56 protein-coding genes and 2 pseudogenes are annotated in these 54,627 nt (G+C 61.3%); 30 read left to right on the top strand and 28 right to left on the bottom strand.

All coding sequences use genetic code 11. The annotated features are described in order from the left end of the window. Positions 1-202 (bottom strand): annotated as a pseudogene (locus HX793_RS31030) (hypothetical protein); the annotation flags it as partial. 13 nt (positions 203-215) lie between these two features. Between HX793_RS31030 and HX793_RS23960 the strand changes: the two are divergent. The 11 genes from HX793_RS23960 (at position 216) to HX793_RS24010 (ending at position 15,216) form a co-directional block, all read left to right on the top strand. Next, positions 216-497: a peptidylprolyl isomerase gene (locus HX793_RS23960; RefSeq protein ID WP_010210937.1), complete on the top strand. Its 282-nt coding sequence runs from the start codon at positions 216-218 to the stop codon at positions 495-497. 130 nt (positions 498-627) lie between these two features. Further along, a complete protein-coding gene (locus HX793_RS23965; protein ID WP_177094397.1) occupies positions 628-2,487 on the top strand; it encodes an extracellular solute-binding protein in 1,860 nt (619 codons plus the stop codon). Next, the gene (locus HX793_RS23970) at positions 2,487-3,548 is read left to right on the top strand and encodes a microcin C ABC transporter permease YejB (protein ID WP_016976573.1); all 1,062 of its coding nucleotides are present in this window, start codon (positions 2,487-2,489) and stop codon (positions 3,546-3,548) included. The genes HX793_RS23965 and HX793_RS23970 overlap by 1 nt, the downstream gene beginning before the upstream one ends. Then, positions 3,548-4,570 carry an ABC transporter permease gene (locus HX793_RS23975; RefSeq protein WP_177053733.1) on the top strand — a complete coding sequence of 341 codons (1,023 nt, stop codon included), beginning with the start codon at positions 3,548-3,550 and terminating at the stop codon, positions 4,568-4,570. Before HX793_RS23970 ends, HX793_RS23975 begins: the two co-directional genes overlap by 1 nt. A 10-nt stretch (positions 4,571-4,580) precedes the next feature. Beyond that, a complete protein-coding gene (locus HX793_RS23980) occupies positions 4,581-6,152 on the top strand; it encodes an ABC transporter ATP-binding protein (protein WP_177094395.1) in 1,572 nt (523 codons plus the stop codon). Positions 6,153-6,293: 141 nt separating this feature from the next. Beyond that, the gene (locus HX793_RS23985) at positions 6,294-7,703 is read left to right on the top strand and encodes a sigma-54 interaction domain-containing protein (protein ID WP_177094393.1); all 1,410 of its coding nucleotides are present in this window, start codon (positions 6,294-6,296) and stop codon (positions 7,701-7,703) included. Between the two features lie 283 nt (positions 7,704-7,986). Then, positions 7,987-9,378 carry a GntP family permease gene (locus tag HX793_RS23990; protein WP_177053736.1) on the top strand — a complete coding sequence of 464 codons (1,392 nt, stop codon included), beginning with the start codon at positions 7,987-7,989 and terminating at the stop codon, positions 9,376-9,378. 7 nt (positions 9,379-9,385) lie between these two features. After that, positions 9,386-10,159 (top strand): 3-hydroxybutyrate dehydrogenase, encoded by a 774-nt coding sequence (locus HX793_RS23995; RefSeq protein ID WP_177061918.1) that lies wholly within the window; start codon positions 9,386-9,388, stop codon positions 10,157-10,159. Between the two features lie 148 nt (positions 10,160-10,307). Beyond that, positions 10,308-12,266 carry an acetoacetate--CoA ligase gene (locus tag HX793_RS24000; protein ID WP_177094391.1) on the top strand — a complete coding sequence of 653 codons (1,959 nt, stop codon included), beginning with the start codon at positions 10,308-10,310 and terminating at the stop codon, positions 12,264-12,266. Positions 12,267-12,401: 135 nt separating this feature from the next. Continuing rightward, positions 12,402-14,897 (top strand): PAS domain-containing hybrid sensor histidine kinase/response regulator, encoded by a 2,496-nt coding sequence (locus HX793_RS24005; protein WP_177094389.1) that lies wholly within the window; start codon positions 12,402-12,404, stop codon positions 14,895-14,897. A gap of 43 nt (positions 14,898-14,940) precedes the next feature. Further along, on the top strand, positions 14,941-15,216 hold the full coding sequence (locus HX793_RS24010) for a peptidylprolyl isomerase (RefSeq protein ID WP_003174397.1): 276 nt from the start codon (positions 14,941-14,943) through the stop codon (positions 15,214-15,216). 52 nt (positions 15,217-15,268) lie between these two features. On the opposite strand, the gene HX793_RS24015 is transcribed toward HX793_RS24010, so the two are convergent. The 8 genes from HX793_RS24015 to HX793_RS24050 form a co-directional block, all read right to left on the bottom strand. After that, positions 15,269-16,177: a sugar kinase gene (locus HX793_RS24015; protein WP_177094387.1), complete on the bottom strand. Its 909-nt coding sequence runs from the start codon at positions 16,175-16,177 to the stop codon at positions 15,269-15,271. A gap of 111 nt (positions 16,178-16,288) precedes the next feature. Beyond that, entirely contained in the window at positions 16,289-17,497 is a 1,209-nt protein-coding gene (locus tag HX793_RS24020) for an amino acid deaminase (protein ID WP_177094385.1), read from the bottom strand. 9 nt (positions 17,498-17,506) lie between these two features. Then, positions 17,507-18,271 carry an IclR family transcriptional regulator gene (locus tag HX793_RS24025; RefSeq protein ID WP_177053742.1) on the bottom strand — a complete coding sequence of 255 codons (765 nt, stop codon included), beginning with the start codon at positions 18,269-18,271 and terminating at the stop codon, positions 17,507-17,509. Between the two features lie 151 nt (positions 18,272-18,422). Next, positions 18,423-18,812, bottom strand: a complete 390-nt coding sequence (locus HX793_RS24030) for a RidA family protein (RefSeq protein WP_010210958.1) — start codon at positions 18,810-18,812, stop codon at positions 18,423-18,425. Between the two features lie 15 nt (positions 18,813-18,827). Further along, positions 18,828-19,610, bottom strand: coding sequence for an amino acid ABC transporter ATP-binding protein (locus HX793_RS24035; protein ID WP_016976585.1), 783 nt, complete (start codon positions 19,608-19,610; stop codon positions 18,828-18,830). Then, positions 19,607-20,269, bottom strand: coding sequence for an amino acid ABC transporter permease (locus tag HX793_RS24040; RefSeq protein WP_016976586.1), 663 nt, complete (start codon positions 20,267-20,269; stop codon positions 19,607-19,609). Before HX793_RS24040 ends, HX793_RS24035 begins: the two co-directional genes overlap by 4 nt. 11 nt (positions 20,270-20,280) lie before the next feature. Beyond that, on the bottom strand, positions 20,281-20,943 hold the full coding sequence (locus tag HX793_RS24045; protein WP_010210962.1) for an amino acid ABC transporter permease: 663 nt from the start codon (positions 20,941-20,943) through the stop codon (positions 20,281-20,283). A gap of 51 nt (positions 20,944-20,994) precedes the next feature. Next, positions 20,995-21,843, bottom strand: coding sequence for a transporter substrate-binding protein (locus tag HX793_RS24050; protein ID WP_177053743.1), 849 nt, complete (start codon positions 21,841-21,843; stop codon positions 20,995-20,997). A 333-nt stretch (positions 21,844-22,176) separates the two neighbouring features. Between HX793_RS24050 and HX793_RS24055 the strand changes: the two genes are divergently transcribed. The 3 genes from HX793_RS24055 to HX793_RS24065 all read left to right on the top strand — a co-directional run bounded on the left by HX793_RS24055 (position 22,177) and on the right by HX793_RS24065 (position 23,960). Then, a complete protein-coding gene (locus HX793_RS24055; RefSeq protein ID WP_016976588.1) occupies positions 22,177-22,425 on the top strand; it encodes a hypothetical protein in 249 nt (82 codons plus the stop codon). A gap of 67 nt (positions 22,426-22,492) precedes the next feature. Continuing rightward, entirely contained in the window at positions 22,493-22,807 is a 315-nt protein-coding gene (locus HX793_RS24060) for a thioredoxin domain-containing protein (RefSeq protein ID WP_177053744.1), read from the top strand. Positions 22,808-22,880: 73 nt separating this feature from the next. Continuing rightward, positions 22,881-23,960 (top strand): GGDEF domain-containing protein, encoded by a 1,080-nt coding sequence (locus tag HX793_RS24065; RefSeq protein WP_016976590.1) that lies wholly within the window; start codon positions 22,881-22,883, stop codon positions 23,958-23,960. Here HX793_RS24065 and HX793_RS24070 read toward each other — a convergent pair. The 3 genes from HX793_RS24070 to rpiB form a co-directional block, all read right to left on the bottom strand. Then, complete coding sequence (locus HX793_RS24070; protein WP_016976591.1) at positions 23,941-25,497, bottom strand: TerC family protein; 1,557 nt, start codon at positions 25,495-25,497, stop codon at positions 23,941-23,943. The genes HX793_RS24065 and HX793_RS24070 overlap by 20 nt on opposite strands. 299 nt (positions 25,498-25,796) lie before the next feature. After that, positions 25,797-26,777: a sugar-binding transcriptional regulator gene (locus HX793_RS24075; RefSeq protein WP_177002787.1), complete on the bottom strand. Its 981-nt coding sequence runs from the start codon at positions 26,775-26,777 to the stop codon at positions 25,797-25,799. Between the two features lie 63 nt (positions 26,778-26,840). Further along, entirely contained in the window at positions 26,841-27,302 is a 462-nt protein-coding gene (gene rpiB, locus HX793_RS24080; RefSeq protein WP_010210973.1) for a ribose 5-phosphate isomerase B, read from the bottom strand. A gap of 283 nt (positions 27,303-27,585) precedes the next feature. Between rpiB and HX793_RS24085 the strand changes: the two genes are divergently transcribed. From HX793_RS24085 to dhaL, 7 genes are all read left to right on the top strand, one after another. Then, entirely contained in the window at positions 27,586-29,073 is a 1,488-nt protein-coding gene (locus tag HX793_RS24085; protein WP_177053746.1) for a sugar ABC transporter ATP-binding protein, read from the top strand. Then, entirely contained in the window at positions 29,070-30,047 is a 978-nt protein-coding gene (locus HX793_RS24090; protein ID WP_016977121.1) for an ABC transporter permease, read from the top strand. The genes HX793_RS24085 and HX793_RS24090 overlap by 4 nt, the downstream gene beginning before the upstream one ends. 34 nt (positions 30,048-30,081) lie before the next feature. Beyond that, entirely contained in the window at positions 30,082-31,089 is a 1,008-nt protein-coding gene (locus HX793_RS24095) for a substrate-binding domain-containing protein (RefSeq protein ID WP_016977120.1), read from the top strand. Between the two features lie 131 nt (positions 31,090-31,220). Beyond that, positions 31,221-31,976, top strand: coding sequence for an SDR family oxidoreductase (locus HX793_RS24100; protein WP_177061909.1), 756 nt, complete (start codon positions 31,221-31,223; stop codon positions 31,974-31,976). A 27-nt stretch (positions 31,977-32,003) separates the two neighbouring features. Then, on the top strand, positions 32,004-33,119 hold the full coding sequence (locus HX793_RS24105; RefSeq protein ID WP_016977118.1) for an erythritol/L-threitol dehydrogenase: 1,116 nt from the start codon (positions 32,004-32,006) through the stop codon (positions 33,117-33,119). Positions 33,120-33,159: 40 nt separating this feature from the next. Beyond that, positions 33,160-34,161, top strand: coding sequence for a dihydroxyacetone kinase subunit DhaK (locus HX793_RS24110; protein ID WP_177061907.1), 1,002 nt, complete (start codon positions 33,160-33,162; stop codon positions 34,159-34,161). A 3-nt stretch (positions 34,162-34,164) separates the two neighbouring features. Next, on the top strand, positions 34,165-34,812 hold the full coding sequence (gene dhaL, locus HX793_RS24115; protein ID WP_177053748.1) for a dihydroxyacetone kinase subunit DhaL: 648 nt from the start codon (positions 34,165-34,167) through the stop codon (positions 34,810-34,812). Here dhaL and HX793_RS24120 read toward each other — a convergent pair. Next, positions 34,769-35,665, bottom strand: a complete 897-nt coding sequence (locus tag HX793_RS24120) for a LysR family transcriptional regulator (protein ID WP_177094383.1) — start codon at positions 35,663-35,665, stop codon at positions 34,769-34,771. The genes dhaL and HX793_RS24120 overlap by 44 nt on opposite strands. A 150-nt stretch (positions 35,666-35,815) precedes the next feature. Here HX793_RS24120 and HX793_RS24125 point away from each other — a divergent pair, with 150 nt between their 5' ends. Beyond that, positions 35,816-37,351 carry an MFS transporter gene (locus HX793_RS24125; RefSeq protein ID WP_177061905.1) on the top strand — a complete coding sequence of 512 codons (1,536 nt, stop codon included), beginning with the start codon at positions 35,816-35,818 and terminating at the stop codon, positions 37,349-37,351. A gap of 6 nt (positions 37,352-37,357) precedes the next feature. Here the strand turns inward: HX793_RS24125 and sohB are convergent, their stop codons facing one another. Next, complete coding sequence (gene sohB, locus HX793_RS24130) at positions 37,358-38,383, bottom strand: protease SohB (RefSeq protein ID WP_177053751.1); 1,026 nt, start codon at positions 38,381-38,383, stop codon at positions 37,358-37,360. A gap of 193 nt (positions 38,384-38,576) precedes the next feature. On the opposite strand from sohB, the gene HX793_RS24135 reads away from it, so the two are divergent. Together HX793_RS24135 and HX793_RS24140 are read left to right on the top strand one after the other, a co-directional pair. Beyond that, entirely contained in the window at positions 38,577-39,287 is a 711-nt protein-coding gene (locus tag HX793_RS24135; RefSeq protein ID WP_177053752.1) for a histidine phosphatase family protein, read from the top strand. Positions 39,288-39,343: 56 nt separating this feature from the next. Continuing rightward, complete coding sequence (locus HX793_RS24140) at positions 39,344-39,658, top strand: SCP2 sterol-binding domain-containing protein (protein ID WP_048730219.1); 315 nt, start codon at positions 39,344-39,346, stop codon at positions 39,656-39,658. A gap of 57 nt (positions 39,659-39,715) precedes the next feature. On the opposite strand, the gene HX793_RS24145 is transcribed toward HX793_RS24140, so the two are convergent. Genes HX793_RS24145 through HX793_RS24160 form a run of 4 tightly spaced genes read right to left on the bottom strand, consistent with a single transcriptional unit; the run spans position 39,716 to position 41,534 of the window. Continuing rightward, a complete protein-coding gene (locus HX793_RS24145) occupies positions 39,716-40,204 on the bottom strand; it encodes a periplasmic heavy metal sensor (protein ID WP_016977111.1) in 489 nt (162 codons plus the stop codon). Then, positions 40,201-40,632, bottom strand: a complete 432-nt coding sequence (locus HX793_RS24150) for a hypothetical protein (protein ID WP_177053753.1) — start codon at positions 40,630-40,632, stop codon at positions 40,201-40,203. The genes HX793_RS24145 and HX793_RS24150 overlap by 4 nt, the downstream gene beginning before the upstream one ends. Beyond that, entirely contained in the window at positions 40,629-41,207 is a 579-nt protein-coding gene (locus tag HX793_RS24155) for an RNA polymerase sigma factor (protein ID WP_177053754.1), read from the bottom strand. The genes HX793_RS24150 and HX793_RS24155 overlap by 4 nt, the downstream gene beginning before the upstream one ends. A 15-nt stretch (positions 41,208-41,222) precedes the next feature. Further along, on the bottom strand, positions 41,223-41,534 hold the full coding sequence (locus tag HX793_RS24160; RefSeq protein ID WP_028616441.1) for a YXWGXW repeat-containing protein: 312 nt from the start codon (positions 41,532-41,534) through the stop codon (positions 41,223-41,225). 213 nt (positions 41,535-41,747) lie between these two features. Here HX793_RS24160 and HX793_RS24165 point away from each other — a divergent pair, with 213 nt between their 5' ends. After that, positions 41,748-41,888 carry a hypothetical protein gene (locus HX793_RS24165; RefSeq protein ID WP_016977107.1) on the top strand — a complete coding sequence of 47 codons (141 nt, stop codon included), beginning with the start codon at positions 41,748-41,750 and terminating at the stop codon, positions 41,886-41,888. Here the strand turns inward: HX793_RS24165 and HX793_RS24170 are convergent. After that, positions 41,885-42,133: a DUF1652 domain-containing protein gene (locus tag HX793_RS24170; protein WP_177094381.1), complete on the bottom strand. Its 249-nt coding sequence runs from the start codon at positions 42,131-42,133 to the stop codon at positions 41,885-41,887. The genes HX793_RS24165 and HX793_RS24170 overlap by 4 nt on opposite strands. Before the next feature lie 78 nt (positions 42,134-42,211). Continuing rightward, positions 42,212-42,388 (bottom strand): hypothetical protein, encoded by a 177-nt coding sequence (locus HX793_RS24175; RefSeq protein ID WP_157787153.1) that lies wholly within the window; start codon positions 42,386-42,388, stop codon positions 42,212-42,214. Here HX793_RS24175 and HX793_RS24180 point away from each other — a divergent pair. Then, a complete protein-coding gene (locus HX793_RS24180; protein ID WP_016978413.1) occupies positions 42,381-43,325 on the top strand; it encodes a sensor domain-containing diguanylate cyclase in 945 nt (314 codons plus the stop codon). The two genes, HX793_RS24175 and HX793_RS24180, sit on opposite strands and share 8 nt — an antisense overlap. Before the next feature lie 266 nt (positions 43,326-43,591). Here HX793_RS24180 and HX793_RS24185 read toward each other — a convergent pair whose 3' ends face one another. The 5 genes from HX793_RS24185 to HX793_RS24205 all read right to left on the bottom strand — a co-directional run bounded on the left by HX793_RS24185 (position 43,592) and on the right by HX793_RS24205 (position 47,122). Next, positions 43,592-43,852 carry a hypothetical protein gene (locus HX793_RS24185; protein ID WP_177094379.1) on the bottom strand — a complete coding sequence of 87 codons (261 nt, stop codon included), beginning with the start codon at positions 43,850-43,852 and terminating at the stop codon, positions 43,592-43,594. A gap of 4 nt (positions 43,853-43,856) precedes the next feature. Then, positions 43,857-44,303 (bottom strand): GNAT family N-acetyltransferase, encoded by a 447-nt coding sequence (locus HX793_RS24190; protein WP_177094378.1) that lies wholly within the window; start codon positions 44,301-44,303, stop codon positions 43,857-43,859. Between the two features lie 74 nt (positions 44,304-44,377). Then, a complete protein-coding gene (locus tag HX793_RS24195; protein WP_177094376.1) occupies positions 44,378-45,286 on the bottom strand; it encodes a helix-turn-helix transcriptional regulator in 909 nt (302 codons plus the stop codon). A gap of 36 nt (positions 45,287-45,322) precedes the next feature. Then, entirely contained in the window at positions 45,323-46,018 is a 696-nt protein-coding gene (locus HX793_RS24200) for a fumarylacetoacetate hydrolase family protein (protein ID WP_177094374.1), read from the bottom strand. Positions 46,019-46,084: 66 nt separating this feature from the next. Beyond that, on the bottom strand, positions 46,085-47,122 hold the full coding sequence (locus HX793_RS24205; protein ID WP_177094372.1) for an AbrB family transcriptional regulator: 1,038 nt from the start codon (positions 47,120-47,122) through the stop codon (positions 46,085-46,087). A gap of 109 nt (positions 47,123-47,231) precedes the next feature. On the opposite strand from HX793_RS24205, the gene HX793_RS24210 reads away from it, so the two are divergent. After that, the gene (locus HX793_RS24210; protein WP_016978407.1) at positions 47,232-48,131 is read left to right on the top strand and encodes a LysR family transcriptional regulator; all 900 of its coding nucleotides are present in this window, start codon (positions 47,232-47,234) and stop codon (positions 48,129-48,131) included. A gap of 4 nt (positions 48,132-48,135) precedes the next feature. Here the strand turns inward: HX793_RS24210 and HX793_RS24215 are convergent, their stop codons facing one another. Both HX793_RS24215 and HX793_RS24220 read right to left on the bottom strand, forming a co-directional pair. Further along, entirely contained in the window at positions 48,136-48,465 is a 330-nt protein-coding gene (locus tag HX793_RS24215; RefSeq protein ID WP_025999890.1) for a hypothetical protein, read from the bottom strand. Between the two features lie 92 nt (positions 48,466-48,557). Continuing rightward, on the bottom strand, positions 48,558-48,998 hold the full coding sequence (locus HX793_RS24220; RefSeq protein WP_177062143.1) for a carboxymuconolactone decarboxylase family protein: 441 nt from the start codon (positions 48,996-48,998) through the stop codon (positions 48,558-48,560). 184 nt (positions 48,999-49,182) lie between these two features. Here HX793_RS24220 and pdxR point away from each other — a divergent pair, with 184 nt between their 5' ends. Next, positions 49,183-50,568, top strand: a complete 1,386-nt coding sequence (gene pdxR / locus HX793_RS24225) for a MocR-like pyridoxine biosynthesis transcription factor PdxR (protein ID WP_177094370.1) — start codon at positions 49,183-49,185, stop codon at positions 50,566-50,568. Positions 50,569-50,648: 80 nt separating this feature from the next. Further along, positions 50,649-51,230 carry an LOG family protein gene (locus tag HX793_RS24230; protein ID WP_177094368.1) on the top strand — a complete coding sequence of 194 codons (582 nt, stop codon included), beginning with the start codon at positions 50,649-50,651 and terminating at the stop codon, positions 51,228-51,230. A 56-nt stretch (positions 51,231-51,286) separates the two neighbouring features. On the opposite strand, the gene HX793_RS24235 is transcribed toward HX793_RS24230, so the two are convergent. Next, positions 51,287-53,788 carry a TonB-dependent siderophore receptor gene (locus HX793_RS24235; RefSeq protein WP_177053761.1) on the bottom strand — a complete coding sequence of 834 codons (2,502 nt, stop codon included), beginning with the start codon at positions 53,786-53,788 and terminating at the stop codon, positions 51,287-51,289. Between the two features lie 253 nt (positions 53,789-54,041). Here HX793_RS24235 and HX793_RS24240 point away from each other — a divergent pair. After that, positions 54,042-54,627 (top strand): annotated as a pseudogene (locus tag HX793_RS24240) (type IV secretion protein Rhs); the annotation flags it as partial.

The following is a 54,627-nucleotide window of genomic DNA, read 5'->3' on the forward strand; positions in this document are numbered from 1 at the left end:
CCGAGTGTTGGGGCAAGAGCGCTTTGGTTACTTTCGACTGGGCCGGCATTCCGGCTTTTCGAAAGTGACCCGCCGTAAGGGCGGAACCCATATCAGCCATCACCGCAGCAACGGATATGTACACCACCACCACCCACCACCCCAACGGAACTTTGCCAAGAAATAACCGCCTGAATCCGGTAGGCTCACCCTTTTCATTCAAGGAGTTACTCCCCATGGCCAAAGCCACCGCCCGTCACATCCTCGTTTCCACTGAAGACAAGTGCAACGAACTCAAGGCCCAAATCGAAGGCGGCGCCGATTTCGCAGAGATCGCCAAAGCCAACTCCAGCTGCCCATCCAGCCGCGACGGCGGCAACCTGGGTTCGTTCGGTCCAGGCCAGATGGTCAAGGAATTCGACACTGTCGTCTTCAGCGCCCCGGTCAACACCGTGCAAGGCCCTGTGAAAACCCAGTTCGGCTACCACCTGCTGGAAGTCACCAGCCGCCAGGACTGATCCAGTCTGCGCTGATGCCCTAAACAACGGCCCGCCTTTTGGTGGGCCGTTGTGCATGTGATGACTGGCGACGCTGATGCCGTTAGCGTACAAATCCCTTTTCTACTTCACACGGCGTTCAAGGCTGACAATGCGATTGGCTTTTTCCTACATTTTTAGTTCGACCCTGGCCCTGCTGCTGGCCAGCACCGCCGTGATCGCGGCACCGCAACCGTACCTGACCGTGTACGGCGAACCGGCCAAGTACCCCGCCGGCTTTACCCATTTCGACTACGCCAACCCGAATGCCCCCAAGGGCGGTAGCCTGCGCCGTTCGGCCATCGAGATCGGGCGCTTTGACCACGTGTTGCCCTATATCGACAAAGGCATCGGGGTTTCCCAGGTCGACGGCTGGCTGTATGCGCCCCTGGCCCAGCGCTCCCTGGACGAGCCCTACACCGTCTACGGCCTGGTGGCCGAAAAAATGGAGCGCGCCGATGACGGCCTGTCGCTGCGTTTTTTCCTCAATCCCAAGGCACGTTTTGCCGACGGTAAACCCATCACCGCCGAAGACGTGCGCTACAGCTTCGACCTGCTGATGACCCAAGGCAGCCTGCGCTTTCGCACTCTGTTTGCCGACGTCAAGCACGTCGAAGTCGAAGGCGAACGTCAGGTACGCTTTGATTTCTCCAGCAATGAAAACCGCACCCTGCCCCTGGACATCGCCACCCTGCCCGTCTTCCCGGAACACTGGTGGAAAACCCGCGATTTCGCCAACGGCGGCGGCTATGAAGCGCCTCTCGGCAGCGGCCCCTATAAAGTCAGCAAGATCGACTCCGGCAGCACCATCACCTTTACCCGCGACCCCAACTGGTGGGGCAAGGACTTGCCCGTCAGCCGTGGCCTGTACAACTTCGATCACTTGAGCCTGGAGTATTTCGGCGACACCGAAGTGGCCCGCCAGGTATTGCGCGGTGGAGCCTACGACTTCAACCGCGAGTTTTCCGCCACCGGCTATTCCATCGGCTATAACGGCCCGGCCCTGGATGATGGCCGCCTGCAACGCGCGCACTTGGCCAAGGAAATGCCGCAACCAGCCCAAGGCTATGTGTTCAATGTGCAAAAACCGATGTTCAAGGACCGCCGCGTGCGCCAGGCCCTGGCGATGCTGTGGGACTTCGAGTGGGCCAACCGGCAGATGATGCGCAACATGTACATCCGCCAGCAAAGCTATTTCTCCAATAGCCCTTTGGCGGCCAGCCAGCCGCCGACCCCAGAAGAACTGGCGATTCTTGAACCCTTGCGCGGCCAGGTGCCCGACGAGGTGTTCACCCAGGTCTTCAAGGCGCCGGTCACCGACGGCAGCGGCATGATCCGCGACAAGCAATTACAGGCCCTGGCCTTGCTGGAGGAAGCCGGCTGGAAACCGGACGGCGACAAACTGGTGAACGCCGAGGGCGAGCCACTGGAGTTCACGTTTCTTAACACTCAGAACGGCCTGGAGCGCCTGCTGCTGCCGTACAAACGTAACCTGGCGCAGATCGGCATTATCTTGAATATCCGCCGTATCGACTCCTCGCAGTACGTCAATCGAATAATGGCCAGGGACTACGACATGATCGTGATCGGCTTTCCTGTCACTACTTCTCCGGGAATGGAGCTGTACAACTACTTCGGCTCGGCAGCAGCCTACGACCCAGGCGCCAACAATTACGCGGTGCTCAAGGACCCGGCCGTCGACAGCCTGATCAAGGGCCTGGTCAAGGCCGACACCCAGGCGCAGATGCTCACCTACGCCCACGCGCTGGACCGGGTGCTGCAATGGAATTACCTGTGGATCCCCAATTACTACCCGCCCGGCACCTCCGCCGCGTGGTGGAATCGCTTCGGCCGCCCGGCCATCGAGGCGAAAAACGATGAAGCCTTGGAAACCTGGTGGGAAATCAGCCCCACGCCACTGACCAACGAACAAATGAATGCTGAGCTGAAAAAACGCGGAGGGGCGCGCTGATGTTTGCCTATATCGTGCGGCGCCTGCTGCTGATCATCCCGACGCTGGTGATCATCCTGCTGGTGAATTTCGTGATCGTACAAGCCGCCCCCGGCGGCCCGGTGGAGCAAGCCATTGCCCACTTGCAAGGCATTGGCGGCGGTGGCGTCGGTGGTTCCTCCGGCGAAGGCATCAGCGGCGGCTCCCGCGCCAGCCGTGGCCTGGACCCAAAGTTGATCGCGGACATCGAAAAACAGTACGGCTTCGACAAGCCGGCTCCGGAACGCCTGTGGCTGATGCTCAAGAGCTACGCGCAGCTGGACTTTGGTAACAGTTTCTTTCGCGGCAAGACGGTGATCGACCTGATCCTGGAAAAAATGCCCGTCACCATCTCCCTCGGCCTCTGGGCCACGCTGATTACCTACCTGGTGTCGATCCCCTTGGGGATTCGCAAGGCGGTGCGCCATGGCAGCAGCTTCGATGTGTGGAGCAGCACCGCGATCGTCATCGGCTACGCGATGCCGGCGTTCCTGTTTGCGATGTTCCTGATCGTGGTGTTTGCCGGCGGTACGTCGCTGAACTGGTTCCCGGTGCGCGGGCTGGTCTCGGAGAACTTCGAAGAGCTGAGTACCGTGGGCAAGATTGCCGATTATTTCTGGCATCTGGTGTTACCGGTTACCTCGTTGGTCATCGGGGGGTTCGCCACGCTGACCATCCTCACCAAAAACTCATTCCTCAATGAAATCACGCGCCAGTACGTGGTGACCGCGCGCGCCAAGGGGCTGAGCGAACGGCGCGTGTTGTACGGCCACGTATTTCGCAACGCCATGTTGCTGGTGATCTCGGGGATTCCCCAGGCGTTCATCGCCGTGTTCTTCGCCGGCTCCCTGCTGATCGAGGTGATCTTTTCCCTCGATGGCCTGGGCCGCATGAGCTACGAAGCCGCCGTCTCCCGCGATTACCCGGTGGTGTTCGGTTCGTTGTTTATCTTCACGTTGTTCGGCCTCTTGATAAAACTCATCGGTGACCTCTGCTACACCCTGGTGGACCCGCGTATCGACTTCGCCGCGAGGAACGCCTGATGCTTAAACTGTCTCCCGTGGCGCGCCGACGTTTCGAGCGCTTCAAGAAGAACCGTCGCGGCTGGTGGTCGCTGTGGCTGTTTATCGGCCTGTTTATCCTGACCCTCGGTGGCGAATTGATCGCCAACGACAAGCCCCTGGTGTTGAGTTTCAAGAACGAACTGTATTTCCCGGTGTTCAAGCGGTACACCGAGCAACAGTTCGGCGGCCAGCTGCCGTTCCAGGCCGACTATCGCAGTGACTACGTGAAAAAGCTGATTGAGGAGGACGGCGGCTGGATGCTGTTCCCGCCGATCCCGTTCAGCGACGACACGCCCAACTACGAACTGACCCGCCCTGCCCCCAGCCCGCCCTCGGCGGTGAACTGGCTGGGCACTGACGACCAGTCACGGGATGTGTTGGCGCGGGTGATCTTTGGTGCGCGGGTATCGATCCTGTTTGCCCTGGCGCTCACCGCGATCAGCGCCGCCATCGGTATTGCGGCCGGCGCATTGCAGGGCTATTACGGCGGCTGGGTGGATTTGATTGGCCAGCGCGTGCTGGAGGTGTGGTCCGGGCTGCCGGTGCTGTACCTGCTGATCATCCTGTCCGGTTTCGTCGAGCCGAATTTCTGGTGGCTGCTGGGGATCATGGCGCTGTTTTCCTGGCTGGCCCTGGTGGACGTGGTGCGCGCCGAGTTCCTGCGCGGGCGCAACCTGGAATACGTCAAGGCCGCACGGGCCTTGGGCTTGGGTGACGGCAAGATCATTCGCCGGCATATCCTCCCCAACGCCATGACCGCGACCTTGAGCTACCTGCCGTTCATCCTGACCGGCGCAATTTCTACCCTGAGCGCCCTGGATTTCCTCGGTTTCGGCATGCCGGCAGGCAGCGCCTCCCTGGGCGAGTTGATCGCCCAGGGCAAGCAGAACCTGCAAGCGCCCTGGCTGGGCCTGACGGCGTTCTTCACACTGGCGCTGATCCTGTCGCTGCTGGTGTTTATCGGCGAGGCATTGCGTGATGCCTTCGACCCACGCTCATGAGTGACCGCCTATGAACCTGATCGAAATCCGCGACCTCAGCGTCGCCTTCAGCGGCCAGACCGTGGTGCGCAACCTGAGCCTGGACGTGCGCCCCGGCGAGTGCCTGGCGCTGGTGGGTGAGTCGGGCTCGGGCAAGTCGGTGACTGCCCACTCGATCCTGCAATTGCTGCCCGAAGCCGGCACTGAAACCAGCGGTTCTATCCAGTACCGCGGCCAGGAATTGATCGGCGCATCGGCGGCGACCCTGCAGAAGCTGCGCGGCAACCGCATTGCGATGATCTTCCAGGAGCCGATGACCTCCCTGAACCCGTTGCACAGCATTGAAAAGCAGATCGGCGAAACCCTGCTGTTGCACAAGGGCCTGGGTGGCAAGGCAGCCCAGGCGCGCATTCTGGAATTGCTTGACCTGGTGGGCATCCAGAAACCACGGGAGCGGCTCAAGGCCTATCCCCATCAACTGTCCGGCGGGCAACGCCAGCGGGTGATGATCGCCATGGCCCTGGCCTGCGAACCGGAACTGCTGATCGCCGACGAACCCACCACCGCGCTGGACGTGACCGTGCAGCGCAAGATCCTGCTGCTGCTCAAGTCCTTGCAACAACGCTTGGGCATGTCGCTGCTGCTGATCAGCCACGACCTCAACCTGGTGCGCAGCATTGCCCAGCGCGTGTGCGTGATGCGCGCAGGCGAGATTGTCGAACAGGCCGACTGCCAGAGCCTGTTCAATGCGCCGCAACACCCGTATAGCCGCCTGTTGCTGGATGCCGAGCCGGACGGTGATGCGCTGTGCAGTGACGAACGCGAAACCGTGTTGCAGGTGGACGACCTGACCGTGCAATTCCCCCTCGGTGGCGGGTTGTTCCGGCGCAAGACCTACCTGCGTGCTGTAGACGGCATCAGCCTCAGCGTGCAACGCGGCAAGACCCTGGGGATTGTCGGCGAGTCCGGTTCGGGCAAATCCACCCTGGGCCAGGCGATCCTGCGGCTGCTGGACTCCACGGGCAGCATCCGCTTCCAGGGTGAAGCCCTCGACCCGCTGAACCACCAGCAGATGCGCCCATGGCGCAAGCAGATGCAGGTGGTGTTCCAGGACCCTTACGGCAGCCTCAGCCCGCGCATGACCGTGGAGCAGATCATCAGCGAAGGCCTGGAGGTGCATGCGCCGTGCAGCCTGGCCGACCGCGATGCGCAAGTGGTGCAGGTGCTCAAGGATGTGGGGCTCGACCCTGCCAGCCGTCACCGTTACCCCCATGAGTTTTCCGGTGGCCAGCGCCAACGCATCGCCATCGCCCGCGCCTTGGTACTCAAGCCGGCGCTGATGCTACTCGACGAACCCACCTCGGCCCTTGACCGTACCGTGCAAAAACAAGTGGTGGCGCTGCTGCGTGAACTGCAGGAGAAGTACGGCCTGACTTACCTGTTTATCAGCCATGACCTCGCGGTGGTGCGCGCGATGGCACATGACATGATCGTGATCAAGGACGGCAAGGTGGTGGAGCGCGGCGCCAGCCATGAGGTGTTCGATGCACCGCAACATCCGTACACCAAAGAGCTGCTGGCAGCGGCGCATATTCCCTTGTAAACACGCCCTCTGTGGGAGCGGGCTTGCTCGCGAAAGCGGTGTATCAGTGCCGGATATGCTTACTGACACGCCGCCTTCGCGAGCAAGCCCGCTCCCACAAGGATCGCGACTCCATGTCCAATTTGTGTTGGTAGCCTAAACATGAACATCACCGATAACCTCAAGGACTATCAGCAGGTTCGTGGCCTGGCCATCCAGTCGCTGTTCGAGATCATCGAACAGTCCAGCGAAGGCACGGTGATTGTCGACCGCGACGCCAATATCGTGTGGATGAACGAGCGCTACGCCAAGCGTTTCGGCCTCAAGAGCGCCGACGAGGCCATCGGCCAGCCGTGTGAACAGGTGATTTCCAACAGCCTGTTGCGCCAGGTGGTGCGCAATGACCAGCCGATCCTGCTGGATATCCAGGACACGCCCAAGGGCCCGCTGGTGGTGATGCGCCTGCCGATCCACAACGAGGCGGGCGCGGTGATCGGGGCGATCGGGTTTGCTCTGTTTGATGAACTGCGCAACCTGTCACCGCTGATCGAGCGCTACCTGAGCATGCAGCAGGAGCTGGCCTCGACACGCTCGTTGCTGCGTTCACGCCAGAGCAAATACAACTTCGCCCACTTTATCGGCACCAGCGCCGCCAGCCTCGAAGTCAAGCGCCGGGCGCGGCGCAGTGCCAGCGCCGAGTCGCCAGTGTTGCTGCTGGGCGAGACCGGCACCGGCAAGGAACTGCTGGCCCAGGCGATTCACGGCGCTTCAAGCCGTGCGCATAAGGCTTTTGTCAGCATCAACAGTGCAGCGATTCCCGCTGACCTGCTCGAAGCCGAGTTCTTCGGCACCGCGCCGGGTGCGTTTACCGGCGCCGACCGCAAGGGCCGTGCGGGCAAATTTCAGATTGCCCAGGGCGGCACGCTGTTCCTCGATGAAATCGGCGACATGCCCCTGCCGTTGCAAAGCAAATTGCTGCGGGTGTTGCAGGAAAAGGAATTCGAGCCGGTCGGCTCCAACGAAATGCTGCACAGCGATGTGCGGGTGATCGCGGCCACGTCGATGGACCTGGAAGCGGCGATCAAACGCGGTGAATTCCGCGCCGACCTGTATTACCGGCTGAATGTACTGCCGATCCAGGTGCCGCCGTTGCGTGAGCGGCTGGAAGATATTCCAGCGTTGAGCGAGGCGATTCTTGAGGAGTTGCGCAGCCAGCATGAGCTGGACCGTGAAGCCCTGGCGCTGCTGGCGCAGCATGCGTGGCCGGGGAATATCCGTGAGCTGCGCAATGTGTTGGAACGCGCGGCGCTGCTGAGTGATGACCTGGTGCTGAATGGCAGGGAAATACGGGCGGCGATTGGTACTTTTACGCCGGTGGCGCGTAGCAGCGCCGTCGCGACGGTTGAGGGGGAAAGTTTCAACACGGCGCGGGAACGGTTTGATCGGCAGATCATCACGGCGGCGTTGAGGGCATGTGAGGGCAATGTGGTGGAGGCCGCCAAGCAGCTGGGGCTTGGGCGGTCGACGTTGTACAAGAAGATGGTGGCGCTGGGAATAAACGAATCTCCATAACGAGACAAAAGTCTCAATTTAAAGACAACCCACTGTAGGAGCGAGCTTGCTCGCGAAAAACCAAATTACACCGCGTTTGTTCAAGCTCCCCGCGTTATCGTTGACGATCTTCGCGAGCAAGCTCGCTCCTACAGGGGGCTCATTTGTCTCTAAATGGAGACGCACTTCAATAAATAGAAATAAAATCTATATATTTCAACAACTTAACTAGTTGGCACACATCTCGCTATAGCCCTTCCTACAGCAACACCCCACAAAAATAACAATCCGATGGAGACACACCATGAGTGTGATCATTGCCCTGGCAGCGCTCGCGCTGCTGATGCTGGCTGCTTACCGTGGCTATAGCGTTATCCTGTTTGCCCCCATCGCCGCCCTCGGCGCTGTCCTGCTCACCGACCCGTCCGCCGTCGCGCCTGCCTTTACCGGCGTGTTCATGGAGAAGATGGTCGGCTTTATCAAACTGTATTTCCCGGTGTTCCTGCTCGGCGCGGTGTTCGGCAAGCTGATCGAGCTGTCGGGCTTTTCGCGCTCCATTGTCGCCGCAGCGATCCGGCTGCTCGGCACCCGCCAGGCGATGCTGGTGATCGTGTTGGTCTGCGCCCTGCTCACCTACGGCGGCGTGTCGCTGTTCGTGGTGGTGTTTGCGGTGTACCCGTTCGCGGCGGAGATGTTCCGCCAGAGCAATATCCCGAAACGTCTGATCCCAGCGACCATCGCCCTCGGCGCGTTCTCGTTCACCATGGACGCCCTGCCCGGCACGCCACAGATCCAGAACATCATCCCCAGCACCTTCTTCAACACCACGGCCTGGGCTGCGCCATGGCTGGGCCTGATTGGCACGATCTTCGTGTTCTGCGCCGGCATGCTGTACCTGGCACGCCAGCGCAACAAGGCGCAACGGGCCGGTGAAGGCTACGGCACCGAGCTGCGCAACGAGCCGGAAACGGCCGACAACCTGGCGCTGCCCAACCCCTGGATCGCGCTGTCGCCGCTGATTCTGGTGGGCGTGATGAACCTGCTGTTCACCCACTGGATCCCGCAGTGGTACGGCAAGACCCACAGCCTCGCCCTGCCAGGCATGACCACCCCGGTGACCACCGAAATCGCCAAGCTCACCGCGATCTGGGCGGTGCAGGCGGCATTGCTGGTGGGGATTATCGTGGTACTGGTGTTCGGCTTCTCGGCAATCAAAAGCAAGCTCGCCGAAGGCAGCAAGAGCGCGGTCAGCGGTGCATTGCTGGCGGCGATGAACACCGCGTCGGAATACGGCTTTGGCGCCGTGATCGCCTCGCTGCCGGGCTTTCTGGTGCTGGCGGACTGGCTCAAGGGCATCCCCAACCCACTGGTCAACGAAGCGATCACCGTGACCCTGCTGGCCGGCATCACCGGCTCGGCGTCGGGTGGCATGAGCATCGCGCTGGCGGCCATGTCCGAGAGCTTTATTTCGGCGGCCCATGCGGCCAATATCCCCCTTGAAGTACTGCACCGCGTCGCAGCCATGGCCAGCGGCGGCATGGACACCCTGCCCCACAACGGCGCGGTGATCACGCTGCTGGCGGTCACCGGCCTGACGCACCGCGAAGCCTACAAGGACATTTTCGGCATCACGATCATCAAGACCCTCGCGGTGTTCGTGGTGATCGGTACTTTCTACGCCACCGGCATTGTGTGAGGTTTTCATGACGACATTGAACGGCAAGACCGCCCTGGTCACCGGCTCCACCAGCGGCATCGGCTTGGGGATTGCCTTGAGCCTGGCCAAGGCCGGCGCCAACCTGATCCTCAACGGCTTCGGCGACGCCAGCGCGGTGATCGCCCAGGTACAGGCGTTCGGCGGCAAGGTCGGCCATCACCCGGCGGACGTCAGCGACCCGGCGCAAATCGCCGACATGATCACCTACGCCGAGCGTGAATTCGGCGGCGTGGATATCCTGGTGAACAATGCCGGCATCCAGCATGTGGCGGCGGTCGAAGACTTCCCCGCCGAACGCTGGGACTCGATCATTGCGATCAACCTGTCGTCGGTGTTCCACAGCACACGCTTGAGTTTGCCGGGCATGAAGGCCAAGGGCTGGGGGCGTATTGTCAATATCGCCTCGGTGCATGGCCAGGTCGGTTCGGTGGGCAAGGCGGCGTATGTGGCGGCCAAGCACGGCGTGATTGGTTTGACCAAGGTCGTTGGCCTGGAAACCGCTACCAGCAACGTCACCTGCAACGCCATCTGCCCCGGCTGGGTGCTGACGCCGCTGGTGCAGAAGCAGATTGATGACCGTGCCGCCGCAGGCGTTGACCCGCAGCAGGCGCAGCATGATCTGCTGGCGGAAAAGCAGCCGTCGCTGGAGTTTGTGACACCGCCGCAATTGGGCGAGTTGGTGCTGTTTTTGTGCAGCGAAGCCGGCAGCCAGGTGCGCGGCGCGGCGTGGAATATCGACGGCGGCTGGCTGGCCCAGTAGATCAAGCACCGATAATCCAATGTGGGAGCTGGCTTGCCTGCGATAGCGGTGGGTCAGTTAACCCATCGCAGACTGACACACCGCTATCGCAGGCAAGCCAGCTCCCACAGTTTAGATCTGCGTTGGTTCAAGAATAAGAGGCAGCTCTATGTCCGACATCCTCTGGCAACCCTCCCCGGAACGCATCGCCCACACGCGGATGGACCAGTTCCGGCGCTACATCAACCAGCGCTACAGCGTGCAGCTCAGCGACTACCCGGCGCTTCATCAGTGGAGCATCGACCAGCGCGCGGATTTCTGGCGGGCGATCGTGGAATACTTCGACGTGCAATTTCGCAGCCCGCCCACGGCGGTGCTGATCGAAGACACCGAAATGCCCAGCGCCCAATGGTTTCCCGGCGCGACCCTGAACTTTGCCGAGCATCTGCTGCGCCGCCGCGACGATCACCCCGCCGTGGTCGCCCTCAGTGAAGACGGTCAGCGCGAGCAATTGACCTACGCCGAACTGGCCGCCCATGTCGCTGGCCTGCAAAACAGCCTGCGGGCGGCCGGTGTGGTCCAGGGTGATCGCGTCGCGGCGTGCATGCCCAATACCTGGCAAACCCTGGTGGGCATGCTTGCCACCACCAGCCTCGGCGCAATCTGGTCGTGCTCATCGCCGGACTTCGGCACCCAGGGCGTGATCGACCGGTTCGGCCAGATCGAACCCAAGGTGCTGATCACCTGCGCCGGTTATCGCTATGCCGGCAAAACCATCGACCAGACCACCAAACTCAACGAAATCCTCGAACGCCTGCCGTCCCTGGAGCAGTTGATCATCGTGCCGTACACGCGTCCCCAGGCAAGGATCGAGGACTATCAGACCCACGCCCGCGTCGCGCTGTGGCAGGACTTCTATCAGCCCGGCGGCGAGCCTGAATTCGTCGCGGTGCCGTTCGATCATCCGCTGTACATCCTCTATTCCAGCGGCACCACCGGCGTGCCCAAGTGCATCATCCACAGCACCGGCGGCGTGCTGCTCACCCACCTCAAGGAACACGGCCTGCATGCCGACCTGTCCCGCGAGGACTGCCTGTTCTACTACACCACCTGCGGCTGGATGATGTGGAACTGGCTGGTGTCGGTCCTGGCCATCGGCGCCACGGCGGTGCTGTATGACGGTTCGCCGTTTCACCCAGGCCCCGAGCGGCTGATCGACCTGATTGATGCCGAGAAGATCAGCGTGTTCGGTACCAGTCCCAAGTTTCTCGCCACCTTGGAAAAAGCCGGCTTGCAACCGCGCCTCAGCCACGACCTGAGCAGTCTCAAAGGCTTGATTTCGACCGGTTCGCCACTATCGCCCCAGAGCTACGACTACGTGTACCGCGAGATCAAGGGCGAGCTGTGCCTGTCGTCCATGTCCGGTGGCACCGATATCGTCTCCTGCTTTGTGATCGGCAACCCGGTGCTGCCGGTGCGTCGCGGTGAAATGCAGTGCAAGAGCCTGGCGATGGCCATTGAGGTGTGGGACGACCAGGGCCAGCCGTTGGTCGGCGAAAAAGGCGAGCTGGTGTGCACCCGGCATTTCCCGGCCATGCCCATCGGGCTATGGAACGATCCGGAGCGCAAGAAACTGCTCGCTTCATATTTCAGCCAGTTCCCCGGCGTCTGGGCCCAAGGGGACTACGCCGAACAGCGCCCCAACGGCAGCCTGCTGATTCACGGGCGCTCCGACGCAGTGCTCAACCCCGGCGGCGTGCGGATCGGCACGGCCGAGATTTACCGCCAGGTGGACAAAGTCCCACAAGTGCAGGAAAGCCTGGCCATCGGCCAACGTTGGCAGGACGACGTGCGCGTGGTGCTGTTCGTGCGCCTCAACGAGGGTGTCGAGCTGGACGACGCCCTGGAGCAGCAGATCCGCCAGGTGATCCGCGCCAACACCACACCGCGCCACGTGCCGGCGAAGATCCTCGCTGTCACCGATATCCCCCGCACCATCAGCGGCAAGATCGTCGAATTGGCGGTGCGCAATGTGGTGCACGGTGAGCCGGTGAAGAACACCGACGCCCTGGCCAACCCGCAGGCGCTGGAGCAGTTTCGCGACCGGCCTGAACTGGCGAACGGATGAAAGGTTTCAGCGCTGACGCACTCATTTGAAGACAAACCCCGAATGCATGCTATTTTTCGGGGGTAGTCACCCATTCCCAAGTCACGGGATAATGGGTGTTGTCATTTTTCAAAGCGTTACGCTCAGGGCTTTTTCATGATTGGAACATCCACCGGTAGCGAAGCCGCCGCATTGATTGCGCGGCTGGACTGGGCGCAAAGCCCGCTCGGTGAGGCCAGTGGGTGGCCGCAAAGCCTGCGCACCGCCGTGGATATCGTCGTCCACTCGCCGATGCCGATGCTCCTGCTGTGGGGCGACCAACTCACGCAACTCTACAACGACGGCTTCGCCCAGTTGGCCGGCAACAAACATCCTGAAGCAATGGGGCAGCCGGCGCATCAGACCTGGCCGGAGCTGGAAAGCTTTACCGCGCCGATCTATGACGCCGTACTCAGCGGCCAGGTGCGCACCTTCAGCGAGCAGCGCTTTGTGCTGCAACGCAACAATCGCGACATGGAAATCTGGCTGGACCTGACCTACAGCCCGATCCGCGATGAAAGCACCCGAGTGGCCGGCATCCTGGTCACCGCCATCGAAACCAATGAACGCCGCAAGGCACAGCACAACACCGAGCAACGCTTGCAGTTGGCCTTGGCCGCCACCGATGCGGTGGGCACCTGGGACTGGGACATCGGCGAAGACCGCTTTATCGCCGACGCGCATTTCGCCTATCTGCACGGCGTCGACCCCAGCGATGCGCGCCTGTTGCCGATCAGCGACTACCTGCACGGGGTACACCCGGAAGACCGTGGCATGGTGGCGCGCAGTATCAAGCACTGCATCACCTTCGGCACCGAGTACGCCGAGGAATACCGCCTGTTGCAGGCCGATGGCCAGATACGCTGGGTGTTCGCCCGGGGCCGCTGCTACAAGGATCATCAAGGTCGGCCGACACGGTTCCTCGGCGCCGCACTGGACCTGACCGAACGCAAACACACCGAACAGGCCCTGCGCCAGAGCCAGACCGAGCTGCAGTTGATCATCAACGCCATGCCGGTGCTGATCGGTTACGTCGACCATGAACAGCGCTTTCGCCTGAACAACAGCGCGTACCTGGAGTGGTACGGGATGACGCCCCAGGAACTGTACGGCAAGACCATCCGCGAAGTGCTCGGCGACGCGGTGTATGCCGGACGTGAAGACAAGATCGCCGCCGCGCTCAAGGGCAAGGCCTGCAGCTTCATGACCATCACCCCCCACCGCGACGGCCGCCCACGCCACGCCTTGATGAAGTACCTGCCGCGCTTCAGCAATGACGGTTCGGTGAACGGTTTCTACATCTTCGTGATCGATGAAACCGAACGCAAACTCACCGAGGAAGCCCTGCGCCACCTCAACGAAAACCTTGAAGAACGCGTGGCCCAGCGCACCCAGGCCCTGGCGGAGGCCAACCAACGCCTGCAAAACGAGATGTACGAGCGTGAGCGCGCCGAAGACGCGCTACGCCATGCGCAGAAAATGGAGGCCGTGGGTCAGCTCACCGGCGGGATTGCCCACGATTTCAACAATATGCTCACCGGCATTATCGGCAGCCTGGACCTGATGCAGCGTTACATCGCCGCCGGGCGCAGTGACGAGATCGGCCGTTTTACCGATGCCGCCGTGGCCTCCGCCCATCGCGCCGCCGCCCTCACCCACCGTTTGCTGGCGTTCTCACGCCGCCAGTCGCTGGACCGGCGCCCGCTGGACCCGAACCAATTGGTCGCCTCCCTGGAAGACTTGTTCCGCCGCACCAAAGGCGCGCACATCGCGCTGAAGGTGCAACTGGGCCACGACATCTGGGCGGTGAATACCGACGCCAGCCAACTGGAAAACGCCCTGCTCAACCTGGTGATCAACGCCCGTGACGCCATGCCCGACGGCGGCGAACTGCTGATCGAAACCGCCAATAGCTACCTGGACGGCACCGACATCACCACCCTTGAACCGGTCAAGGCTGGCGACTACGTGATGCTCGGTGTGTGCGACAACGGCACCGGCATGGCACCGAAGATTCTGGCCAAGGCTTTCGATCCCTTTTTCACCACCAAGCCCATCGGCCAGGGCACCGGCCTGGGGCTGTCGATGATCTATGGCTTTGCCCAACAGTCCGGCGGCCACGTGACCATCCACAGCGAGCCGGGCCTGGGCACCTGCGTGCGTCTGTACCTGCCGCGCCTGTATGGCACGGCACTGGAAAGCAGTTTGCCCGCCAGCCTCGGTGAAGCACCGGTGGCCCTGGCCGGCGAAGCCGTGGTGGTGGTCGAAGACGACCCGGCGGTGCGCATGCTGGTGGTCAATGTGCTCGATGAACTGGGCTACACCGCCCACCAGGCGGCGGATGCACGGGCGGCACTGCCGCTGCTGGAGTCGGATTTGCGTGTGGACTTACTGGTCACCGATGTCGGACTGCCGGGCATGAACGGCCGGCAACTGGCAGAGATCGCACGCCAACACCGCCCCGGACTGCGCGTATTGTTCATGACCGGTTATGCCGAAAAAGCCGCCGAACGCCAAGGTTTCCTGGAGGACGGCATGGACATGGTCGCCAAGCCGTTCTCCATCGACCTGCTGGCCACCAAAATCCGCAGCATGATCAGCGTGGTCGAATGAGTTCAGGCATAATCGCGCGCCGTCGCACACCAGGTAGAGATCAATGAAAGCCCAAGCCCGTCATATCCTGGTGAAAACCAGCGAAGAAGCCGAACAACTCAAGCAGCGCATTGCCAAGGGCGAAGCCTTTGATGTGCTGGCCAAGAAGTACTCCACCTGCCCGTCCGGCAAGCGTGGCGGCGATTTGGGTGAAGTGCGGCCTGGGCAGATGGTGGGGGCGATTGATGCGGTGATTTTCAAGAAGCCGGTGAAGGTGGTTCACGGGCCGATCAAGAGCAAGTTTGGGTACCACCTGGTGCAGGTGTTCTACCGCGACTGACAGGCATGTAGCCTGCCCATTGTGGCGAGCCCGCTCGCCACAACAGATCCGCTTAACCTTTGGGAATGAGTGCGCCGGGCACTTGGATGACCCGACTGGCCAGCCGATGCCCGGCCAGCGCAGCTTCCTCCGGCGAGCCTCCCTTGAGCCGGCAGGCCAAATACGCCGCACTGAACGAATCCCCCGCCGCTGTCGTATCCACCACCTTTTCCACCTTCAGCGCCGGCACGGCAAAGCGCTCGCCCTTGCAACGGATCAGGCATTCATCCGCCCCACGCTTAAGCACCACCTCTTCAATCCCCGGATACGCCGCGAACACCTGTTCACTGTCGGCATAACCAAACAACGCACGCTCGTCATCTTCGGTCAACAAGGCGATATCCACCTCGGCCAAGACACGGTGATACGCCGTGCGGGCCGCTTCAACACTGGCCCAGAGGCGCGGCCGATAGTTGTTGTCGAACACCACCTTGCCGCCTCGCCGACGGGTCTCGAGCAGGGTTTGCAGCAAGCGCTCACGGCCGATGTCACCCAACACCGCCAGGGTGATGCCGCTGAAATACACCACGTCGTAGTCCGGCAAGGCGGCCAGGATCGGCTCGGCGGCGGGCGTAGTGAAACAGTCACGCACGGCGGCTTCGTTGCGCCAGTAGAGGAATTTGCGTTCGCCATTGGCGTCGGTCTGGATGCAGTACAAACCCGGCAAACGTCCGGGCAGGCGCTGGACCATGCCCAGGCCCAGGCCTTCCTGCGTCCATTGCTGGCACATGGCATCGCTGAAGCTGTCATCACCCAGAGCGGTGACGTAGTCGACGCTGCCGGTGCTGCCCAGCTCGCGGCGCAGGTACACCGCCGCATTCAAGGTGTCGCCGCCGAAGCCCTGGCGCAGGCTACCGTCAGCGCGGTGTTGCAGTTCGATCATGCATTCGCCGATAAGGGCGATGCGGGGTTGGGTGGTCATGGCGATTGTCTCGGTTAGGGCTGATGACCCCTTCGCGAGCAAGCCCGCTCCCACATTTGGAATGCATTTCAAGTGTGGGAGCGGGCTTGCTCGCGAAGGGGGCGACGCGGTCTAGAAACAGGTATGCAGGCTTTCGATCACCTGCAACTGCTCATCCACCAGGCAGCCAACCTGCCACTTGTCGAACGTCAAACAAGGATGGGACGTGCCAAAGGAAATGATGTCGCCAATCCGCAACTCAACCCCTGGCGCCACGGTCATGAACGCATGCTGGTCCATCACCGCCGTGACCTTGCACGCGCCCACGTCATCACCTTCTGCCGGCAAAATACCGGCCTTGTAGCGCTTGAGCGGCACCGGCAAACCGGCGTCGTAGGCCACGTCGCGCTTGCCCAGGGCGATCACCGCAAAACCCGGCTCGGGCAACGATTGCACATGGGCCCAGACTTCCAGGGCCGGGCGCAGGCCTTCATTGAGGTCGCTGCGACGATCAAGGACGCAGCATTGCGCGTCTTTGTAGATACCGTGGTCATGGGCCACGTAGCTGCCGGGGCGCAGCACGCTGAGGAAACGTCCGGCGGCGTTTTGCTCCTCGAACGACTCGGCAATCAAGTCATACCACGCCGAACCTGAGGCCGTGACGATAGGCTTGGGCAGGTCGAAAGAACCATTGTTCTGCAAGTCAACGGCCAAGCGCACCAAGCTCGCGGCGAAGTCGCGAATGCCGCTGATGGCATGCTCGCCATGGATCACGCCTTCATAGCCTTCGATACCGGTGAGGGCCAGGGCCGGCTGGGCCTTGATCGCCTTGGCCAGGTCACGCACTTCCTGCTCGCTACGGCAGCCGCAACGGCCGCCGACCACGCCATATTCGATCATCACGTTCAGGCGCAGGCCACGGGCGGCGAAGAACAGCCCCAGGTCGGCGACGTTGTCCGGGTGATCGACCATGCAGTGGAAGTCGAAGTCCTTGTCGGCCAACAGGTCAGCGATCAACGCCATGTTCGGCGCGCCCACCAGTTGGTTGGCCATCAGCACGCGACGCACGCCACCGGCATACGCAGCGCGGGTCTGCACGGCATTCGCCAGGGTAATTCCCCAGGCTCCCGCTTCGATCTGGCGCTGAAACAGCGCCGGCATCATGCTGGTCTTGCCATGGGGCGCCAGCTCCGCGCCACTTTTGCTGACGAAGTCCTGCATCCAGCGGATGTTGTGTTCCAGGGCGTCGCGGTGCAGCACCAGGGCAGGCAGGCTGACGTCACGGACCAGGTGGGCCCCGACGGCGGCGGCGCCCTTTTCAACGGCATTGATGGCAGACATGGAAAACTCCTATTCGTTGATACGCCGGGCCAGGTTGTTGGCGCTGTCGATCAACACCCGGCGATAGTCGTTGTAGTTTTTTGTGGCATCGGCGCGTGGAGCGACGATGCACAGCGTCGCGATGCTGATGCCTTGCGCGTCCCGCACCGGGGCGGCAAAACAATGGGTAAAGGTGTCGGCCACGCTGTCGAAGGAGAAGAAGCCATCGAGGGTGGCCTGACGGATTTGCGCCAGAAAGGTCTCCAGCGCCAAGCGCTGGCCGTCCGGCAGGATGAAGTCGTCGTGATCGATCAGGTCTATGATCTGCTGGTCGCTCAAGTGCCCCAGCAACAGGCGCCCGGAAGCGGTCCACGGGATCGGCGCGTTTTCGCCGATGTCCGAGGAAATACGGAAATGCCGCTCGCCTTCACGCATCAGCGCCACCGTGTATTTGCGCCCGTTGAGCAGGCACATCTGCGCGGTTTCGTGGGTCTGGCTGACGATTTCCTGCAAGGCGTGGTCGGCCTCGCGGGTCAGGTCGAAATGGCGCAGGTGCGCCTGGCCGAGAAAATACAGCTGACGGCCGAGGTAGACGTGACCGTCCTTGCCCACCGTTTCCAGGATGCGCCGCTCAAGCAGCGACGCCACCAGTTCGTAGACAGTGGACTTGGGGCTGCCGATGCCGCTGGCAATATCATTCGGGCGCAGGGGCTGGCCGATTTCCTTGAGAAAATCGAGGATATCGAATGCACGGTCCAGGCCTTTGGCGCGGCGTTTGATGGTGTCTTCGGTCATGGCAATCATCTGTCCCAAGTTGGTTAAGGCCCCTGTAGGAGCGAGCTTGCTCGCGAAAAAACCAAGGACAACGCATTCATCCAGACTACGTGCGTCATCGTTGACGATCTTCGCGAGCAAGCTCGCTCCTACAGAGAAAGCGGCGGGCAATTTAGCCTTTTTTCTTGTAGGCCACGCAATCGATCTCGACCTTGCAATCGACCATCATGTTCGCCTGCACACAGGCCCGCGCCGGGGCGTGTTCCGGGGTGAAGTATTCGCCGAACACCTTGTTGAAGCTCCAGAAGTCCCGCGGGTCTTCCAGCCACACGCCGACGCGCACGACGTCTTTCAATTCGTAACCGGCTTCTTCAAGGATCGCCACCACGTTGCGCATGGTCTGGCGGGTCTGTTCGATGATGCCGCCGGTGATGATTTCGCCGTCCACCGCAGGCACTTGGCCTGAGACGTACAACCAACCATCGGCTTCCACCGCACGGGCGAACGGGCGGGGTTGACCACCGCCGGCTGTGCTACCGGCACCGTAACGAGTAATGCTCATAAAAAAGGCTCCTGATTAAAAACGAATGTTCTTGAGAAATTCCGCCAGGCGCGGCGATTGCGGGCGTTCGAAGATATCCTTCGAGGTGCCCTGCTCTTCAATGCGGCCCTGGTTCATGAAAACGATCTTGTCCGAGACTTCATAGGCAAAGCGCATTTCATGGGTGACCAGCAACATGGTCATGCCCTCCTCCGCCAGGCCCTTGATCACACTGAGCACTTCGCCCACCAACTCGGGGTCGAGGGCCGAGGTGACTTCGTCGAACAGCATCAGGCTGGGGTTCATGGCAATGGCACGGGCAATCGCCACACGCTGTTGCTGGCCACCGGACAGTTGGCCGGGGAAGTGGTTGCGACGCTCTAGAAGTCCTACGCGGTCCAGCCACTTTTCCGCCAGTGCGACGGCTTCGTCCTTGCCCATCTTCTTGACCTTGAGCAGGCCGAGGGTGACGTTCTGCAAGGCCGTCAGGTGCGGAAACAGGTTGAATTGCTGGAACGCCATGCCGGTCATCGCACGGTGCTGGGCAATCACGCGCTCAGGGTGGCGCACGCGCTTGCCGGCAATTTCGCTGTAGCCGATGGACTCGCCATCCAGGGTGATCTGGCCGCCCTGGAACTCTTCCAGCAGATTGACGCAACGCAACAGCGTGGTCTTGCCCGAGCCACTGGAGCCGATCAAGGTCACCACGTTGCCGCGCTGCATGGACAGGTCGACGCCCTTGAGCACTTCCACCTGGCCGTATTGCTTACGCAGGCCACGGATGTTCAGCAGCGGTTGGTTGGTGTGAGGTTGGTTCATGGCAAGGCCACCCGCTTTTCAATGTAGCGCCCGAATAACTCGATGGCGTAGTTGATGACAAAGAACATAAAGCCTGCGAACAGGTAGAACTCCAGGGTCATGAAGGTGCGCGCGATCACTTGCTGGGTACTGAGCAGCAACTCGGCCACGCCGATCACCGACAGCAAAGTCGAGGCCTTGACGATTTCCGTGGAGGAATTGACCCAGGTCGGTAGGATCTGGCGCAGCGCCTGGGGCAACAGCACATAGCCCAGGGACTGGTAGAACGTCAGGCCGATCGCCTTGCCCGCCTCCAGTTGCCCACGGGGAATGGCTTGCAGCGCGCCGCGCACGATCTCGGAGACGTGGGAACCGCAAAACAGCGTCAACCCGACCGCGCCGGCCTGGAACGCGGTGATCTGCCAACCGAGCGCCGGCAGCATGTAGAAACACGCCAGCACCAGCACAAACACCGGCGTACCACGGATCAAATCGACATACAGGCGAAACGGTGCACGCATCCAGAACTTGCCGTAGGTCAGGATCAACCCGGCGACAATGCCGATCAGGGTGCCGAAGATAATCGCCAGCGCCGACACATAAACACTGGCCTGAAAGCCCGCCCAGAGGGTGTCCCGGGCGATCCACAACTCATGCAGCCAGCTTGGGGACTCGTACATGAAAGCCCTCCTTAACGACGGATCGCCAGACGCTGTTCCAGGTAACGGAGCAGCATGGCAATGAGGTAACAGGCAGCCACGTAGAGCGCCGTCGTGACCAGCCAGGTTTCAATCACCCGGTAGCTTTCGACATTGATCTTGCGGGCGTAATAGGTCAGCTCCGGCACCGCGATGGCGGCGGCGAGCGACGTGTCCTTGAACAGCGAAATGAAGTTGTTCGACAGCGCGGGCAGCACGTTGCGCAGCATCACCGGCACGGTGATGTAGGCGCGGATACGCCACTCGCCCAGTCCGATGGCCAGCCCGGCTTCGCGCAAGCCCTTGGGAATATTCAACAGTCCGGCGCGGAATACTTCGGTCAGGTAGGCACCGGCGTACAACGACAAAGTGATGATGAACGACGGGATCTTGTCCAGACGGATCCCGAGGCTGGGCAACGCAAAGTAGATCAACAGGATCAACACGAGGATCGGTGTATTGCGCACCACCGTCACGTACACCGAGGCGAAGACACGCAATGCGCGGTGCTTGGAGAGCATGGCAAACGCCATCATCAGGCCGATCACACAGCCGATGGCGATCGACAGCAGCGCCAGCTCAAGGCCCAGGCCGAGCCCCGCCAGCAAGCTGGGGAAGTCGCGCCACACGGCGGCAAAGTTCAACTGATAGTTCATGGTCAGCAGTACCTGATTGGGGCGCCGTCAGCGACGCCCCAGGTTTTCGATTTACTTGAACTCAACCGGGAAGCCGATCGCGGGTTCCGGCAGATCCACACCGAACCACTGCTTGAACGAGGCCTTGTAGGTCGGGAACTCCACGCCGGTCATGGCTTCATGCAGCGCGGTGTTGACGAAGTTCAGCCAGTCCTGGTCGCCACGCTTGACGGCGCACGCGTAGGTCTGCGGGCTCCAGGCGTACGTCGGGCTGCGGTAGCGGCCGGGGTTCTGCACCATCAGGTACTTGACCGAGGACTGGTCGGTGGCGGCGGCATCGGCGCGACCGGAGTTCACGGCCTGGTACATCAGGTCGACGCTGTCGTACTGGTCGACCTTGGCCTTGGGCAACGCCTGGTGCACCAGTTCTTCGGCATACACGTTTTGCAGCACGGCCACGGTGACGCCGTCGCCGCCGGCCTGCAGGTCTTCAATTTCTTTGTACTTGCTGTTGTTCGGCAGCAACAGGCCCACGCCTTCGCGGTAGTACGGCAGGGTGAACGCGACCTGCTGGGCACGGCTGGCGGTGACGGTAATGAACTGGCAACTCATGTCGACCTTGTTGGTCAGCAGGTTAGGAATCCGCGCGTCAGACGACTGCACCACGAACTCGACTTTGCTCGGGTCATTGAACAAACCCTTGGCCACGATGCGGCCGATGTCGATATCAAACCCCTGCAACTTGCCATCCGCTCCCTGGAAGTGCCACGGCGCATTGGTACTGCCTGTACCCACGATCAAGTGCCCACGTTTGAGCACATCATCGAGCTTGCTGTCCGCCGCCTGCACGATGCTGGCGAGGGAAGCCGATGCGGCGAAGAGAAAAACACACGCTTTAAACACGGAAGGTCGGTGATGCATGACAAGCACTCCAGGAGTTGTGTATTCCGCTATACCGGAATTTAGTATGTAACAACGGAATAGACAGCAGAAAGTGTGCCACACGCGGTAACAGAAAAAAACGACATGGATAAATCTGTGTTAAATCAACTAGATAAAAGATGATATGGAGTAAGGCGTTAAGCCAGCACCTGAAATCACTTTGCTACCCAAGGCCCCACACAGCGGTGACAGGCCCCACTTGCGTGCGCCACAAAGGCGTTACCGCGCACCGTTGCAGTGCGCCTGGCGCGTGGAAAAATCCCCACTCTGGGCTAGCCTTGGCACATTCATTCCGACAAGGACTCCGCCCTGATGACGTTCCGCCTCACCCTGGTTTTGCTGTCCTTTCTGGTGGCCGGCAGTGCTTCGGCCAGTAACGACCGCCGCGCCTGCAAGGAAGAACTGCGCAAGCTCAACGCAGCCCTGAGCACCAACTACACCAGCCAGAATCACCACGGCTACCGCCAGGCAAAGGCTTCAAGGGACAACCTTGAATACAAGAAATGCGCAAGCCAGGCGCGCAAGGCGCGGGAACGCTTGGAGCGCGACACGGACCTGTGAAAGTTGACAGTAGACGCAAGGCGTTTGTCGATTTAGCGTGAGCCAAACGACTTTCGGATGAGCGCCAATGAACTACGTCAATGCCGTCATCGAGGACAAGGCAGCCTTTGAGCGGGCGCTGGACACACCTCTTGCCGTGTTTGTGGTGTTTGTGTCTCCTGGCTGTACCGCTTGCGAGGACGCGCTGCCACGCTTTGTGCGTTTGATCGAACCCTACCGGGCACAGATCAAGGTGCTGATTCTCGACTGCACAGACACCCCCCGGCATTCGGCCGTCACCCGAGTGCCGATGCTGTTGGTCTACCAAAATGGCACCTTGCTGGAGACGCTCGCCGGCCTTGGCGAACGTCCTACCCTGGATGTATTGGAGAAATACGCCTGAACCGCCCGCACTGGCGAGACACCGACCAGCGTCTACGCTGCTCAATGCCGTCTCAGCCGATCCAGGGTCAGCAATGTTCAAGACCATTGAAGCCGAAGTCCTCAAGAAACACCCCTCACCCGCCCTGCAACTTGAGTTCGCCCAGCATGATTTCGAGCGACTCAAGCCTTTCTGCCTGCTGATCTACATCGCGAGCATCTGCATCTGGCTGGTGTTCGACCTGATTGTCAGCTTTCCGGGCGGCCAGGGTTTTACCGGGCTTTCGATGCTCTTTCTCGCGCTGCTGACCATCAACACCATTACCCTGGGATTTACCCGCGACGCCCGGCACTTCCAGTGGATCAACCTGATATTCGTCGCGGTCATCGCCCTCGGCACCCGCCTGCTGATCGAAGGCTTGCCGATGGATCTACACCCCAGTTGGTTGATCCTGGCAGCCTCAAGCATCCTCTATAGCGCATCGGTGCTACCGCTCAAGCATTGGTCGTTCATCGCGACAATGCTGATCACCTGGGCATTGCTCAACCCGTTTCACCTGGCCCAGCTCTCGTTGCTGGACGTGCGTGGCGCCTTGGTGACCTTCTATTCGGTGTTCCTGACCTTCCTGACGCTCTACAGCTTCCTGAAACTGCGCCAGGCCAAGCTGCATAACTTCATCATGTCCAGATTACTGCTGGATCAGGCGTACCTCGATACCCTCACCGAAATCCCCAACCGTCGCGCCTTCATGACCAGCGCCGGGAAAAAGCTCAGCCAACAGCCCAAGACGCACGATCACTACCTGGCGATGATCGACATCGACAACTTCAAGAGGGTGAATGATGTGTATGGCCACGACATCGGCGATGAAGTCCTCAAGCGCGTAGCCCAGGACATCAAGGCGGTCATGGTCGACTTCGATTACGCCCGGCTGGGCGGCGAAGAATTCGGGATCTATCTGGCAGGCGTGCGCCGCGAGGATGCGGCGCACTTGGCGGACTTGCTCTGTGCCCGAGTGCGTGAGCAAGCGACCCAACACCCGGTGACCATCAGCATCGGCCTGGCCCGGGTGGAGGATGGTGAAACCCTGAACCAGGCACTGATCAAGGCGGACCAGGCGCTGTATGTGTCAAAGCACGCCGGCAAGGACCGCTTTACGTTTCACGCACCATAGACACCTGGGTCACGCGTCGCTCCTCGACGGCCGCCACACTCAGGCGCCAGCCTTCATGCACCAGGCTGTCGCCCACCACGGGCAGGCGATCCAGCAGACTCATCACCAGGCCGGCCAAAGTCTGGTAATCATCGGTCGCAACCGCGTTGAAGCCCGTGCGCTGACGCACTTGATTAAGGTTCAGTGCACCGTTGGCGCGGAAGCCAGGGCCCTCCTCGACAATATCCGGCCCCTCGATTTCGCTGGCGTCCGGCAACTCACCGGCGATGGACTCGAGAATGTCGGTCATGCTCAACACGCCCATGAAGTCACCGAATTCGTTGATCACGAACGCAATGTGGGTGGACTCCTGACGCATCTGTTCCAGCGCGTTGAGCACCGAGAAACTGTCCAGCAGGTTGATCGCCCGGCGGGCCAGGTGCTCCAGGTTCGGCTCATTACCGGCCAGGTATTCCTTGAGCAGCTCTTTCTTGTGCACGAAACCCAGCGGCTCATCGACCGCGCCGTTGCGGATCAGCGGCAGTCGCGAGTAGGACGAATGCATCAGTTTCAGGCGAATGCTGTCGGGATCGTCCGCCAGATCAATGCAGTCGACCTTGGCCCGCGGTGTCATCAGTGTGCGGATCGGCCGTTCGGCCAGTTGCAGCACGCCGCTGATCATCACGCGCTCGCGCCGATCAAACAGCGGGCCTTGCGCAGCATCCGGCTCACCCAATAGGTCGGCAACCTCATCGCTCACCTCTTCTACCGCCAGGCTACGACCGCCGAGCAGGCGCATCACGGCATGGGCCGTACGCTCACGTACTGGCAACACACCTTGCGCCGACTTCTTGCGGCGGGCCCGTGCGATCTGGTTGAACAACTCGATCAGGATCGAGAAACCAATCGCTGCGTACAGGTAACCCTTCGGAATATGGAAGCCCAGGCCTTCGGCGGTCAGGGCAAAACCGATCATCATCAGGAAGCCCAGGCACAGCATGATCACCGTCGGGTGCGCATTGACGAAGCGGGTCAGCGGCTTGCTCGCGACGATCATCACGCCGATGGATACGATCACCGCGATCATCATCACCGCCAGCTCGTCCACCATGCCCACGGCGGTAATCACCGCATCCAGGGAGAACACCGCATCCAGCACCACGATCTGCGCCACGATCGGCCAGAACATTGCGTAGGCGGCATTGCCCGTGCGCTGGGCCACGTGGCCTTCGAGGCGCTCGTGTAATTCCATGGTGGCCTTGAACAACAGGAACACACCACCAAACAGCATGATCAGGTCGCGGCCCGAGAAGCTCTTGTCGAACACCTCGAACAACGGCTGCGTCAGGGTTACCAGCCAGGAAATACTCGCCAACAGGCCCAGGCGCATCAGCAATGCCAGGGACAATCCGATCAACCGCGCACGGTCACGCTGCTCCGGCGGCAGCTTGTCCGCCAGGATCGCGATAAACACCAGGTTGTCGATGCCCAGTACCAGTTCCAGCACAATCAAGGTCAACAGGCCGAGCCAGGCCGTTGGATCCGCTAACCATTCCATTTATTGAGTCTCTTCAGTCATCGATTTTCAGAACGCCGGGTACGGCAAGGCGCGGTCAGTGGACCGGTACAAGGTTAGCAGTCGGAATACGGGATGCTTCAGAGGGAACAGCGGCAGCGCAAGTCTTGGGGAAAGACGACTGGGGGGCTCCGAGAGGGTGTTCATGCAAGTCCTGAAATAACAAAAGGACTTGAATCCTACATCTGAAACACAAATTTCCTACAACGCAAAACTATTACAAGATCTGTAATCTCACCCGTAGGAGCCGGCTTGCCGGCTCCTGCAGGGGCATCGTGGTGTCAGGACTTACGGGTGGCGTCATCCAACGCCAGAATGGTGTGCGCATTGGTCACCGTGGTGGCCAGCGTATTGATCACCCCCGACCGCAACGCCCCCAGCGTCGCCGCCGCCTTGGTATTTTCGCTGGCAATCGCCACCACATCCGGTATGCGAAACAACTCCTGCACCGTCAACCCGATCACCCGCCCCTGGATCGCGTTGACCGCCGGCTGGCCGTGAATGTCGATGAAGTCATAGCCCATCATGTCACCCACCGTGCCGGACAACCGGGCCTGGGCGATTTCCTGCGGTGAGAACCAGCCCATGCGCACCATATTGCTGTTTTCACTCATGTCGCCAATGCCGATCAACGCAATATCCGCGCGCCGCGCCCGATCCAGCGTGGAGCGCACGGTGTCGTTATTGATCAGCACCCCGCGCAACTCCGGGTTCGCCACCAGGGCCGGGGCATACAAGCTTTCACTCTCCCCCCCGAAGCGCAGCGCCAGGCGCCGGCAGATATGGTCGGGGTTCATGTATTCGCCGGCTTTGAGTGATCCGCCGATCGCACAGACAAACGTACAATTGCGCGTGACCGGCAAAAACACGTTGTCAGCAACGGCCCCAACGTTACGCCCCATGCCTACCGCGACAATCATGCCATCGCTCAGCGTCTTGTTCAGGTAGTTGGCCACCAGACTGGCAACGGCCGAGCGCTGGGTGTCGGGCTCGCTGTGGTCCACGGCAATCAAGGCGCGGTCCAGCTTGAAGCGCTGCACCAATGCCTGCTCCAGCTCGTTGTTCATGGCCGGGTGCTGCAGCACGCGCACCTCGACGATGCCCTCATCGCGCGCACGCTTGAGCAAGCGGCTGACTTTCGCCCGCGACAGGTCGAAGCGCTTGGCAATGGCTTCCTGAGTGACGTTCTCAAGGTAATAGAGCATTGCCACTTCGGTCATCTGATCGATATCGCTGGCAATGCGCTGGGTACTGTCACTCATGGGGACGGGCTTCCGTTTCGGCGTCAAAGGGGCATTCTCCCGACTCTTGCCCCGTTTAGTCCACTACTGATGCCCGTCGCGCTCGATCGCGTTGATGCGCTCGACCTTGGCGCCGGAACGCGCCGACTCGAACTCCGACTCCAGGAACGATTTGACGATGCTTTTGGCCAGCTCCGCACCGATCACCCGCGCGCCTATGGACAGGATTTGCGCATCGTTACTCTTGCGCGCCCGCTCCGCCGAATAGGTGTCATGGGCCTGGGCCGCACGGATGCCCAGCACCTTGTTGGCGGAAATGGCCATGCCAATCCCGGTGCCACACACCAACACACCCAGGCGCTGCTGCCCGGCATTGATCGCGTTGGCCACGGCCAGGGCGATGTCGGGGTAAAGCACCGGCGCGGTGGAATGGGTACCGAAGTCGGTCACCGGGTAACCCAGCGCCTCGATATGGCGCTTCAACAGCTCTTTGAGCTCAAAACCCGCTTCATCGCATCCGATAGCCACCGGGAAAGGTGTGTTCATGGCGTCTGGCTCCGCTGCCGTGATCGTGCTTATGACTGATCATATGATCACTCAATGAAATTTCGCTCAGTCATTTCGCCGTTAACCACCCCTCACTGTCAAGCATGATTTAACTGACCTGCCAGTCAAAGGCGCCTAAAAAGGCCTTCTTGACGAGCAAGACGAGATTCAGCGCTTTTACATGAAAGAGATTGACTGATCAGAATTTCATTTGATACACATATGATCACAGCGAAACATGACTGTGCGACCTAATAAGAATTCACAGCACGAGGACACGCCGATGGCCACGCCATTACTGCTCCAGGCTGAACACGTCGCCAAGGCTTACGCCGGGGTCCCTGCCCTGCGTGACGGGCGCCTCTCTCTGCGGGCCGGCAGCGTCCACGCCCTGTGCGGCGGCAATGGCGCAGGCAAATCGACATTTCTGAGCATCCTGATGGGCATCACCCAGCGTGACGCCGGCAGCATTCTGCTCAACGGCGCACCGGTGCAGTTCAACCGCCCGAGTGAAGCGCTGGCAGCGGGGATCGCGATGATCACCCAGGAGCTGGAACCTATCCCCTACATGACCGTCGCCGAGAACATCTGGCTGGGGCGAGAACCACGCCGCGCAGGTTGCATCGTCGACAACAAGGCCCTGAACCGGCGCACCCGCGAATTGCTGGAAAGCCTGGAGTTCGACGTCGAGGCCACCAGCCCCATGCACCGCTTGAGCGTCGCGCAGATTCAACTGGTGGAAATCGCCAAGGCCTTCAGCCATGACTGCCAGGTGATGATCATGGACGAACCCACCTCGGCCATTGGCGAACACGAGGCGCAAACCCTGTTCAAGGCCATCCGCCGCCTGACGGCACGGGGCGCCGGCATTGTGTATGTGTCGCACCGCCTCAGCGAACTGGCGCAGATCGCCGACGACTACAGCATCTTCCGCGACGGCGCCTTCGTCGAAAGCGGACGCATGGCGGACATTGATCGCGACCATCTGGTACGCGGCATCGTCGGCCAGGAATTGACTCGCATCGACCACAAGGTCGGTCGCGAATGCGCGGCCAACACCTGCCTGCAAGTCGACAACCTAAGCCGCACCGGAGAGTTCCACGACATCAGCCTGCAATTGCGCCAAGGCGAAATCCTCGGCATTTATGGCTTGATGGGTTCGGGGCGCAGCGAGTTCCTCAACTGCATCTATGGCCTGACGGTCGCGGACTCCGGCAGTGTCACCCTGCAAGGCAAACCCATGCCGATCGGGCTGCCCAAGGCGACCATCAATGCCGGCATGTCGCTGGTCACAGAAGACCGCAAGGACAGTGGCCTGGTGCTCACCGGCAGTATTCTTTCGAACATTGCCCTGTCGGCCTACAAGCGCCTTTCGAGTTGGTCGCTGATCAATTCGCGCAAGGAAATCCAATTGGCCCAGGACATGGTCAAGCGCCTGCAGATCAAGACCACGTCCCTGGAATTGCCGGTGGCGTCCATGAGCGGCGGCAACCAGCAGAAAGTGGTGCTCGCCAAATGCCTGTCCACCGAGCCGGTCTGCCTGCTGTGTGACGAACCGACCCGTGGCATCGATGAAGGCGCCAAGCAGGAGATCTACCACCTGCTCGACCAGTTCGTGCGCGGCGGTGGCGCTGCCATCGTGGTCTCGTCGGAAGCGCCGGAACTGCTGCACCTGAGCGATCGCATCGCCGTATTCAAGGGCGGCCGGCTGGTGACCATCAGCACCGACACCGCCCTTTCCCAGGAAGCCTTGTTGAGTCTTGCCTCATGAATGCCAAAACCCTCGCAGCACCTGTCACTGCCGCGCCGCGCAATCGCCTGCGTCTGTCCCTCGACCGTTTCGGCCTGCCGCTGGTGTTTATCCTGCTGTGCGTGGTGATGGCGTTCTCCAGTGAATACTTCATGACCTGGCGCAACTGGATGGACATCCTGCGCCAGACCTCAATCAACGGCATCCTCGCGGTGGGCATGACCTATGTGATCCTGACCAAGGGCATCGACTTGTCCGTGGGCTCGATCCTGGCCTTTGCCGGCTTGTGCAGTGCCATGGTAGCGACCCAGGGGTACGGCTTGCTGGCGGCGGTCAGTGCCGGGATGTTTGCCGGCGCGATGCTCGGCGTGGTGAACGGCTTCATGGTCGCGAACCTGTCGATCCCGCCATTCGTGGCCACCTTGGGCATGCTCAGCATCGCGCGCGGCATGACCTTTATCCTTAACGATGGCAGCCCGATCACCGACCTGCCCGACGCCTACCTGGCGCTGGGTATCGGCAAGATCGGCCCGATCGGCGTGCCCATCGTCATCTTCGCGGTGGTCGCACTGATCTTCTGGATGGTGCTGCGCTACACGACCTACGGCCGCTACGTGTACGCAGTGGGCGGCAATGAAAAGAGCGCACGCACCTCAGGCATCGGCGTGCGCAAGGTGATGTTTTCGGTGTACGTGGTCTCGGGCCTGCTCGCCGGACTGGCCGGCGTGGTGCTCTCGGCCCGCACCACCTCTGCCCTGCCCCAGGCCGGAGTGTCCTATGAACTGGACGCGATTGCCGCCGTGGTGATCGGCGGCACCAGCTTGTCGGGCGGCACCGGCAGCATTGTCGGCACGCTGTTCGGCGCACTGTTGATCGGGGTGATCAACAACGGGCTGAACCTGCTCGGCGTGTCCTCTTATTACCAGCAGGTCGCCAAGGGCCTGATCATTGTGTTCGCAGTACTGATCGACGTGTGGCGCAAGAAAAAACGCTAGAGAACGACCCACAACAATAACCGGAGTTCTACTCATGAAACTTGGTACCACCTTGGCCGCCACAGCGGCCCTCTCCCTGCTCGCCTGCAGTATCGCCATGGCCGCCGATGGCAAGACCTACAAGGTCGGCGCAGCCGTCTACGGCCTCAAGGGCCAGTTCATGCAGAACTGGGTCCGCGAGCTCAAGGAACACCCGGCGGTCAAGGACGGCACCGTGCAGTTGACCGTGTTCGACGGCAACTACGACGCCCTCACCCAGAACAACCAGATCGAAAACATGGTGACCCAACGCTACGACGCCATCCTGTTCGTACCGATCGACACCAAGGCCGGCGTGGGCACCGTCAAGGCAGCCATGAGCAACGACGTGGTGGTCATCGCCTCCAATACGAAAGTAGCCGATGCCTCTGTGCCGTATGTGGGTAACGATGATGTCGAAGGCGGTCGCCTGCAGGCCCAGGCCATGGTCGACAAGCTCAATGGCAAAGGCAACGTGGTGATTATCCAGGGACCGATTGGCCAGTCGGCACAGATCGACCGTGAGAAAGGCGAGCTGGAAGTGCTGGGCAAACACCCGGACATCAAGATCATCGAGAAAAAAACCGCCAACTGGGACCGCGCCCAGGCCCTGGCGCTCACCGAAGACTGGTTGAACGCCCACCCCAAAGGCATCAACGGCGTGATCGCGCAGAACGACGACATGGCCCTCGGCGCCGTGCAGGCCCTGAAGTCCCACGGGCTGACCTCCAAGGACGTGCCGGTCACCTCGATCGATGGTATGCCGGACGCGATCCAGGCAGCGAAGAAAGACGAAGTCACCACCTTCCTCCAGGACGCCCAGGCCCAGTCCCAGGGTGCGCTGGACGTGGCGCTGCGCGCACTGGCCGGCAAGGACTACAAGCCGCAATCGGTGATCTGGGAGCGCTATGCCAAGGACGTGAAATGGGGTGACGGCACGGCGAAGAACTACATCCTGCCGTGGGTGCCGGTTACCAATGCCAACGCCGATGCGCTGTACAAACAAGTCAGCGGCTCCAAGTAGTACACGATCAAAATGTGGGAGCTGGCTTGCCTGCGATGGCATCACCGGGTTGCGACTGACACACCGAGGTGCATCGCAGGCAAGCCAGCTCCCACATTGGATCTTCAACACCTTTGAAAATGGAGTCATTCATGTCTGGATTCTGGAACCAAGCCTTCGACGTCACCGGCCGCTGCGCGGTGATTACCGGTGGCGCTGCCGGGATCGGCCTGGCCTGTGCCAGCCTGCTGGTAGAACGCGGCGCCCGCGTGGCGCTGCTGGACCGTGACCCGGCAGTGGTCGAGGTAGCCGCCAGCCTGGGCGCCGAGCATCTGGGCATTGCCGTCGACCTCGGCCAGATCGGCCAGATACAACACACCATCGACACGGTTTTCGAACACTTCCAACGCCTGGATTACCTGATCAACAGCGCCGGCGTGGTCCTGCTGGACAAGGCCATCGACGTGAGCGAAAGCGCCTGGGACACCACCTTGGACATCAACCTCAAGGCTAGCTTCTTCGTAGCCCAGGCCTGCGCCCGGCACATGCTCGCCCAAGGCAGCGGACGCATCGTCAACCTCGCCTCCCAGGCGGCCGTGATCGGCCTCGACCGGCACGTCGCCTATTGCGCAAGTAAGGCGGCGATCGTCGGCATGACCAAGGTACTGGCCATGGAATGGGCCCCCCACATCAACGTCAACGCCATCTCTCCCACCATCGTCGAGACAGCCCTGGGCAAGAAAGCCTGGGCGGGCGAAGTGGGTGAAAAGGCCAAGTTGCAGATCCCGGCGGGCCGCTTTGCCCAGCCGGAAGAAATCGCCGGGCTGGCGTTATACCTGCTCAGTGATGCGGCGCAGATGATCACCGGCGCCAACATGGTGATCGACGGCGGCTACAGCATTCAGTAATTCATCTTCTTGTCGTGAGGTTTTGTCATGTCCACCGTCACCGAACGCACACCCGAACAACTGTCCCCAGTCATCCCGAAAACCATGCAGGCCGTGGTGTGCCATGGCCCGGAAGATTACCGCCTGGAAACCGTCGACGTGCCTACGCCCGGCCCCGATGAAATCCTCACCAAAGTCGAGTTGTGTGGCATCTGCATGGGCGACATCAAGACCTATCGCGGCGCCCCGTCGTTCTGGGGTGACGCCGAACAACCCCGCTACGTGAAGCCGCCGATGATCCCCGGCCATGAATTCGTCTGCCGCGTGGTTGCCCTGGGCCCAGGTGCAGAAAAACGCGGGGTGACGGTCGGTGATCGGGTGATTTCCGAACAGATCGTGCCGTGCTGGGGCTGCCGCTTCTGCAACCACGGCCAATACTGGATGTGCCAGAAGCACGACCTGTATGGCTTCCAGAACAATGTGCAGGGCGCCATGGCCCAGTACATGATCTTCACCAAGGAAGGCATCATCCATAAAGTGCCGGAGTCCATCGCCCCCGACGAAGCAATTCTGATCGAGCCGCTGGCCTGCTCGCTGCACGCGGCGGAGCGCGCCAATGTCGACCACGACGACATCGTGGTGGTCGCCGGCGCCGGCACCCTGGGCTTGGGCATCATCGGCGCCGTGCGCCTGCGCAACCCAAAAAAACTCATCGTGCTGGACATGAAACCCGAACGCGCCGCCCTGGCCCTGCGCATGGGCGCCGACGAAGTCTGGAACCCGGCCGAGGTGGACGTACTGGCGAAAATCCGCGAGATCACCGATGGCTATGGCTGCGACATTTACATCGAGGCCACCGGGCACCACAAGGCCGTGAACCAGGGCCTGGCGATGCTGCGAAAACTGGGGCGTTTCGTCGAATTCAGTGTATTCAACGACGAGGCCACCGTAGATTGGTCGATCATTGGTGACCGCAAGGAGCTCGACATTCTCGGCTCACACCTGGGGCCGTATATGTACCCACGCGCCATCGACTTTATCGGCAACCGCAAGATCGACATGCGCGACGTGGTGACCCACAAGTTTGCGCTGGCGGACTTCAAGGAAGCCTTTGCCGTCATGGAGCGTGGAGACAAGTCACTCAAAGTGGTATTGGAACCTTGAACCGCCCATTCCTTATAAAAAGAACACAGGAACCCGCGTTATGAATCGAGTCATCAACGATCCGGACCAGGTGGTCGAGGACATGCTGCGCGGCATTCTGGTCGCGCACCCCGAGCTGCGCCAGTTCGAGACCAACCCACGCGTCATCGTCAAGGCCAGGCCTTCTGCGCCCGGCCGTGTCGGCGTTGTCACCGGCGGCGGGTCGGGCCATGAGCCGGCCTTCCTTGGCTACGTCGGCCCAGGCCTGGTGGATGCCGTGGCGGTGGGCGAGATCTTTTCCTCACCCACCGCCAAGAGCTTTTTCGACGCCTTCCGCGCCGCCGACCATGGCGCAGGCGTGGCCTGCCTTTACGGTAACTACGCTGGCGACAACATGAACGTGAAGCTGGCGATGAAAATGGCCGCCAGCAAAGACATGCGCATCCGTACGGTGGTCGCCAACGACGACGTAGCGTCCGCCCCCAAGGCCGAGATTGCCAAGCGCCGTGGCGTGGCCGGGGAGATCTTCATGTGGAAGATCGGTGGCGCTGCTGCCGCTCAGCATTACGACCTGGACGGCGTGATCCGGGTCGCACAAAAAACCGTGGATAACTGCCGCTCGATTGGTATCGGCCTCACGCCGTGCACCATTGCAGCAGTGGGCAAGCCGAACTTCCAGATCCCTGACGGCCAGATGGAACTGGGCATCGGTCATCATGGCGAACCGGGCATCGAGGTAATCCCCATCGAACCGGCTGCCGCCATGGCCGAACGCATGCTCGCGCCGATCCTCGCCGACCGCGACTTCAGCCAGGACGACAGTGTGGTAGTGCTGGTCTCGGGCCTGGGCGCCACGCCGGTCATGGAGTTGTATGTTTTCTATGCCGAGGTCGAAAAACAGCTCACGGCCAAAGGCTTGAGGATTCACCGCTGCTACGTCGGCAACTACTTCACCTCCCTGGAAATGATGGGCGTGACCCTGACCCTGCTCGGCCTCGACGCAGAGCTTGCCACCCTGATCGATCAACCCTGCCGCTCCATCGGCATGACCCAGGCGGAGTGAACCATGAGCCAGCATTTTTCCACCCGTGACGGCGGCGCCATCGTCAGCGACCTGGTCAGCGTGATCGTCGCCAACCGCGAATACCTCAGTGAAATCGACGGCGCCATCGGCGATGGCGACCACGGCATCAACATGGCCAAGGGTTTTGCCCATTGCGGGCGCACCATTGAAGGACGCCAACTGACCCTGGCCGAGGCGCTCGACGAGTTGACCCTCAGCTTGATGGAAGGCATCGGCGGCTCCATGGGCCCCTTGTATGGCAGCCTGTTTATCGGCATGGCCGATGAAGTGCGCAGCAGTGATGACATCGACGCCGCAACCTTTGCTCATTTGCTGCGCGGCGGCTTGACCTCGCTGCAGGACATTACGGACGCGGGTGTGGGCGATAAATGCCTGATGGACACCCTGATCCCGGCGGTTGAGGCCTTTGAGCGGGCGCACGCCTCAGGGGCTTCCTTCAGCGACGCACTGACTGCGATGAAAGCCGCTGCCTCCCAGGGCCGCGACTCGACCAAGGACCTGGTGGCCAAGATCGGCCGCGCCAGTCGCCTGGGCGAACGCTCCCTCGGCGTGCTGGATGCCGGCGCGGTGTCGTGCTGCCTGATCCTCACGCGTCTGGCCGATTCGGTGCAGCCGCGACTGTCTGCTTGACCTGCTGGATATACCGCACAACCGCCGGCGCTTTTTCGAAGCGCCGGTGAATCAGCGACAGCCACGACGATGCGTCACCGCCCTGAATGCTGCGGTACACCACGCCTGGCAGACTCACATGCCCGACCATGGACGCCGGCACCACCGCCACGCCCTGCCCGAGCGACACCAACGCCACCACCGCCACCAACCCACCGGGTTGCGGCCCCAGGCGCGGTGCGTAGCCACCTTGCGCGGCCACCTGCAAGGTGCCGCTGATTTGCTCCGGCAAGATGAATGTCTCGTTCTCCAAATGCTCGCAACCGATGGCCTTGAGCCCCAGCAGCCAGGAGTCCTGGGGCAACGCCAAGACAAACCCTTCGCTGTCCAGGCGCACCGCCTCGACCCCCTCCGGCAGCGTCATGGGCGAGCGTATGTAACCAATATCGACACGCCCGTCCGCTACCGCGCCAGGCAACGTCGCCATCGCACATTCGCGCACATTCACGCTCACATCCGGAAACGCCTGGCCGAACGCCTGCATTTGCCGCTGCAACAGGCCCGAATACACCGCCGACGCCACATAGCCCAATTCGATATGGCCGATCTCGCCACGCCCGGCGCGCTGGGCATTGCGCTGGGCGAACTCGAACTGGCGCACGGTAGCCTCGGCTTCGATCAATAAGGCAGCACCGGCTTCGGTCAGGCTGACTTCGCGTTGCTGGCGGATAAACAGACGCGTTCCCAGCGCCGCTTCCATATCCTGGATCTGACGGCTTAGCGTCGGGGGCGCAATGCCCAATTGCTCCGCGGCCCGCGTGAAGTTGCGCTGGCGGGCAACGGCCAGGAAGTAGCGAAAATGACGAATATCCATAACAGCATTAGCTCAAAGGTAATGAAGTGCTTCATGGTGGCTAACAAAGATACTGCTGGCCGGGCATAAGCTCACAGCACCTGAACACTAGAGAGCCCTTGCGATGTCCGTCAACCGCCTTCTCCGTATTGCCTGCAAGGTAATTCAACCATGAACCGGGTCAGTCCACGCCTCACACTGCTGACCGCATCCGGCGTTTGCTCGCTGATCGTGCTCGACACCAACATCGTCGCCGTGACGCTGCCCAGCATCGCCCGCGACCTAGGGGCGAACTTTGCCGACATCGAATGGGTCGTCAGTGCCTATATGCTGGCGTTTGCCGCACTGTTATTGCCCGCCGGCAGCATCGCCGATCGCTTTGGCCGCAAGAAGACCCTGATCTGGGGGCTGAGCATTTTTATCCTGGCCTCCCTGGGCTGCGGCGCGGCGCCCAACGCTGTGCTCCTGGACATCGCACGCGCGATCAAAGGCGTCGGCGCCGCCCTGCTATTGACCTCGGCGCTCGCCTCCATCGGCCACACCTTCCATGACGACGTGGAACGGGCAAAAGCCTGGGCCTTCTGGGGCGCGTGCATGGGCGTGGCCATGACCGCCGCACCGACCCTGGGCGGCTTGATCACCGAGTACCTGGGCTGGCGCTGGATTTTCTATCTCAACCTACCGGTGGGCCTGGGGCTGATGGCACTGGTGCTGCGCGCCATTGAGGAATCCCGCGATACCCAGTCGGCGCGACTCGATCCTTGGGGCAGCCTGGCCTTCAGCGCCGCACTGCTGTGCCTGATCTGGGGGTTGATCGAAGCCAATCGCATCGGCTGGGACAACCCATTGACCTACGCCCGGCTCATAGGCGGCGCGGCATTGCTGGGCGTATTTGTCGTCGTCGAACGTGTACAACAGCGACCCATGGTCGACCTGCAACTGTTCCGTCACCCGCGCTTTATCGGAGCCTTGCTGGGCATGTTCGCCTACGCCGGTTGTGCCCAGGTGATGATGACCTTGTTGCCGTTCTACCTGCAGAACGGCCTGGGGTTCTCCGCGATCGCCTCGGGCCTGGGCATGCTGCCGTTTGCGCTGACCATGCTGATCTGCCCACGCATTGGCGCCCGCCTGGCAGGGCGTTTTGCGCCAGCAACGATGATGGCGGCCGGCTTGACCCTGGTGGGCTGCGGCAACCTCTTGAGCGCCTGGGCGGTAAACGTGGGGGGTTACCTGCCCTTTGCCTTGGCGATTGCGGTAACAGGTGCCGGGGCAGGTCTGCTCAATGGCGATACGCAAAAAAACATCATGGCCTGCGTGCCGCGAGACCGTGCCGGCATGGCGTCCGGTATGAGCACCACCATGCGCTTCAGCGCGATCATGTTGGCGATCGGCGTGTATGGGGCGTTATTGAGCAGTCATAGCGAACAGTTGTTGAGCGCAAGCATCGACCCACAATGGCAGGCTCAGGTTAACGGCATTGCTTCACGCGTCGTCGCGGGTGACATGCCGGCGGCGATGGGGTTGTTGCCGGAGTCGGCACGGCTGTTGGTGCAGCCAATGGCACGGCAGGCATTTGTGGGTGGGTTCAGTGGCGCGCTGTGGGTGGCGGGGTTGTTGGGCTTGCTGGGGGCGTTGGTGGTGGGGATATTAATGAGAAGCCCCCTACCAGCAGTGCAACAGGCCTCGATGAAACCTGCGCACCGCTGAGCATTTTTACCAGAATCGCTGCTGGGTCAACCGGCTCCACCAGGTCAGTAGCACGCGGTCCACCGAACCACTGGCCGCCAGGCCTACGCGCTCCTGCAAGCTCTTGCGCTCGGCATAGTGCAGGTGGAACACCTCAGCGGTCTTGGCCTTGGTGGCCAGGTATTCGTCGCTGGTTTGCAGCTCATCGACCAGTTGCTTGTCGAGGGCTGCAACACCCAGCCACACTTCTCCGGTCGCGACGTCATCAATCGCCAACTGCGGGCGGTAGCGCACGACGAAGTTCTTGAACAGTTGGTGGGTGATGTCCAGGTCTTCCTGGAATTTCTCGCGGCCCTTCTCGGTGTTTTCGCCAAACACCGTGAGGGTGCGTTTGTACTCACCGGCAGTCAGCACTTCGAAGTCGATGTCATGCTTTTTCAGCAGGCGGTTGACGTTAGGCAACTGTGCCACCACGCCAATGGAGCCGAGGATGGCAAACGGTGCGCTGATGATCTTCTCGCCGATGCACGCCATCATGTAGCCGCCGCTGGCCGCCACCTTGTCGATGCACACGGTCAACGGCACGCCGGCCTGGCGGATACGCGCCAGTTGCGACGAAGCCAGGCCGTAGCTGTGGACCATGCCACCGCCGCTTTCCAGGCGCAGCACTACTTCATCCTTCGGCGTGGCCAGGCTCAACAACGCGGTGATTTCATGGCGCAGGCTCTCGGTGGCCGACGCCTTGATGTCGCCATCAAAATCCAGCACAAACACCCGTGGCTTGGGCTCGGCCTTCTGCTTGCCCTTCTTCTTTTCGGCCTTGCCTTCGGACTTGCGCAGGGCCTTGAGCTGGTCCTTGTCGAGCAGCGTCGACTCCAGGCGCTCACGCAGGCCCTTGTAGAAATCATTGAGTTTGCTGACCTGCAATTGGCCGGCGGATTTACGACGCCCCTTGCTGCGCAGCGACGCGAAACTGACCAGTACCACCAGAATAGCGACCACCAGAGTGACGGTCTTCGCCAGAAAGCTCGCGTATTCGGCCAAAAAATCCATGGTTCTCCTTACAAATGCAGTGCGCCAGGCGCGGATTGCCCAAGCATACCGACGGGGCTTGCCGGGAGCCAGTGCTCAAACCGCCACCAGGCGCCCTCCAACGCGCTTTTAAAACAAGCGTATGTTTTTTCATTGACAGCTCGCAGGCATCCTCATAACCTCGCCAGACTTTCAACGTACCGGGAAAACGGACGTGGGCAGCATCTATCTGATTCGACATGGCCAGGCCTCCTTCGGTGCAGACGACTATGACGTCCTGTCGCCCGTCGGCGTGGAACAGGCACAGGTGCTCGGCCGCCACTTGGCCGACATGGGCCTGGTGTTCGACCGCGGTGTGGCCGGCGACCTGCGCCGCCAGCAGCACACCGCCACCGCCGCGTTCGATCAGTACAGTGCCCTGGGCCTGCCGGTGCCGGCGCTGGAAATCGACAGTGCCTTCAACGAATTCGATGCCGACGCGATCATCCGCGCGCTGCTCCCCGACTTGCTCACCACCGAACCCGAAGCCCTGGAGATCCTGCGCAATGCCGCGCAGAACCGCAGCGAATTCCAGCGCATCTTCGCCCTGATCATCGAGCGCTGGCTGGCCGGCACCTATGATCCACCGGGGCTGGAGAGTTGGCTGGGCTTTGTGGAACGTGTCCAGGGCGGCTTGCAACGCATTCTTGAAGCGGCGGACAACACGCAGAAAATTGCGGTGTTCACCTCCGGCGGGACCATCACCGCCTTGCTCCACCTGATTACCCGGATGCCTGCCGCGCAGGCCTTCGAACTGAACTGGCAAATTGTTAACACCTCGCTCAACCAGCTGAAATTCCGCGGTCGCGAGGTGGCACTGGCTTCCTTCAACAGTCATACCCACTTGCAACTGTTGAAGGCGCCGCAGCTCATCACGTTCCGATGAGCTGCGGCCAACCGTGACCCCAAGGTCACTGGACTCTACCCTAAAGGATCGAAACCATGACTGACGTAGCCAAAGCTGTAGAAGCAATGAAAGCCAAATTCAACCCAGCCGCTGCCGACGGCCTGGACCTGGTGTTCGGTTTCCGTATCGACGACACCCAGAACTTCTCGCTGGTGGTGAAAAACAACACCTGCGAACTGCTGGAAGGCGAAAACCCAGACGCCCAGGTCACCCTGGTGATGGACGGCGACACCATGAAAGGCATCGTCGACGGTTCCACCGACGGCATGCAGGCCTTCATGGGCGGCAAGCTTCGCACCGAAGGCGACATGATGCTGGCGATGAAGCTGAGCGAGCTGTTCCCGGCTTGATTCACGGGCAACCCTGAATCCCGATCCCGCCCTTCCTGGCGGGATTTTTTTTGCCCGCTATCTTGAGTCCGCTACCGGCGCCTTGAGTTTTTCCTTAGGTTTGCCCTGCCCGCGCAGGTACAACGCCTCGACCAGTTTTTGCCGCTCGACCTGGGGCAAGGTGCTGGCAAACTGCGCCAACGTGGTGTCCACCAAGGCACGAAGCGCCATATCCGCCTCACGAGCCTTGGCCAATTCGGTGACCAGCACATCCCGGTCCAGCGTCGGCGCCTCCAACTGCTTGATCACCCCCAACCGCGCCTCCCGCCCGGCCATCACCAACGGCTGGCTATCGGCACGGTTATGGCGCAACAACTGGCGCAGTTCCCGTCGCCGCTCCGGCGGCAACTTGACCATCGCCTGCCGCAACCCATGCTGGTTGACCACCGCCTCAACAGGCTTGGCACTGGCCATCCAGTGGTAAACCGCCCCGCCCACCCCGCCCATCAAAAACACATTGAGCAACACCGAGACCAGCAACCACGGTTTAAGGGATTGGGTACTCATTGCTCGGATTCCTCGGCATTGACGGTAAAGATGACTTGCGCATCGCCCTGGTCAAACACACTGGGTAATACCTCCGCGGACATTATCGGCAGCGGCACGCTCATGGACGCCACCAGCATGCCGGTGACAACCCCCGCAATGCCCACGCCCACCAGTCCCGCCGGTGACAGCCAAGCGGCATAGCGCGACCAGAACGACATCCGGCGCGGTGCTGACTGGCGGATCTGCCGGGCCAGCGCTGGGTCGGTGAATGCCAGTTGATGGCTGTCCAGTTGGGCGTCGAGCCAACTGGCCTGATCCAACACTTCACGGGCACTGACATTACCGCCGGCGAGCAGCGCCTGAGCCGCCCCGCGCTCAGCCAGGGGCCAACGCTGTAGGTTGGCGCCATAGGCGTCGGCCAGATAAGCAAATCGTTCGAGTGTCATGATATTCCCCTTCCTGGGCGGGCAAGCCCGGGTGTATCGGCAAGTTGGCTGCGCAACTGGCGGCGGGCCCGCGACAGCAGGCTCTCCAGTGCCTCGACGCTGATATTCATCAGGGCCGCGGCGTCGATGTTCGACAGCTCCTGGTAGTACTGCAACACAATCGCCTCGCGCTGACGCGCGGGCAAAGCGGCCAACGCGGCGGCCATGCGCGCGTTGCGGTCGGCGCTTTCCAATTGTTCATCCAGAGGCGGTGCGCTGTCCGCCAGCTCCAGCGCCTCGTCTTCGTTCAAAGGACGTTCCTTGCGCCGACGCAAGCGGTCATGGCACAGGTTGAGCGCCACCCGATGCAGCCAGGTGTCGAAACGCGCCTCGCCACTGCGCCAACGGGCCGCCTGGCGCCAGATGCGCAGGAAGCTTTCCTGGGCCACGTCCTTGGCTTCGTCGGCATCCCCCAGGATCCGGCTGGCGAGCGCCAGCAAACGCGGCAGTTTGCGCGTCACCATTTCGTTGACGGCCGCGGGTTCGTTGTTGCCGATGCGTGCGAGCAGTTCAACGTCCGGATCAGAGTCTTTCAATCGGGCAATTCTCGGTCAGCGGATCCAATGCCCTTCGCGCCAGTACCAGTTGGGACCGTGGGCTTCCCAATGGCCGGGCTCCCAGCGCGCATTGCGCATCACCGGCTGCCAGTGGCCTGGCACCCAGCCATAGCCACGCCCTTCCCAGCGCCAGTGGCCACGGTCCCAGGCATAACCTGGCCGCTCCACAGGGACCATTTCCACACGCTCCGGTGGCGGCGCCTGGCGGATGATGATTTCGGTCTGGGCAAACACCGGGGTGCTGACAAACGCGGCAAGCGCCAGCGGAGCAAGCAAGGCAAAGCGCAATGTGGCCAGGGGTCTCATGGCAACTCCTTCATGCAACGGGCGAAAGTGCCGGTTGCTGATGGGTTGAACGGGGCGTGTCGAAAAATCCGTCGCAGGACGCGCAGATTATTGTCGCAGGCAGTATTGCCCAGGGGATGAAGGCACTTGATGAAAGGTTTGCAAGCTTCGCGACGGATTTACGCAGGTGGCAACGTTGAAGGATTAACGCTGATCAACCCAAGAGGAAACACCATGTCCCGCCGACTTTATTTGCTGGTTGCCGCACTGCTGATCGCCAGCCTCAGCGGCTGCGTGATCGTGCCGGAACACCGCCATTGCTGCTGGCGCTATTACGGCGCGCTCGATACGCCGACCCACAGCGTCAACGGCTAGCCGACTGCCGCAAAACCCCGGCGCCCGGCCTTGATTTCGGTGCGTAACTCGCCAATCAGGTTTGAGATGGAACGGATGCTGTCCAAACCTTCGGGGGACACCCCGGTCAGCAGCAGGTCGACCCGGCCGGACACCGCCTCAAAGATGTTGATGCGCAACGAGCCGTCGCTGTTCAGGGTGCAATCGCACGCCAGCGGCAAGAAACCCGAGGCCATGATGCGGTTGAATTCAACGATTGAAATCATGACAAGTCCCCATCCCTGGGCCTCACCCGGTAGTTGTGATGGAGACAGGGTAGATGGGTTTTACGGGGCATGGGAGCATTAATGCAAAAGTGTTAGCCATGCCTCATTTTGCCCCGAAAACGCCGAATCACTGACGCCAGAAAACCCGCGTTTCGACCTCTCGTCTGCTGCTCCGGCGAGCGCTTGACTCGAAGCGTCGATCACAAGACGCTCTTGGCTTTTCGCCATCATCTTGAGCCAGATCACCATGAGCATCGACCCTCCGACCCAGCCCGACAGCGATGTGTACAAGACCTTGCTGGAGTCGACCAAGGCCATCCCTTGGCGCATCGATTGGCAGAGCATGACCTTCAGTTACATTGGCCCGCAGATCGAGACCTTGCTGGGTTGGACGCCGCAGAGTTGGGTGAGCGTGGACGATTGGGTCGAGCGCATGCACCCGGATGATCGTGAATACGTGGTGAATTTCTGCGTGTCGCAATCGCGCGCCGGGGTGGACCACGAAGCAGACTACCGCGCCCTGACCGTGAACGGCGACTACGTGTGGATTCGCGATGTGGTGCACGTGGTGCGCAAGGACGGCGAGGTCGAGGCGCTGATCGGGTTCATGTTCGATATCAGCGAGCGCAAGAAGACCGAAGAACACCTGGTGCGCCTGCAAAAGCAACTTGAGGAATATTCCTACCAGGACGGCCTCACCGGCATCGCCAACCGGCGCATGTTCGACACCGTGCTGGAGCGCGAATGGGCCAGCGCCCAGCGCAGCCAATTGCCCCTGTCGCTGATCATTCTGGATATCGATTTTTTCAAGCAGTACAACGACCATTACGGCCATATCAAGGGCGATGAATGCCTGCGCCAGGTTGCAAACACCCTGTCCCAGGCGGCCAACCGACCACGGGATTTCATTGCACGTATCGGCGGCGAAGAGTTCGTGTGGTTGCTGCCGGAAACTGATGCGGATTCCGCCCGGCAGGTGGCGCAGCGTTGCTTGCACCTGATCCGCCAGCAGCAGATCGAGCATGGTTTTTCGACGGTGTCGAACCTGCTGACCCTGAGCCTGGGCGTCGGTACACGCATCGTGAAACCGGACAGTCCGATGCTGGGGTTTGTCGAAGAGGTCGATAAGTTGTTATATCAGGCCAAACGTAATGGGCGGATGCGCGCCGAGTTCGCTGGCGATGAAGTTTGACGCGAAGGTCAAATTAAAGGCAAAAAAAATCCCAAGTAGCTGATGGAAACTTGGGATTTAAAAATGCATAAACCGTGGGAGGTGAACGCCCGGCTATAATAACGATTGTAAAAACCTGTAACAAGATTATTTTAATCCTTTCGTCGGATTAAAATCGCTGTAAGTCATTCAATAACCACACATTTTTTAAGGCGGCACGGTCTATGAGTGCCACTTTTTGGTGCAACTACCGGCACTATTTCCACTTATAAAGAAGGGTTATTGGATTAAAGCGGCGTCGTACTTTTGGATATACGCTCATTCAATTGTTTGCAGGCTTCCTGGGTTTCAAGGCTATTGGGCAGTACCGAGCGCCCTATACTTTCCACCTGCCTGCACAGTGCCAGGCGTTGGTTGGCGGCTTCCCGCTCTCGGTCAACCTCGGCGTTGAGCCGCACAAAATAGAACCCCAGCAACATCGCAGCACAGAGCACGCCGAGCACAAAGTAGCGAAAGCTGTTGGACGATGGCGGCTCGGGTGGGTTCATGACGTTACTGCGCCCTGCTCTGCTCGTAACGCACGTCATCCCCGTCTACTGGACCGACCACGCTCCAACCCAGCCGCTGATAAAACCCGTTGGCACGGATTCCGTCACGGCCGTCGGTGATCAGGAACAACCGATCATGGTGTTCAAACAGCGCAGCCTCGGCCACGGCCATCAGTTGACGGCCCAGGCCGAGGTTCTCGAAAGCCGGCCGCACGAACATCGCGAACACCTCGCCTACGGCCTGATCGACCATGGCAAACGCGGCCGGTTGGCCATCCACCTCGGCGATCCAAACGCAAGGCGCCGCGCGGATACTGTCGGCCAGCACCTGTGGCGTGATACCCAGGTCGGCCATTTGCTCGATGCTCAAATGGTTTTGCACCACCGAGGTGCGAATGGCGAAGAGCGTGTCGACATCGTCCTGCGTCGCCAGGCGGATTAGCGTTTGCATACTGGCCTCCCTAGTAGAGGGCGCAATTGTATGCAAATAGAAACATACTGAATGTCGTGGATTTGTAAAACGTTCTACAGGGCGTCGCCACGCTGCTGGCGACGGAATTGCCCCGGCGCCACGCCATGGGCCTTGCGGAAACATCGGGAAAAATACGCCTCGTCGGTAAAACCGCAGCGGTGCGCAACCGTGCCAATCATCTGCGCACTGTTGAGCAACAAGGTGCGCGCCAACTGCATGCGGCGGTCGAGCACCAGTTGCGAGAAGGGTTTGCCGGTTTCCTTGCGCAACAGGTGAGTGAGGTAGTTGGGCGACAGGAACGCCGCCGCCGCTGCATCCGTGAGGTTGAGCGTAGGTTCATGCAAGTGCTCGCGGATATAGCCCTGCACCCGTGCCAACGCATCCTTGCGCCCGCGCCGCGTGGCATTGTTGGCGGCGAACGCCTGCAAGGGCTCGGCGTACTGTTCACAGACCAGGCCGACCAGTTGAAACAGGTAGCCCTTGAGGCGTTCGCGGGCGCCGAAGGAGCGGTGGGCATCGAGTTCGCGCATGTGGGCAAGCCAGGTTTGCACCTGCTCGAACGCCGCGTCTTCGAGAATGAAGTCCAACTGCTCCTGGAAGCGAAACGGCGACAGCTCCGGCGCCTGGCCAATGGGAATGTCTTCCAGGTCCAGGGGATCGCAGGTGAGCTGCGGTAGGAAGAACGCCTGGCTGAAGTTGATCAGCATGAATTCGCCCTCTTCGGGATGGGGAATCACATGCAGGCGGTGAGGCAGGATAAATGCCAGGGCCTTGCGCGGGAACGGCCGCACCGCGCCGCCGATATGCTGCACGGTGTCGCCGCCGAGGTTGATCTGGATCTGGAAATACTCATGGCGATGGGGGCTGGTCAGCGCCGCTCGCCCGCGTTTGTCGCGGATGTAGAAGTCGGGGCGGTCGCTGCGTTGTTGCATGCCGTAAGTGGTGACGCGGGTGCCTGGCATAACGGTCTCTCGGGTGGCCTGGGCACCACTGTAGCCTCAACCCTGGCTGAGGGTGAAACGCAACTCGCCGATGCCGTCGATGCCGGCGGTAATGACATCGCCTGGTTGCAAGGTGCCGACGCCTACCGGAGTGCCGGTGAAGATCAAGTCGCCGGCCTTCAGTGCGACGGATTTGGAGGCATGGCTGATCACTTCACTGACGGACCAGATCTGGTCGGCCAGGTCGCCCACCTGGCGCTGTTCACCGTTGACGTTGAGCCAGATCTTGCCACTGGACGGATGCCCGACCAGGCTCACCGGTTGCAACGCAGTCGTCGGTGCGGACGCATCGAAAGCCTTGGCCCAATCCCATGGGCGTGACAGCTTTTTCGCCTGGGCTTGCAGGTCGCGGCGGGTCAGGTCGATGCCGACGCCATACCCCCAGATGTGGGAAAACGCCTGTGCCGGACTGATGTCCACCCCGCCCTTGCCGATGGCCACCACCAGCTCCACTTCGTGGTGAAGGTCGGCGGTCAGCGGCGGATAGGCGACCACGCCTTCTGCCGGCACCACGGCATCCGCCGGTTTCATGAAGAAGAATGGCGGCTCGCGGTCCGGGTCATGCCCCATCTCACGGGCGTGTTCGCTGTAATTGCGACCCACACAGAACACCCGGCGTAGCGGGAAGCGTGCTTCGCTGCCCTGCACCGCCAGGGATGGGATAGGCGTCGGGGTGAATACATAGTCAGTCATGGCTTGGGCCTCTTCGGTTACCTGGCGCCAGTATGGCGAGTGGCGCCGGGGCGAAGTTGGACAGGTCTACGCAGATTTTGCACTGGCCGGTGCTTGAGGCGACCGATCCAACAGGCGATACAACGGCAGGCACGCCGCCTGGATCAGCAACATGCGGATTACCTGCATCGCCGTCACCAATGTAACGGCCAGACCCAGTGCCTCGGCGGTGAGGCTCATTTCCGGCGCGCTGCCGGGCATCATGCCCAGGGCCAGCGACAGCCACGGCATGCCCAACCCGGCACCCAGCGCCCAGGCGGCCAATGCGCTGGCGATCACCGAACCGGTCAATAGCAGCAGCACTTTGCCCAGCAGGCCCGGTGCGCGCTGGAAGAAACTGCGGTCAAACGCGACGCCCAATGCGCAGCCGATCAGCAACTGGCCGCTGCCGCTGAGCCAACCCGGCATGCTCATCGACAGGTGATTGCAGCCCACGCCCACCGCGCAAATCAGGAACGGCCCGAAGGTCCAGGGGTTAGGCAACTTGCACTGCTTGAAGCCCAGGGCCGCCAGCCAGCCCACACCGAGGATGAAGATCAACCAGGGCCAGACTACCGGCAACGGCGCATGTGCAGCGACGGGGGGCATGCCGAAAGTGGCGACAGCCGGCACCGTCAAAAGAATCAGCAATAATCGGATGCTATGGGCGGCGGCGATAAAGCTGGTGTCCGCCTGGCGTTGGCGGCCCAGGTGCACCATCTCGCTGGAGTTGGCCGGCATCAAGGCGAAGAACGCTGTGCTGAACGGCACGCCCCAACGATGCAGGATCAGCACCGAACACAGCGCCAGTACCAGCGTCAGCAACACCGCCGTGACGATCAGCCCGAGATGTGCCGCCACCTGCTGCATCACCGGCAGCGTGAAATGACAGCCGATGGCAACCGCCACGATGAGTTGCCCGGCCTGGCGGCCGTGGGGAATTTCCGGCACCAGGCTGCCGGCGCAACGGGTCAGCATCACGGCGACCAGCGAACCGATCACCCAGGGCAACGGCCACCCCGCCCAACTGGCAAGGCTGCCGCCCAACGCGCCGATAATCAGTGTGAAGAGCCAATGGTTGGGCATGGTGGGGTACTCGGCATGGAGAAGAATGCCGACAGGCTATAGACTTGCTCTCATCACAGAAAATATCTATTTGTGAAACCAGCTATCACTCTTTGTTATGCGAGCCGTCATGAACCTGAAAGCGCTGGAGTACTGCGTCGAGATCGCCCGTCAAGGCAGCTTCACCAAGGCCGCCCAGGCATTGCACGTGGCACAGCCGGCGCTGAGCATGGCAGTGAGCCGATTGGAGGATGAGTTGGGCGTGGCCCTGTTCAACCGCGCGACGCGGCAGATCAGCGTGACTGCCGAAGGCCAGCTGTTCCTGGCACGCGCCGAGGCGTGCCTTGAAGGCTTGGCCGGGGCCCGCCGTGAATTGCAGGACCTGACTCAACTGCACAGCGGCGAAATCCGCGTGGGCGTGCCGCCCATGTACGGCATCCGCCATATTCCCGACTTGCTGATGCAATTTCGCGCCCAGTACCCCGGCATTGCCATGCATGTGGTGGAAGGCAGCGCCGATGACATCAGCGAACGCCTGGCCACGCGGGACATCGATGTGGCGCTGCTCGAGTCGCGGCGGGTTGATCCGGCGTGGGAGTCGGTGCTGCTCGGCAGCGATGAGATGGTGTTGTGCATGGCCGAAGATCACCCGCTGGCGGGCAACTCGTCCATTGCGGCGCAGCGGCTGCAACACGAACCGATGCTGGTGTTCGACAACACCTTCCTGCAACGCCATCTGTTGGACGCCTTTTGCAGCAACGCCCGCGTGCGTTTCAACATCGCCCTGGAAAGCAACTTCGTGCCGCTGGTGATTACTGCCACGCGCAACGGCATGGGCGTGTCCACCTTGCTGCGGTCGGTGCAGGAGCAAGAGCCAGGGTTGGCCGGCGTTTCATTCGAGCCGGCGCAGTTCATGCACTTCAACCTGTGCTGGCGCGCCAGCGAATACCTGTCCCAGGCCAATCGGCGGTTTATTGAGACGGCGAAGGTGTATTTCCAGGAAGACGCCAGCTCTCCGCTGTCACGTTAAGCGATTATTTGCGTGCGACTTTGTAGCGCACGCAATCCTGATAGAAGCCCTGGCGGATCGCCTCGGGCTTGAGCCGTGAACGGCTGTCGTAGGTCTGTTCGGTAATGCCCATGGCCATCATGCGCATCCAGGATTTGCTGAACTTCATGCTTTGGATCTTCTGCCGCGCCGCGTACAACGACACGCCCGACAGTTTGAGTTCCTGGGCCCTGGCGGCGGTGCCGGCGCCCCAACTGCACATGTACTTGTCACCCTCGCGCAGCTCCCGTGCCTGCACGGCAGCCGCGCCGCCGGCCAGGGAGCAGGCGATCAGCATGATTCCAACAGAGCGCATTTGCATCCTCACCTAACCACCTGAAAATAAAAGCGATTCTGGCGAGGATTTTGTTACAAAGGGGCCATTAAATTGCCTTATAGCGCAAGGTTTCAGTTGGCCGCAGCCGGCGTGGTGCGAAAAGTGATGCCCAGACGGTTGAAGGCGTTCATCAAGGCAATGCCGTAAGTCAGGTCGGCCAGCTCCTTGACGCTGAACTCGGCGGCGGCCGCTGCGTACTCTGCGTCCGAGACGTCGCTGTGGGTGACCGCTTCAGCGAAAGCCAGGGCGATGCGCTCGCGGGCGGTGAATACATCCCGTGCGTCGTGCCACACCGGCACCAGTACCAGCTTGTCCACGGCCAGGCCTTGCTTGAGCAGGTCACGCGAGTGCATGTCGATGCAGAAGGCGCAGCCGTTGATCTGCGAAACGCGCAGGTAGACCAGGTCGATCAGCGTCTTGGGCAGGCCGCTGTTTTGCAGGTAGACATAAACGCCGCCGAAAGCCTTGTAGCCTTCCGGGGATGCTTGGGTGTAATCGAGGCGAGTGGTCATGATGAATCCTGTCGAGGTTGAGTGAAGGCACCATGTTGCAGCGCCATGGCTCACCTCTGAAGAGCCAAGAATGGGCCCGGTGACCAGACCATGATGGCCTAGTCAAATGTTGCAGTTATGGTCCTTGGGTACAGGTCATGCAACCGCTACAGTTAAGGCAGCCGCGACCAGGAAATCTCTCCCCATGCACACGTTGCCCCCTTTGGACCTTACCTCGGCCGAGCCGATCTACCGTCAGCTTTACTGGCGTTTTCGCAATGCCATCGCCGAAGGCCTGCTCAAGCCCGGCGAGCGTGTCCCGGCGGCGCGGGCGCTGGCCAAGGAGTTGGGGCTCGCGCGCGGTACCATCGATAGCACTTATGCATTACTGACCGCCGAGGGTTATCTTGAGGCTCGCGGCCAGGCAGGCACGGTGGTGGCGCACGGCATCCAGAGCGCCCAGCCTACGCCGGTGGTCATCACGGCCTACAACGCCGTGCGACAACGGTCACACGTACTGCCCTTTCAGATGGGCCTGCCGGCGCTGGACGCTTTCCCACGCAAGATCTGGTCGAAAATCGCCGCCCGCTGCGTGCGCGCCACGCAACTGGCGGACATGGGCAACCCGCCGGTCTACGGCCTGCCTGCGCTGCGCACCGCTATCGCCAGTTACTTGCAGGTGGCCCGAGGAATCCACTGCACGCCGGAGCAGATCTTCGTCACGTCGGGCTACCGCAACACGCTGAGCCTGGTCACCCATGCGTTGCTCTCACCCGGCGACGCGGTGCTGGTCGAAGACCCTGGTTATCTGCCCACACGACCGCTGCTGGACCACTTGCAGATCAAGTCCATCCCCATACCTGTGGACCAGGACGGCCTCTGCGTAGAACACCTCAGCGCCGCCCGCGCCGTGGTCGTCACCCCCGCCCATCAAAGCCCGCTGTGTGTGTCGCTGTCGCTGCCGCGCCGCCTGGAGCTGCTGGACTGGGCCCGCCGTGAACAGGCCTGGATCATCGAGGACGACTACGATGGCGAGTACCGTTACGTCAGCCGCCCATTACCGGCGCTCAAGAGCCTGGACCGCGAGGGCCGGGTGCTTTACGCGGGTACCTTCAGCAAAGTGCTGTTCCCCGGCATTCGCCTGGCGTATCTCGTGGTGCCCGCTTCCCAGGTCAGTCGTTTCGAGCAGGTCAGCCAGAGCTTCCTCGGCAACTGCCCGGAACTGACCCAGGCCATCGTCGCCAGTTTTATCGCCGAAGGGCATTTCGCCCGGCATATCCAGCGCATGCGCAAGCTGTACGGCGAGCGCCGCGAAGCCACCGCCAACGGGTTGCGCAAGGTATTGGGCGCGCATATTTCCATTGATGCACAACCTGGCGGAATGCACCTGATCCTGCGGTTCAAGGCCCCGCAATCGGACCGCTTGCTGGTGCAGAAACTGGCAAGCGTCGGTCTCTTCGCGGAAGCCTTGAGCGAATGGAATGTCGTGCAGCACACCGGTTCCGGCCTGCTGTTGGGATTTGCCAACATCGACTCCCAGGCCAGCGCCGAAGCATTGGGCCGGCGCCTCCTGGAATGCTGGGTGGCCTAGTCATCAGGTGATTTCTTGGCGCTGTGCTTGTCGGCCAACAGCCGTGAAACTGCGACGCCCTCCCCCAGCCAGGATTTCTGATGCGCAGTCTCACGGTATTTTGCGGCTCCAACTTCGGCACCCATCCTCGCTACAGTGAAGACGCCAAAGCCCTGGGCCGTGAAATCGCCCGACGAGGTATTCGCCTGGTCTACGGCGGCAGCGCCAAGGGTCTGATGGGCGTGATTGCCGACAGCGCACTGGCCGAGGGTGGCGAAGTGATCGGCGTCATCACCCGATTGCTGCATGAACTCGGGCACATGCATCCTGGGCTCAGCGCCTATGAAATCACCGAAGACATGCGCAGCCGCAAAGCGCGCATGAGTGAACTGGCCGATGGGTTTATCGCCCTGCCCGGTGGCCTCGGCACCTTCGAGGAGTTGCTGGAAGCGATGACCCTGACGCAATTGGGCGAGCATCATAAAGGCGTGGCCTGCCTGAATACCGCACAGTTTTTCGCGCCGTTGCAGGGCCTGTTCGCGCACGGCGTGCAGGAAGGCTTCATCAAGGCCGAACACTGCCAGATGCTGATCGTCGAAGACAACCCCGGCGCCCTGCTCGATGCCCTTGGGCGGTGGCAGGCGCCGGTGGTCAACAAATGGATCGAGCCCGCTAAGCGCTAGCCCGTTTCGGCCTTGGCGATGCTGCTCCCGAATCCTTTCGCCAAGGCCTTTTTACTTCACCACTGGTACGTGGCGCTTGCCTGTACGGTGCGCTGCGAGCCATACCAGCACCACGAATAGGAGTAGCAGGACGCAACGTACTCTTTGTTCGCCAGGTTGGTGGCATTGAGCGCCAGGCGCAGGTTGTCCTTCAGGCTGGTGATGTTCGGGATGTCGTAGTGCACGGCCGCATCGAACAGGGTGTAACCCGGCACCTTAAGGGTGTTGGCCGTATCACCCCAGGACGAGCCGACATACCGAGCCCCCGCACCGGCACCGAAGCCCTTGAGGTTGCCATCGTGGAAGGTATAGTCGGCCCACGCCGAGGCGGTGTGACGCGGCACGCCGTAGGTGGTGGTGCCTTCAGCCGCGATGGCCGGGCCTACGCCGATGTCACTGATGGGTGCATACCGCACGGTGTTGTTGGACTTGCTGATGCGGTTGTCCAGGTAGGCGTAGGCCGCGGTGATGTCCAGGTTGTCATTGAGGCTGGCCTTGCCTTCCAGCTCAAAGCCACGGGATTGCACTTCGCCGTCCTGGCTCTGGCAGCGTCCGGTGCCGCACAGGTGAGTCGGGTCCGGGTCGGTGGTCAGCACGTTGGTCTGGCGCAGGTCGAAGATCGCCGCGGTGATAAAGCTGTTGCTGCCCGGCGGCTGGTACTTGATGCCGATTTCATACTGCTTGCCTTCGGTCGGCTTGAACACTGAACCGCCGTAGCCTGTGCCCGACTGCGGGTTGAACGATTCCGCGTAGCTGGCATACGGTGCCAGGCCATTGTCGAAGAGGTAGACCAGGCCGATGCGACCGGTGAAGGCTTTGCTGTCCAGGGACGACTCGGATTTGGCGCCGGTGCGAATCGTCTTGGTGCTGCTGTCGGTGCTGGCCCAGTCATAGCGCCCGCCCAGCAACAAGACCCATTTGTCCCATTTCATCTGTTCTTGCAGGTACACGCCGGTCTGCTCGCTGCGCGAGGTGCCGTCGGTGGTGTAGGCCGGCACCGGGACCGACGCGCCATAGACCGGATTGAAGATATCCAGGGTCGGGCCAGCGGTGTAAACGCCCGAGCCGGACTTGGTGTCGGTGCTGGTGTTCTGGTAATCAAGCCCCATCAGCAAGGTGTGCTGCAACGGGCCGGTGTCGAATTTGGCCTGCACCTGGTTGTCGAGCGTGTAGGCGTCCAGGTCTACATCGCTGGCAATGGTCGAGCGGCGGATGGTGCGGTAATCCGCCATCAGGTAGTTGCTGTAGAGGCTGCGGTACTGGCCTTCGCTACGCAGGTAACGCGCATTCTGGCGCACGGTCCACACGTCATCGAAGTGATGCTCGAATGCCCAGCCGATGCTGAAGTACTCGCGGTCACTTTTCTCGAAATTCTTTTCGCCGTCGTAGAAGTCCACATCGATGCTGCGCCCGGTCGGGCTGTGCAGCACCGAGCCCCAGGCCGGCACCGAACCGTAGGACGCGCCCTTGGGATCCTTCTGGAAATGCCCGAGCAGGGTCAGCGAGGTCGCGTCGTCCGGGCGCCAGGTGAAGGCGCCGGACAGTGACTGGCGGCGCGTCTCGGTGTGTTCTACCTGGCCATCGGCATCGTCGAAAAGCCCGGCCACGCGGTAGGAATACACGCCCTGATCGTCCAACGGGCCGCTCAAGTCGAAGGTCGTGCGTTTCTTGTTGAAGGTGCCGTATTCCACGCCTACTTCGTGAAACGGCGTGTCCAGCGGGCGTTTGCTGACCATGTTGATCACGCCGCTCGGCGTACCCTGCCCGTAAAGGACCGAGGCCGGGCCGCGCAGCACTTCAACGCGCTCCAGGTCGAACGCGTCCTTTTGCGGTAAGGCGTCACGGCTCGAGGGCATGCGCAGGCCATCGAGATAAGTGGCCGGTGAGAAACCCCGGATGGTCAACTGGTCCAGACGCGATGCTGTGGCGCCACGGGTTTCCGGAATGACGGCGGCGCTGTAGCGCAGGATCTGGTTGAGGCTCTCGGCGTTTTGCGCACGCATCTGGTCTTTGGTGACGATGGAGATCGACTGCGGTGTTTCGATCAACGCGGTGTCAGTCTTGGTGCCCGACAAACTGCGCGTGGCCACATAGCCGGACACCGGCCCGGTCGGGCTCTCAGTCTGGTACGCGCCGCTGATGGTGGTGGCCTGCAACTCCATGGCCCCGCCGTTATCCGGGATAGCTTCCAGGCGGTAGCGGTCGGCGGAAATCTTCAAGGCCTGCAAGCCGCTACCGGCGAGCAACTGGTTCAACGCCACATCGGTGTCGTACTGCCCACTTAAACCCTTGCTGCGCTTACCGCGCGTCAGGCTTGCATCAAACGCCAGCACCAGGCCCGCCTGCTCGGCCAGGCTATTGAGCGCCTGGCTCAAGTCACCGGCGGGAATCGAGAAACTGCGCACGGCGCTGATGCTCTCTTCGGCAAAGGAAGTCTGGACGGTCAGCAACGGCACGGCGGCAAAAGCCATCGCCACTGACAAGGCCAGTGGGTGCAAGGGACGAGCAAGGCGCGACATGGGAAATCCTGCGTAAGGGAGGTTCTATAAACCATGACGGCCATGTCGGAAAATCGGGCAAGGATCAGAGCGATTTTTATTTAAGCTGTTGCGTTGCAATCAGCTTTGTCGCTTTTTTCTGTAGCCCTTTGGGGTGGTTTTTTGCGTTTTTTCCCCGTGCTCAGCCAGCCCTTTCTGAATTTCTCAACCGTTCATCCCGCTGCGTTTTGCTACGGCATGCTCCGACGCCTTGCCCTTTGCCGAGACGTCACGGATGACCCACCCTTCCCACATTGCCCTTATCGAATTTGAGCTGGATGGCTTCCATCAGAGCCTGGTGATTTATCGCCAGCAGATGGACGCCTGGTATTCGCGTGCGCTGGATTCGGTGAGCCATGCGCTGGACATGCCGTCGCTGCTGGGGATGGATCGGGTGTTGCGGGTGGGGGATTCGCAGCGGTCGGTGAGTATTTCGGATACCGACTTCTCCACCGTGGCCCAGTGCGCGGTGGGCGGCGAGCTGAAGATCGAGAGCCTGTTCGAGTCGGTGTATGACGTGCCGATTGGCAACATCCCGGTGGAGGTGATCGGGCTGGATGACGGCAGTTCTACCGTGGTCATGCTGGATGAACAGGGTAAGGGTTCGCACCACCGCGCGGCGGGTGGCCGCTATCAGGTGCGGGTGCAAGGCAGCGTTTCCGAGGAACAGGTCGATGCGCTGTTTGCTTCCTACGCCGGGCTGACGTCGGACCTGGAGAAGTGGCTGCGCGAGCAATGGAAAGAGTTCAAACCCTATTGGCAGCAGACCACCGCCAGCGCGATTGGCAGTGGCGTACTAGCGGGCAGTTGGGCGGCGATTC

The sequence above is a fragment of the Pseudomonas reactans genome (assembly GCF_013387025.1).
Lineage (GTDB): Bacteria > Pseudomonadota > Gammaproteobacteria > Pseudomonadales > Pseudomonadaceae > Aquipseudomonas > Aquipseudomonas reactans.

Coding starts and splice junctions, on each gene's coding strand:
- HX793_RS23960 (WP_010210937.1), top strand. CDS start 216: ATGGCCAAAGCCACCGCCCGTCACATCCTCGTTTCCACTGAAGACAAG.
- HX793_RS23965 (WP_177094397.1), top strand. CDS start 628: ATGCGATTGGCTTTTTCCTACATTTTTAGTTCGACCCTGGCCCTGCTG.
- HX793_RS23970 (WP_016976573.1), top strand. CDS start 2,487: ATGTTTGCCTATATCGTGCGGCGCCTGCTGCTGATCATCCCGACGCTG.
- HX793_RS23975 (WP_177053733.1), top strand. CDS start 3,548: ATGCTTAAACTGTCTCCCGTGGCGCGCCGACGTTTCGAGCGCTTCAAG.
- HX793_RS23980 (WP_177094395.1), top strand. CDS start 4,581: ATGAACCTGATCGAAATCCGCGACCTCAGCGTCGCCTTCAGCGGCCAG.
- HX793_RS23985 (WP_177094393.1), top strand. CDS start 6,294: ATGAACATCACCGATAACCTCAAGGACTATCAGCAGGTTCGTGGCCTG.
- HX793_RS23990 (WP_177053736.1), top strand. CDS start 7,987: ATGAGTGTGATCATTGCCCTGGCAGCGCTCGCGCTGCTGATGCTGGCT.
- HX793_RS23995 (WP_177061918.1), top strand. CDS start 9,386: ATGACGACATTGAACGGCAAGACCGCCCTGGTCACCGGCTCCACCAGC.
- HX793_RS24000 (WP_177094391.1), top strand. CDS start 10,308: ATGTCCGACATCCTCTGGCAACCCTCCCCGGAACGCATCGCCCACACG.
- HX793_RS24005 (WP_177094389.1), top strand. CDS start 12,402: ATGATTGGAACATCCACCGGTAGCGAAGCCGCCGCATTGATTGCGCGG.
- HX793_RS24010 (WP_003174397.1), top strand. CDS start 14,941: ATGAAAGCCCAAGCCCGTCATATCCTGGTGAAAACCAGCGAAGAAGCC.
- HX793_RS24015 (WP_177094387.1), bottom strand. CDS start 16,177: ATGACCACCCAACCCCGCATCGCCCTTATCGGCGAATGCATGATCGAA.
- HX793_RS24020 (WP_177094385.1), bottom strand. CDS start 17,497: ATGTCTGCCATCAATGCCGTTGAAAAGGGCGCCGCCGCCGTCGGGGCC.
- HX793_RS24025 (WP_177053742.1), bottom strand. CDS start 18,271: ATGACCGAAGACACCATCAAACGCCGCGCCAAAGGCCTGGACCGTGCA.
- HX793_RS24030 (WP_010210958.1), bottom strand. CDS start 18,812: ATGAGCATTACTCGTTACGGTGCCGGTAGCACAGCCGGCGGTGGTCAA.
- HX793_RS24035 (WP_016976585.1), bottom strand. CDS start 19,610: ATGAACCAACCTCACACCAACCAACCGCTGCTGAACATCCGTGGCCTG.
- HX793_RS24040 (WP_016976586.1), bottom strand. CDS start 20,269: ATGTACGAGTCCCCAAGCTGGCTGCATGAGTTGTGGATCGCCCGGGAC.
- HX793_RS24045 (WP_010210962.1), bottom strand. CDS start 20,943: ATGAACTATCAGTTGAACTTTGCCGCCGTGTGGCGCGACTTCCCCAGC.
- HX793_RS24050 (WP_177053743.1), bottom strand. CDS start 21,843: ATGCATCACCGACCTTCCGTGTTTAAAGCGTGTGTTTTTCTCTTCGCC.
- HX793_RS24055 (WP_016976588.1), top strand. CDS start 22,177: ATGACGTTCCGCCTCACCCTGGTTTTGCTGTCCTTTCTGGTGGCCGGC.
- HX793_RS24060 (WP_177053744.1), top strand. CDS start 22,493: ATGAACTACGTCAATGCCGTCATCGAGGACAAGGCAGCCTTTGAGCGG.
- HX793_RS24065 (WP_016976590.1), top strand. CDS start 22,881: ATGTTCAAGACCATTGAAGCCGAAGTCCTCAAGAAACACCCCTCACCC.
- HX793_RS24070 (WP_016976591.1), bottom strand. CDS start 25,497: ATGGAATGGTTAGCGGATCCAACGGCCTGGCTCGGCCTGTTGACCTTG.
- HX793_RS24075 (WP_177002787.1), bottom strand. CDS start 26,777: ATGAGTGACAGTACCCAGCGCATTGCCAGCGATATCGATCAGATGACC.
- rpiB (WP_010210973.1), bottom strand. CDS start 27,302: ATGAACACACCTTTCCCGGTGGCTATCGGATGCGATGAAGCGGGTTTT.
- HX793_RS24085 (WP_177053746.1), top strand. CDS start 27,586: ATGGCCACGCCATTACTGCTCCAGGCTGAACACGTCGCCAAGGCTTAC.
- HX793_RS24090 (WP_016977121.1), top strand. CDS start 29,070: ATGAATGCCAAAACCCTCGCAGCACCTGTCACTGCCGCGCCGCGCAAT.
- HX793_RS24095 (WP_016977120.1), top strand. CDS start 30,082: ATGAAACTTGGTACCACCTTGGCCGCCACAGCGGCCCTCTCCCTGCTC.
- HX793_RS24100 (WP_177061909.1), top strand. CDS start 31,221: ATGTCTGGATTCTGGAACCAAGCCTTCGACGTCACCGGCCGCTGCGCG.
- HX793_RS24105 (WP_016977118.1), top strand. CDS start 32,004: ATGTCCACCGTCACCGAACGCACACCCGAACAACTGTCCCCAGTCATC.
- HX793_RS24110 (WP_177061907.1), top strand. CDS start 33,160: ATGAATCGAGTCATCAACGATCCGGACCAGGTGGTCGAGGACATGCTG.
- dhaL (WP_177053748.1), top strand. CDS start 34,165: ATGAGCCAGCATTTTTCCACCCGTGACGGCGGCGCCATCGTCAGCGAC.
- HX793_RS24120 (WP_177094383.1), bottom strand. CDS start 35,665: ATGGATATTCGTCATTTTCGCTACTTCCTGGCCGTTGCCCGCCAGCGC.
- HX793_RS24125 (WP_177061905.1), top strand. CDS start 35,816: ATGAACCGGGTCAGTCCACGCCTCACACTGCTGACCGCATCCGGCGTT.
- sohB (WP_177053751.1), bottom strand. CDS start 38,383: ATGGATTTTTTGGCCGAATACGCGAGCTTTCTGGCGAAGACCGTCACT.
- HX793_RS24140 (WP_048730219.1), top strand. CDS start 39,344: ATGACTGACGTAGCCAAAGCTGTAGAAGCAATGAAAGCCAAATTCAAC.
- HX793_RS24145 (WP_016977111.1), bottom strand. CDS start 40,204: ATGAGTACCCAATCCCTTAAACCGTGGTTGCTGGTCTCGGTGTTGCTC.
- HX793_RS24150 (WP_177053753.1), bottom strand. CDS start 40,632: ATGACACTCGAACGATTTGCTTATCTGGCCGACGCCTATGGCGCCAAC.
- HX793_RS24160 (WP_028616441.1), bottom strand. CDS start 41,534: ATGAGACCCCTGGCCACATTGCGCTTTGCCTTGCTTGCTCCGCTGGCG.
- HX793_RS24165 (WP_016977107.1), top strand. CDS start 41,748: ATGTCCCGCCGACTTTATTTGCTGGTTGCCGCACTGCTGATCGCCAGC.
- HX793_RS24170 (WP_177094381.1), bottom strand. CDS start 42,133: ATGATTTCAATCGTTGAATTCAACCGCATCATGGCCTCGGGTTTCTTG.
- HX793_RS24180 (WP_016978413.1), top strand. CDS start 42,381: ATGAGCATCGACCCTCCGACCCAGCCCGACAGCGATGTGTACAAGACC.
- HX793_RS24175 (WP_157787153.1), bottom strand. CDS start 42,388: ATGCTCATGGTGATCTGGCTCAAGATGATGGCGAAAAGCCAAGAGCGT.
- HX793_RS24185 (WP_177094379.1), bottom strand. CDS start 43,852: ATGAACCCACCCGAGCCGCCATCGTCCAACAGCTTTCGCTACTTTGTG.
- HX793_RS24190 (WP_177094378.1), bottom strand. CDS start 44,303: ATGCAAACGCTAATCCGCCTGGCGACGCAGGACGATGTCGACACGCTC.
- HX793_RS24195 (WP_177094376.1), bottom strand. CDS start 45,286: ATGCCAGGCACCCGCGTCACCACTTACGGCATGCAACAACGCAGCGAC.
- HX793_RS24200 (WP_177094374.1), bottom strand. CDS start 46,018: ATGACTGACTATGTATTCACCCCGACGCCTATCCCATCCCTGGCGGTG.
- HX793_RS24205 (WP_177094372.1), bottom strand. CDS start 47,122: ATGCCCAACCATTGGCTCTTCACACTGATTATCGGCGCGTTGGGCGGC.
- HX793_RS24210 (WP_016978407.1), top strand. CDS start 47,232: ATGAACCTGAAAGCGCTGGAGTACTGCGTCGAGATCGCCCGTCAAGGC.
- HX793_RS24215 (WP_025999890.1), bottom strand. CDS start 48,465: ATGCGCTCTGTTGGAATCATGCTGATCGCCTGCTCCCTGGCCGGCGGC.
- HX793_RS24220 (WP_177062143.1), bottom strand. CDS start 48,998: ATGACCACTCGCCTCGATTACACCCAAGCATCCCCGGAAGGCTACAAG.
- pdxR (WP_177094370.1), top strand. CDS start 49,183: ATGCACACGTTGCCCCCTTTGGACCTTACCTCGGCCGAGCCGATCTAC.
- HX793_RS24230 (WP_177094368.1), top strand. CDS start 50,649: ATGCGCAGTCTCACGGTATTTTGCGGCTCCAACTTCGGCACCCATCCT.
- HX793_RS24235 (WP_177053761.1), bottom strand. CDS start 53,788: ATGTCGCGCCTTGCTCGTCCCTTGCACCCACTGGCCTTGTCAGTGGCG.